46 protein-coding genes (1 of these 46 running past the window's edge) are annotated in these 57,671 nt (G+C 68.3%); 28 read left to right on the forward strand and 18 right to left on the reverse strand.

All coding sequences use genetic code 11. From position 1 onward, the window contains the following. A protein-coding gene (galA, locus tag FBZ88_RS04430) for a beta-galactosidase GalA (RefSeq protein WP_186464192.1) crosses the window boundary here: on the reverse strand, positions 1-1,328 show its 5' portion. The gene continues 1,219 nt to the left of window position 1, outside the view; 1,328 of the gene's 2,547 nt are visible here — the first part of the coding sequence; its start codon is at positions 1,326-1,328; its stop codon lies beyond the left edge, outside the window. 188 nt (positions 1,329-1,516) lie between these two features. On the opposite strand from galA, the gene FBZ88_RS04435 reads away from it, so the two are divergent. Continuing rightward, positions 1,517-1,717 (forward strand): DUF5397 family protein, encoded by a 201-nt coding sequence (locus tag FBZ88_RS04435; protein ID WP_145615596.1) that lies wholly within the window; start codon positions 1,517-1,519, stop codon positions 1,715-1,717. Positions 1,718-1,719: 2 nt separating this feature from the next. Further along, the gene (locus tag FBZ88_RS04440; RefSeq protein ID WP_145615597.1) at positions 1,720-2,004 is read left to right on the forward strand and encodes a virulence factor; all 285 of its coding nucleotides are present in this window, start codon (positions 1,720-1,722) and stop codon (positions 2,002-2,004) included. Here the strand turns inward: FBZ88_RS04440 and map are convergent. Further along, positions 2,001-2,777: a type I methionyl aminopeptidase gene (gene map, locus FBZ88_RS04445; protein WP_145615598.1), complete on the reverse strand. Its 777-nt coding sequence runs from the start codon at positions 2,775-2,777 to the stop codon at positions 2,001-2,003. The two genes, FBZ88_RS04440 and map, sit on opposite strands and share 4 nt — an antisense overlap. Beyond that, positions 2,777-2,998 carry a ParD-like family protein gene (locus FBZ88_RS04450; RefSeq protein ID WP_145615599.1) on the reverse strand — a complete coding sequence of 74 codons (222 nt, stop codon included), beginning with the start codon at positions 2,996-2,998 and terminating at the stop codon, positions 2,777-2,779. Before FBZ88_RS04450 ends, map begins: the two co-directional genes overlap by 1 nt. Before the next feature lie 186 nt (positions 2,999-3,184). Between FBZ88_RS04450 and FBZ88_RS04455 the strand changes: the two genes are divergently transcribed. From FBZ88_RS04455 to FBZ88_RS04475, 5 genes are all read left to right on the forward strand, one after another. After that, positions 3,185-4,126 (forward strand): ImuA family protein, encoded by a 942-nt coding sequence (locus tag FBZ88_RS04455; RefSeq protein ID WP_145615600.1) that lies wholly within the window; start codon positions 3,185-3,187, stop codon positions 4,124-4,126. Between the two features lie 4 nt (positions 4,127-4,130). Continuing rightward, the gene (locus tag FBZ88_RS04460; RefSeq protein ID WP_145615601.1) at positions 4,131-5,828 is read left to right on the forward strand and encodes a DNA polymerase Y family protein; all 1,698 of its coding nucleotides are present in this window, start codon (positions 4,131-4,133) and stop codon (positions 5,826-5,828) included. Positions 5,829-5,989: 161 nt separating this feature from the next. Continuing rightward, positions 5,990-9,250: an error-prone DNA polymerase gene (locus tag FBZ88_RS04465; protein ID WP_145615602.1), complete on the forward strand. Its 3,261-nt coding sequence runs from the start codon at positions 5,990-5,992 to the stop codon at positions 9,248-9,250. Further along, positions 9,250-9,561, forward strand: a complete 312-nt coding sequence (locus FBZ88_RS04470) for a type II toxin-antitoxin system Phd/YefM family antitoxin (RefSeq protein WP_246138488.1) — start codon at positions 9,250-9,252, stop codon at positions 9,559-9,561. The genes FBZ88_RS04465 and FBZ88_RS04470 overlap by 1 nt, the downstream gene beginning before the upstream one ends. Further along, on the forward strand, positions 9,558-9,944 hold the full coding sequence (locus FBZ88_RS04475; RefSeq protein ID WP_145615603.1) for a type II toxin-antitoxin system VapC family toxin: 387 nt from the start codon (positions 9,558-9,560) through the stop codon (positions 9,942-9,944). The genes FBZ88_RS04470 and FBZ88_RS04475 overlap by 4 nt, the downstream gene beginning before the upstream one ends. Positions 9,945-9,959: 15 nt before the next feature. On the opposite strand, the gene FBZ88_RS04480 is transcribed toward FBZ88_RS04475, so the two are convergent. Further along, on the reverse strand, positions 9,960-10,508 hold the full coding sequence (locus FBZ88_RS04480; protein ID WP_211102511.1) for a MarR family winged helix-turn-helix transcriptional regulator: 549 nt from the start codon (positions 10,506-10,508) through the stop codon (positions 9,960-9,962). Positions 10,509-10,840: 332 nt separating this feature from the next. On the opposite strand from FBZ88_RS04480, the gene FBZ88_RS04485 reads away from it, so the two are divergent. After that, the gene (locus FBZ88_RS04485) at positions 10,841-11,638 is read left to right on the forward strand and encodes an SDR family NAD(P)-dependent oxidoreductase (protein WP_145615604.1); all 798 of its coding nucleotides are present in this window, start codon (positions 10,841-10,843) and stop codon (positions 11,636-11,638) included. A gap of 4 nt (positions 11,639-11,642) precedes the next feature. Here FBZ88_RS04485 and FBZ88_RS04490 read toward each other — a convergent pair whose 3' ends face one another. The 4 genes from FBZ88_RS04490 to FBZ88_RS04505 form a co-directional block, all read right to left on the reverse strand. Further along, a complete protein-coding gene (locus FBZ88_RS04490) occupies positions 11,643-13,103 on the reverse strand; it encodes an esterase/lipase family protein (protein ID WP_145615605.1) in 1,461 nt (486 codons plus the stop codon). 77 nt (positions 13,104-13,180) lie between these two features. After that, positions 13,181-13,516, reverse strand: a complete 336-nt coding sequence (locus FBZ88_RS04495; RefSeq protein ID WP_145615606.1) for a MoaF-related domain-containing protein — start codon at positions 13,514-13,516, stop codon at positions 13,181-13,183. Positions 13,517-13,649: 133 nt separating this feature from the next. Beyond that, on the reverse strand, positions 13,650-15,953 hold the full coding sequence (locus FBZ88_RS04500) for a TonB-dependent receptor (RefSeq protein ID WP_246138489.1): 2,304 nt from the start codon (positions 15,951-15,953) through the stop codon (positions 13,650-13,652). Positions 15,954-16,262: 309 nt separating this feature from the next. After that, positions 16,263-18,584, reverse strand: a complete 2,322-nt coding sequence (locus FBZ88_RS04505; protein ID WP_145615607.1) for a TonB-dependent receptor — start codon at positions 18,582-18,584, stop codon at positions 16,263-16,265. 433 nt (positions 18,585-19,017) lie between these two features. Between FBZ88_RS04505 and FBZ88_RS04510 the strand changes: the two genes are divergently transcribed. Beyond that, positions 19,018-21,048, forward strand: a complete 2,031-nt coding sequence (locus FBZ88_RS04510) for a P-loop ATPase, Sll1717 family (protein WP_145615608.1) — start codon at positions 19,018-19,020, stop codon at positions 21,046-21,048. A 34-nt stretch (positions 21,049-21,082) separates the two neighbouring features. Here FBZ88_RS04510 and FBZ88_RS04515 read toward each other — a convergent pair whose 3' ends face one another. After that, on the reverse strand, positions 21,083-21,985 hold the full coding sequence (locus FBZ88_RS04515; protein ID WP_088871386.1) for a LysR family transcriptional regulator: 903 nt from the start codon (positions 21,983-21,985) through the stop codon (positions 21,083-21,085). A gap of 232 nt (positions 21,986-22,217) precedes the next feature. Here FBZ88_RS04515 and FBZ88_RS04520 point away from each other — a divergent pair, with 232 nt between their 5' ends. Then, complete coding sequence (locus tag FBZ88_RS04520; RefSeq protein WP_246138490.1) at positions 22,218-23,360, forward strand: FAD-dependent oxidoreductase; 1,143 nt, start codon at positions 22,218-22,220, stop codon at positions 23,358-23,360. Positions 23,361-23,388: 28 nt separating this feature from the next. Here the strand turns inward: FBZ88_RS04520 and FBZ88_RS04525 are convergent, their stop codons facing one another. Further along, positions 23,389-24,576, reverse strand: coding sequence for a citrate synthase family protein (locus FBZ88_RS04525; RefSeq protein WP_145615609.1), 1,188 nt, complete (start codon positions 24,574-24,576; stop codon positions 23,389-23,391). A gap of 108 nt (positions 24,577-24,684) precedes the next feature. Between FBZ88_RS04525 and FBZ88_RS04530 the strand changes: the two genes are divergently transcribed. The 3 genes from FBZ88_RS04530 to FBZ88_RS04535 all read left to right on the forward strand — a co-directional run bounded on the left by FBZ88_RS04530 (position 24,685) and on the right by FBZ88_RS04535 (position 28,319). Next, positions 24,685-26,043, forward strand: coding sequence for a CoA transferase (locus tag FBZ88_RS04530; protein WP_145615610.1), 1,359 nt, complete (start codon positions 24,685-24,687; stop codon positions 26,041-26,043). A gap of 114 nt (positions 26,044-26,157) precedes the next feature. Further along, positions 26,158-26,730, forward strand: coding sequence for a hypothetical protein (locus FBZ88_RS30110; RefSeq protein ID WP_186464193.1), 573 nt, complete (start codon positions 26,158-26,160; stop codon positions 26,728-26,730). A 14-nt stretch (positions 26,731-26,744) separates the two neighbouring features. Then, on the forward strand, positions 26,745-28,319 hold the full coding sequence (locus FBZ88_RS04535) for a PepSY-associated TM helix domain-containing protein (protein WP_186464194.1): 1,575 nt from the start codon (positions 26,745-26,747) through the stop codon (positions 28,317-28,319). Here FBZ88_RS04535 and FBZ88_RS04540 read toward each other — a convergent pair. After that, a complete protein-coding gene (locus FBZ88_RS04540) occupies positions 28,316-28,783 on the reverse strand; it encodes an acyl-CoA thioesterase (protein WP_145615612.1) in 468 nt (155 codons plus the stop codon). The two genes, FBZ88_RS04535 and FBZ88_RS04540, sit on opposite strands and share 4 nt — an antisense overlap. A 114-nt stretch (positions 28,784-28,897) precedes the next feature. Then, positions 28,898-30,559 (reverse strand): AMP-binding protein, encoded by a 1,662-nt coding sequence (locus tag FBZ88_RS04545; protein WP_186464195.1) that lies wholly within the window; start codon positions 30,557-30,559, stop codon positions 28,898-28,900. A 300-nt stretch (positions 30,560-30,859) separates the two neighbouring features. Here FBZ88_RS04545 and FBZ88_RS04550 point away from each other — a divergent pair, with 300 nt between their 5' ends. Both FBZ88_RS04550 and FBZ88_RS04555 read left to right on the forward strand, forming a co-directional pair. Continuing rightward, complete coding sequence (locus tag FBZ88_RS04550; protein ID WP_088871392.1) at positions 30,860-32,161, forward strand: outer membrane beta-barrel protein; 1,302 nt, start codon at positions 30,860-30,862, stop codon at positions 32,159-32,161. A gap of 36 nt (positions 32,162-32,197) precedes the next feature. Further along, positions 32,198-32,641: a septal ring lytic transglycosylase RlpA family protein gene (locus tag FBZ88_RS04555; protein WP_145615614.1), complete on the forward strand. Its 444-nt coding sequence runs from the start codon at positions 32,198-32,200 to the stop codon at positions 32,639-32,641. A 75-nt stretch (positions 32,642-32,716) separates the two neighbouring features. Here the strand turns inward: FBZ88_RS04555 and FBZ88_RS04560 are convergent, their stop codons facing one another. Together FBZ88_RS04560 and FBZ88_RS04565 are read right to left on the reverse strand one after the other, a co-directional pair. Then, a complete protein-coding gene (locus tag FBZ88_RS04560; RefSeq protein WP_145615615.1) occupies positions 32,717-34,366 on the reverse strand; it encodes an ankyrin repeat domain-containing protein in 1,650 nt (549 codons plus the stop codon). A 174-nt stretch (positions 34,367-34,540) separates the two neighbouring features. Then, complete coding sequence (locus FBZ88_RS04565; protein WP_145615616.1) at positions 34,541-35,164, reverse strand: hypothetical protein; 624 nt, start codon at positions 35,162-35,164, stop codon at positions 34,541-34,543. A 446-nt stretch (positions 35,165-35,610) separates the two neighbouring features. On the opposite strand from FBZ88_RS04565, the gene kdpF reads away from it, so the two are divergent. From kdpF to FBZ88_RS04620, 11 genes are all read left to right on the forward strand, one after another. Then, complete coding sequence (gene kdpF / locus FBZ88_RS04570) at positions 35,611-35,697, forward strand: K(+)-transporting ATPase subunit F (RefSeq protein ID WP_081486685.1); 87 nt, start codon at positions 35,611-35,613, stop codon at positions 35,695-35,697. A gap of 43 nt (positions 35,698-35,740) precedes the next feature. Beyond that, positions 35,741-37,468, forward strand: a complete 1,728-nt coding sequence (gene kdpA, locus FBZ88_RS04575) for a potassium-transporting ATPase subunit KdpA (RefSeq protein ID WP_145615617.1) — start codon at positions 35,741-35,743, stop codon at positions 37,466-37,468. 52 nt (positions 37,469-37,520) lie between these two features. Continuing rightward, positions 37,521-39,677: a potassium-transporting ATPase subunit KdpB gene (kdpB, locus tag FBZ88_RS04580; RefSeq protein ID WP_246138491.1), complete on the forward strand. Its 2,157-nt coding sequence runs from the start codon at positions 37,521-37,523 to the stop codon at positions 39,675-39,677. Positions 39,678-39,693: 16 nt separating this feature from the next. After that, positions 39,694-40,296 (forward strand): potassium-transporting ATPase subunit KdpC, encoded by a 603-nt coding sequence (gene kdpC / locus FBZ88_RS04585; RefSeq protein WP_145615618.1) that lies wholly within the window; start codon positions 39,694-39,696, stop codon positions 40,294-40,296. 127 nt (positions 40,297-40,423) lie between these two features. After that, positions 40,424-43,126 (forward strand): sensor histidine kinase, encoded by a 2,703-nt coding sequence (locus FBZ88_RS04590; protein ID WP_186464196.1) that lies wholly within the window; start codon positions 40,424-40,426, stop codon positions 43,124-43,126. Between the two features lie 10 nt (positions 43,127-43,136). Then, entirely contained in the window at positions 43,137-43,838 is a 702-nt protein-coding gene (locus FBZ88_RS04595) for a response regulator (RefSeq protein WP_145615619.1), read from the forward strand. Between the two features lie 143 nt (positions 43,839-43,981). After that, positions 43,982-44,557: a PTS sugar transporter subunit IIA gene (locus FBZ88_RS04600; protein ID WP_211102512.1), complete on the forward strand. Its 576-nt coding sequence runs from the start codon at positions 43,982-43,984 to the stop codon at positions 44,555-44,557. Positions 44,558-44,680: 123 nt separating this feature from the next. Further along, positions 44,681-45,469, forward strand: coding sequence for a CBS domain-containing protein (locus tag FBZ88_RS04605; protein ID WP_186464197.1), 789 nt, complete (start codon positions 44,681-44,683; stop codon positions 45,467-45,469). Positions 45,470-45,685: 216 nt separating this feature from the next. Beyond that, positions 45,686-48,115: a glycoside hydrolase family 2 TIM barrel-domain containing protein gene (locus FBZ88_RS04610; RefSeq protein WP_186464198.1), complete on the forward strand. Its 2,430-nt coding sequence runs from the start codon at positions 45,686-45,688 to the stop codon at positions 48,113-48,115. 97 nt (positions 48,116-48,212) lie between these two features. Further along, the gene (locus FBZ88_RS04615; RefSeq protein ID WP_186464199.1) at positions 48,213-49,538 is read left to right on the forward strand and encodes an alpha-L-fucosidase; all 1,326 of its coding nucleotides are present in this window, start codon (positions 48,213-48,215) and stop codon (positions 49,536-49,538) included. Positions 49,539-49,603: 65 nt separating this feature from the next. Beyond that, the gene (locus FBZ88_RS04620) at positions 49,604-51,880 is read left to right on the forward strand and encodes a glycoside hydrolase family 31 protein (RefSeq protein WP_246138492.1); all 2,277 of its coding nucleotides are present in this window, start codon (positions 49,604-49,606) and stop codon (positions 51,878-51,880) included. 56 nt (positions 51,881-51,936) lie between these two features. On the opposite strand, the gene gstA is transcribed toward FBZ88_RS04620, so the two are convergent. Then, entirely contained in the window at positions 51,937-52,551 is a 615-nt protein-coding gene (gene gstA / locus FBZ88_RS04625) for a glutathione transferase GstA (protein WP_145615624.1), read from the reverse strand. Between the two features lie 127 nt (positions 52,552-52,678). Further along, positions 52,679-53,551 (reverse strand): NmrA family NAD(P)-binding protein, encoded by an 873-nt coding sequence (locus tag FBZ88_RS04630; protein ID WP_145615625.1) that lies wholly within the window; start codon positions 53,549-53,551, stop codon positions 52,679-52,681. Between the two features lie 136 nt (positions 53,552-53,687). Between FBZ88_RS04630 and FBZ88_RS04635 the strand changes: the two genes are divergently transcribed. Continuing rightward, the gene (locus tag FBZ88_RS04635; protein WP_145615626.1) at positions 53,688-54,590 is read left to right on the forward strand and encodes a LysR family transcriptional regulator; all 903 of its coding nucleotides are present in this window, start codon (positions 53,688-53,690) and stop codon (positions 54,588-54,590) included. 34 nt (positions 54,591-54,624) lie between these two features. On the opposite strand, the gene FBZ88_RS04640 is transcribed toward FBZ88_RS04635, so the two are convergent. Further along, complete coding sequence (locus tag FBZ88_RS04640; RefSeq protein ID WP_145615627.1) at positions 54,625-55,017, reverse strand: COG4315 family predicted lipoprotein; 393 nt, start codon at positions 55,015-55,017, stop codon at positions 54,625-54,627. 240 nt (positions 55,018-55,257) lie between these two features. Between FBZ88_RS04640 and FBZ88_RS04645 the strand changes: the two genes are divergently transcribed. Further along, the gene (locus FBZ88_RS04645) at positions 55,258-56,673 is read left to right on the forward strand and encodes a DHA2 family efflux MFS transporter permease subunit (RefSeq protein WP_145615758.1); all 1,416 of its coding nucleotides are present in this window, start codon (positions 55,258-55,260) and stop codon (positions 56,671-56,673) included. A 30-nt stretch (positions 56,674-56,703) separates the two neighbouring features. Here FBZ88_RS04645 and FBZ88_RS04650 read toward each other — a convergent pair whose 3' ends face one another. Then, positions 56,704-57,579: an SMP-30/gluconolactonase/LRE family protein gene (locus FBZ88_RS04650; protein ID WP_145615628.1), complete on the reverse strand. Its 876-nt coding sequence runs from the start codon at positions 57,577-57,579 to the stop codon at positions 56,704-56,706. Positions 57,580-57,671: the final 92 nt, after the last annotated feature.

The raw sequence follows: 57,671 nt of genomic DNA on the forward strand, positions 1-57,671 counted from the left end.
GACATCTGGCGGGTCTCCTCCATCACCAGGATGCCCAGCCGGTCGCAGGCGTCCAGCAAGGCCGGCGCCGGCGGGTGATGGGTGGTGCGCCAGGCGTTGGCGCCCATCTCCTTCAGCCGTTCCACGCGATAGGCGTGCAGGCGGTCGGGCACGGCGAAGCCCACGCCGGCATGGTCCTGGTGGTTGCAGGTGCCCTTCACCTTCACCGGCCGCCCGTTCAGGAAAAAGCCCTGGTTGGCGTCGAAGCGCAGGGTGCGGATGCCGAAGGGGGTGTGATAGCGGTCGACCACCGCCCCGCCCACGCTGACCTCCGTCACCAAGGTGTGGAGGTTGGGCGCCTCCAGCGACCACAGGGCGGGTGAGGGCAGGGTGGCGGTCTGCGTCACGGCGCCGGTGTCCCAGGCGCCCAGGGGCAAGGGGGTGGCCTCCAATTGCAGGACGGCCGTGCCATCGGGGCCCAGCACGGTGCTGCGGACCGTGAGATCCGCAGCCGGCCCCTCGTTAGCCAGCTCGGTGGTGATGGTAAGGTCGGCGCCCTTGGGCGTCACCGTGCTGCGCACGAAGGTGCCCCATTGCGGCACATGGGCGGGGGCGGTCTTCATCAGCCAGACATGGCGGTAGAGCCCGGCGCCCTCATACGACCAAGCCTCGCCCAGGGTGGCGTCCACGCGGATGACCAGGGTATTGGCGCCGCCCAGGATGGCGAAATCGGTGATGTCCACGCGGAAGGGGGCGTAGCCGCTTTCGTTGGTGGCGACGATGAAGCCGTTCAGCACCACCAGGCAGTTGCGGGCAACCCCGTCGAACTCCAGCGACAGGCGGCGCCCGGCGTCACTGGCGGGCAGGGTGAAGCTGCGGCGGTACCAGCCCACACTGGTTTCGGGGAACTGCCGGCCCAGGGGCTTGAAGCCCTGGTAGGCCATGGCCTCCGCCGCGTCCTTGCCCGGCAGCCGCGCCTGGGTGAAGGGCAGGTCCACCGCCCAGTCGTGCGGCAGGGTGACGGCGGCCCAGTCCTTGTCGTCGAAATCGGCCTTGGCCACCGGGGCGCTGAGATCGCCGGACTTGGCGTAGGTGCTGCGGTCGGTGCCGAAACCGAAATCCTGCAGCGGGTCGGCGGCATGACCCAGGTGGAAGCGCCAGCCGTCATTCATGCGCAGCCGCTCGCGCGGGCCCAGGTCGGCGGGTACGGGGATAGGGGAGGCCGCCGCGACCTGCGCCGACGCCGCCATCGCGGAAGGAATACCGGCCGGCGTCACGCCCAGCGCGGTCCCAAGGGTGGGCAGTGTGGCGGCGGTGGCCAGCAGGCGGCGGCGGGTCAGGTCAGGCATGGCAAGCGTCCCCAGGGTGCGGCGGATTATAAATATTATATAATATCCAATTTGCGCGACGTAAAAGCCTTATGACCGTTAAGATGCTTGATTGGCGTGCAGGCGCGATGACGCGGTTCAATCCCATGAAGCGGCTTTGGATATGGCGGGGCGATGAGCTATCATGAGGATCAATGGAGGACAGTGCGATGCAGCTTCAGGGCTTTATGCCACAAGGCATCATCGGGACATGGCGGCGCTTCGGCGTTGTCGGTCCGGTCTATGAAATCGTCAGCAAGGAACAAGATCTTCCGGATGGAGACACGCTGATGCGCGTCCGCGTCGTTGAGACTGGCGAGGAGCTTGCCTACAAGTTGACGGATATATTGGATGATCCGAAGGAACGTTGACCTTGTTCGCCATAGCTTTTGATCTGGTGGTGGCCGACACGGTTCAACACCACCCCAGTCATAATGCCTCCCAGGCTTACGCTGATATCCGCGCGACGTTGACTGGGCTTGGTTTCGAATGGCGACAGGGTAGCCTTTACACGACAGACAACGACAGTATGGCGTCGATCTTTGCCGCTATTTCGGCCCTGAAGGCATTGCCTTGGTTCCCGCTATCTGTTCGCGACATTCGTGCTTTTCGCGTCGAAAACTGGTCCGACTTCACGGCCATTGTTAAAGGGGCTTAACGGCCCACCCGCCGGCCCCGTTCCTCCGCGCGCAGGGTCAGGACGCGCACGCCGGTGGCGGTGACGGCCACGGTGTGCTCGAACTGGGCGGATAGCGTGCCGTCCACCGTCACCACCGACCAGCCGTCGTCCTTCGTTTCCACCTTGGCGCCGCCCTGGTTCAGCATGGGTTCGATGGTGAAGACCATGCCTTCCTTCAGGCGCAGGCCCGTGCCCGGCTTGCCGAAGTGCAGGATCTGCGGTTCCTCGTGCATCTCCCGGCCGATGCCGTGGCCGCAATATTCCCGCACCACGGTGTAGCCGTTGCGCTTGGCGTGGCGCTCGATGACATGGCCGATGTCGCCCAAATGGGCACCGGGGCGCACCTGGCGGATGCCGTGCCACAGCGCCTCGTACGTCGTCTGCACCAGGCGCCGCGCGGCCGGCGCCACCGCGCCGATCAGGTAGGTCTTGCTGGAATCGGCGATGTAGCCGTTCTTCTCCAGCGTGATGTCGAAGTTGACGATGTCGCCGTCCGCCAGGATGTCGGTGGCGGAGGGCACGCCGTGGCAGACGACCTCGTTGCGGGAGCAGTTCAGGACGTAGCCATAGCCATACTGCCCCTTGCTGGCGGGCCGGGCGTGCAGCTGGTTGACGATGTAGTCCTCGACCCGGTCGTTGACTTCCAGGGTGCTGAGGCCGGCCAGGGGCATGTCGTCCAGCATCTGGAAGACGCTGGCCAGCAGGCGTCCGGCCTCCCCCAGCTTTTCGATCTCGTCGGGGCGCTTGACCATTATGGGGTGGGTTCCAGCTGATGGGGTTCCGGTTCCAGATGGACGGAGGCCATCTTCAACTGGATGCGCAGGATATCGTTCAGCGACAGGGTTGGGTTGGCCTCCGCCAGCATGCCGATCTTCATCCAGTATTCGGCCTGGGCGTTGATGGACCGGCACAGCACGGTGCTGGCCTTGCGCACCTCCTCATGCAGGTCGTCGTCGATCTTCACGATGCCCATGGGGCTCTCCAATATACGAAACGTATATGATTCATATATGGAGTGGCCGGTGCCGTCAATCGGCGCTGTCGATTCCGGATAGTCCGGTTTTGGGGTGTCGACTCATCTTGACCAGGCGGTCGACTCCGGATTAGAACATAACAAGAACACCATCCCCCGCACGCGAGAGACCAAGGCAGCATCCCCATGCCCGCCATTCCTCCCCCCATTTCCGCAGCCAAGCCAACAGCTTGCCCCGAAGCGGGGCAGGCTGAGGGCGTCCATGCCCTGGACCGCCAGCGCCTGCTGGCGGTGCTGCGGGAACAGGTGCGCGCGGTGGAGGCGCCGGGGACCGGCCGGGGTGTCGTGCCCCTGGGCGTGCCGGCGGTGGACGCCCATCTGCCGGCGGCCGGCCCGGGGGAAGGTGGCGCCCACGGCCTGCCGCGCGCCGCCCTGCATGAGGTGGCGGCGGCGGGCGATCTCGATGCCGGCGCCGCCACGGCCTTCACCGCCCTGCTGGCCGCCCGCCTGGCGGAACAGGTGCGCGGCCCCATCCTGTGGATGACCCGGGCACCCGACCTGTACGCCCCCGGGCTGGACGCCCAGGGCGTGGGGCCCGGCCGGCTGGTGGTGGTGCATGCCGCCTGCGAGGTCGACCTGCTGTGGGCCATGGAGGAGGCGTTGCGCTGCCCGCGCGTGGGCGCCGTGGTGGGGGAGGCCGGCGGGCTGGACCTGACGGCCAGCCGCCGCCTGCACCTGGCGGCGGAAACGGGCGGCGTGCCGGGACTGCTGTTGCGCCTGAACGGGGGCAAGGGGGGCGCCATGAAGGGCTTGAAGGGTGCTGGGCGGGGCAGCGGGCGGGGCAGCACCCAGGCCACCGCCGCCGTCACCCGCTGGCAGGTGGGCACGGCGCCCATCTACGCTGATGACAGCGCCGCTTCGGCCTTCACCGGCCCCGCCTGGCGGGTGGAGCTGTTGCGCTGCCGCGGTGGCCGGCCAGGGGCTTGGACCCTGTATGAACGCGAGGGGTTGAGGCTGGAGGCGGCGGGCCAGGTGGCCGTGCCGGCGCCGGAGACGCCCCCGCCCGCCTCGGCGGTTGTGCCCTTCACCTCCACCCAATTCCCCTCGACTGGGCGCGCGGTGGGCTGATTCCATGCGCCGCATCCTTTCCCTCTGGCTGCCCACCTTCGCCACCGACCGTGTCGCCCGGGGACTGACGCCGCCGCTGCCTGCGGACGACGCCCTGGTGACCCGCCTGTCGGACCGGGGGCGCCTGACCGTGGCGGCGGTGAACGCGGCGGCGCGGGCCAAGCGCCTGGTGCCGGGCATGGGCCTGGCCGACGCCCGCGCGCTGGAACCCCAGGTGCGGGTGGTGGACGCCGATCCCGAGGGCGATCTCGCGGCGCTGGAGCGGCTGGCCGACTGGGCCCGGCGCTACACGCCCTGGACGGCGGTGGACCCCAGCGATCCGCCGGGTTTCGGCCCCAAAGGTCTTGGTGGGGGGCCCGGCCTGCTGATGGACATCACCGGCTGCGCCCATCTGCTGGGTGGGGAGCATGAGCTGCTGCTGGACCTGGAGCGCCGGCTGGCCAAGGCGGGGTTCGAGGGGCGGGGCGCCATCGCCGACAGCATTGGCGCCGCCTGGGCGCAGGCCCGCTTCGGCGCCCAGCTGGTGGTGCCGCCGGGCGGGGCTGCCGAGGCCCTGGCCGACCTGCCGCTGCCGGCCCTGCGTCTGGGCGGCGACCTGGTGGCCAGCCTGCGCCGCGTGGGCCTGCGCCGGGTGGGCGAACTGATGCGCACGGCCCAAGGAACAGGGGGGCAAGGGTCCAAGAACCGGGCGGCGCTGGCGGCGCGCTACGGCGCCCAGGTCGCCCTGCGCCTGGACCAGGCCCTGGGCTGGGTGGATGAGCCGTTGTCGCCCCGCCGCGCGCCCACCCGCCACATCGCCCGCCTGACGGTGGTCGACCCCATCTCCACCCCCGAAGGCCTGGCCCAGGCGGTGCGCCACCTGCTGGGTCGGGTGGCGGCCAGCCTGACCGCGGCGGGGGAGGGCGCGCGCTCGCTGGAGCTGGAGGCCTGGCGCATCGACGCCGGCCATGAAGCGCCGCCCCAGGTGCTGAGCGTGGGCGCCAGCCGCCCCAACCGCGACCCGGCCCATCTCTGGCGCCTGCTGGAACCGCGCATGGACCAGCTGGAGCCGGGGGCGGGCTTTGAAACCATGGCCATTTCCGTCACCCACGCCGCCCCCTTCGATGGCGGCCAGGCGGTGCTGAGCGGCGACGGGCTGGCCGACCTGGCGGGACCGCCGGCGGCGAAGGGTGGAGAGGCGGCCGCTGCCGGCAACCCCCTGGTGGCCGATCCGCCCATCGCGGAACTGGTGGACCGGCTGGGCGCCCGCCTGGGGCCTGGCCGGGTGCTGCGCCTGCTGCCCCGGCAAAGCTGGATACCGGAACAGGCGGTGCGGGCGGTGCCGGCCGAGGCGCAGGACAACAGCCCGCCAGCGGCCCCGCCGGCGGCCGCACCGCTCGCCTGGCCCGCCGACCGGCCGCGTCCCATCCGCCTGCTGCCTCGGCCGGAGGCGGTGGAGGTGGTGGCCCCCATTCCCGACGACCCACCCCTGCTGTTCCGCTGGCGCGACCAGACCTATCGCGTGGGCCGGGCCGAGGGGCCGGAGCGCCTGCTGCCGGAATGGTGGGAAGGGGGGGAGCGCCGCCCCAACCCGAACCCCGAGCCCCGCGACTATTACCGGGTGGAGGATGCCGAGGGCCGGCGCTTCTGGCTCTATCGCCTGGGTCTCTACCACGCCGGCGGCCCGCCGCCCCGCTGGTTCCTGCACGGCTTTTTCGGGTGACGTCCGCCCCCAGCCCCTAGCCGTGACCGTTTGAGGATGCGCCCCGGAGCGCAGCGACTAGGCCGCGACTGCGGCCGCCGGAAGTTTCCGGGGAGCGTAGCGGACCGGAAACTGAGGACAAGCCAAGCCAGCGGATGCTGGCGCCCGGCGTCTGAGGGAACATGCAAAGCTACTCCGAACTTCAAGTCGCCAGCAATTTCAGCTTCCTGCGCGGCGCCTCCAAGGCCGGCGAACTGGTGAAGGCGGCCAAGGCGCTGGAGCATCGCGCCATGGCGCTGACCGATCGCAACAGCTTGGCGGGGGTGGTGCAGGCGCATGCGGCGGCGCGCGAGCTTGACTTCCGCCTGGTGGTGGGGGCGCGGCTGGACTTGACGGACGGCCCCTCGCTGCTGTGCTGGCCCACCGACCGCGCGGCCTATGGCCGCCTGTCCAGCTTGCTGACGGTGGGCATGCGCCGGGCGCCCAAGGGGCAATGCTTCCTGACCCGCGCGGATGTCGAGGCGCATGCCGCCGGCCAGATGATGGCGGTGGTGCCGCCGGACACTCTTGACGCGGACTTCACCGCCGACCTGGCCGATTACCGCCGCCGTTTCGGCCGCACCCTCAGCCTGTGCCTGACCCATCGCTACCAGGGCGACGACGCCCGGCGGCTGGATCGGCTGGCGGCCTTGGCCGAGGTGCACGGCCTGTCGCCGCTGGCCACCAACGACGTGCATTACCACCACCCCGGCCGGCGGGCGCTGCAGGACGTGATGACCTGCATCCGCGAGCATTGCACCATCCAGACGGCGGGCTGGCGCCTGGCCGCCAATGCCGAGCGCCACCTGAAACCACCGGAAGAGATGGCGCGCCTGTTCCACCGCCATCCCCGCGCCCTGGGGCGCATCCGCGACATCGTGGAGGCCTGCACCTTCTCCATCAGCGAACTGCGGGTCGATTACCTCTACCCGTCGGAGGTGAAAGGGGGTGAGACACCACAGGGCCGCCTGGCCCAGCTGACGGCGGAGGGGGCCCGCAAACGGTACCAGGCGGGCGTGCCGGAAGATGTCCAAAAGCAGATCGACAAGGAATTGGCCCTGATCGGGGAGCTGGGCTACGCCTCCTACTTCCTGACGGTCTATGAGATCGTGAGGTTCGCCAACGAGCAGGGCATCCTCTGCCAGGGGCGGGGATCCGCCGCCAACTCCGCCGTCTGCTATTGCCTGGGCATCACCTCCATCGACCCGGTGGAAAGCGGGCTGCTGTTCGAGCGCTTCATCTCCAGCGCGCGCAATGAGCCGCCGGACATCGACGTGGATTTCGAGCATGAGCGGCGGGAGGAGGTGATCCAGCACATCTACGAGAAGTACGGCCGCGACCACGCCGCCATCGCCGCCACCGTCATCTGCTACCGCTCGCGCGGGGCGGTGCGCGACGTGGGCAAGGCCATGGGCATGAGCCAGGACACGGTGGCCCAGCTGTCGGCCATGATCTCCGGCTGGGGCACCGGCACGCCGGAGGAGGAGCGGGCGCGGGAGGCCGGGCTGGACCCCGACGACCCGCTGCTGCGCCAGGTGCTGGATCTGACGGGCCAGATCTCGAAATTCCCCCGCCACCTGTCGCAGCATGTCGGCGGCTTCGTCATCACGCCCAAGCCGCTGGCGACATTCTGCCCCATCATGAACGCGGCCATGGAGGACAGGCAGAACATCGAGTGGGACAAGGACGATCTGGACGCCGCCGGCCTGATGAAGGTCGATGTCCTGGGCCTCGGCATGCTCAGCTGCCTGCGCCGGGCGTTCACCCTGCTGCGGGATCATTACGGCCGCGACTTGACGCTGGCCACGGTTCCGCAGGACGACGTGGCGACCTACGACATGCTGTGCGCCGCCGATACCCTGGGCGTGTTCCAGGTGGAGAGCAGGGCGCAGATGTCCATGCTGCCCCGCCTGCGCCCCCGTGAGTTCTATGACCTGGTGGTGCAGGTGGCCATCGTCCGCCCCGGGCCCATCCAGGGCGGCATGGTCCATCCCTACCTGCGCCGCCGCCAGGGGCTGGAGCCGGTGGACTATCCGTCCGAGGCGTTGAAGAAGGTGCTGAAGAAGACGCTGGGCGTGCCCCTGTTCCAGGAACAGGCCATGCAGATCGCCATCGTCGGCGCCGGCTTCACCGGGGCGGAGGCCGACGCCCTGCGCCGGGCCATGGCCAGCTTCCGCAAGCTGGGCGACATCGACACGTTCGAGGAGAAGTTCCGCGCCGGCATGCTGAAGAACGGCTACACGGCGGAATTCGCCGAGCGCTGCTTCAACCAGATCAAGGGCTTCTCCACCTATGGCTTCCCGGAAAGCCATGCCGCCAGCTTCGCCAAGCTGGTTTACGTCTCCGCCTGGATCAAATGCCACTATCCCGATGTCTTCGCCTGCGCCCTGCTGAACAGCCTGCCCATGGGCTTCTACGCCCCGGCGCAGATCGTGCGCGACGCCCGGGACCATGACGTGGTGGTGCTGCCGCCGGACGTGAACCATTCCGATTGGGACAGCCGGCTGGAGCCGCCGGCGCGGGGGCAGCGTTTCCAGACCCTGCGCCTGGGCCTGCGCCTGGCCAAGGGCCTGAGCGAGGCGGCGGTGCGGCCGCTGCTGGAGGCGCGGGGGCATGAGCCCTTTGCCAGCCCGCATGATCTGTGGCGCCGCGCCCGCTTGGCGCCGCGCACCCTGGAACTGCTGGCGGAGGCCGACGCCTTCCAGTCCATGGGCCTGGACCGGCGCCAGGCGCTGTGGGCGGTCAGCGCCCTGGGCGAACGGCTGCCGCCCCTGCTGGACCTGGCGCTGAACGCGGAGGAGGAGGGGACGGGCGACCCGTGGGCGGAGGACCCGTCCATCGCCACCCTGCCGGCCATGACCCTGGGCGAGCACCTGGTGGAGGATTACACCCGCCTGTCCCTGTCGCTAAAGCGCCATCCCATGAGCCTGGTGCGCGACGACGTGGTGGCCCGGCTGGAGCGGTTCGCGGCGGAGCCCAAGGAGAGGATGGTCCGCCGCTATCCCCTGATGCGCATGGAGACGCTGGAGACCCTGGCCGACGGCAGCCGCGTGGCCCTGGCCGGCCTGGTGCTGGTGCGCCAGCGGCCGGGCAGCAGCAAGGGCGTCATCTTCATCACGCTGGAGGATGAGAGCGGCATCGCCAACCTGGTGCTGATGCCCGAGACCTTCACTGCCTTCCGCCGCCACATCCTGGGCAGCCGCCTGCTGCTGTGCCTGGGGCGGGTGGAGAAGGTCATCGCCCCCACCCAGGACCGGGGCCCCAGCGCCACCCCCGTCACCCATGTGCGCGCCGAGCGCCTGATCGATTACTCCGACCTGCTGTCCCGCCTGGACGAACCCACCGGTGCGGCCCCCGCCCGCCGCGCGGACGCGACCTTTCCGGATGGGCGGAACTTCAGGTGATGTTGACCAACTCGACCAACCCTGGTGGTGATGCTATGTTTGGTCAAGTTGGTCAGGAGGGTGCCATGGCTGATCCCGTAAATCTGTATGACGCGAAAACACATCTGTCGCAGTTGGTTGAGCGCGCCGCTGCGGGTGAGGAGATCATCATCGCGAAGGCTGGGCGCCCCATGGCACGCCTTGTGCCGCTGGAGGCGTTGGGAGGACCGCGTGTGCCCGGCCTATGGAAGGGGGAGATTGAAATCGGCCCTGATTTCGATGCGCCATTGCCGGACGAAATCGCCCGCGCTTTTGGAAGTGGTGTTCCGTGAGACTGCTGATCGACACGCACATTCTGCTTTGGTGGATGGCGGACGATCCGGCGCTGCCCGCCGCCGCCAGAACGGCACTGCAGGACCGACGTTCGCAGATCTTCGTGAGCGCGGCGTCAATCTGGGAAATTTCGATCAAGAGCGCCCTTGGTCGGCTGATATTCCCATTGCATGGCATTGAGGAACGATTGGCGAAGGCCGGTTTCATGCCTCTCGGCATCGACATAGCCCACGCGGCAAGGGCGGGAGCGCTACCGCCGCACCACCAGGATCCCTTCGACCGGATGCTGGTGGCCCAGGCGCAACTTGAAGGGCTGACGCTTGTCTCCGTCGATGCGATCATTCGCCGATATGCGGTCGCCGTCCTCGGTCATGATGGCTGAGGCCGGGGAGGAACCCTAAACCTCATCCCCCCGCTTGAACGCCGCCGCGAACTCCTCTGACGCCACGATGGCCAGGGCGCGGCGCAGGGCGGCGGATTCCTCCGCGCCGAACAGGGCGTCGAAGCGGCTTTGCGCCACCTGCCACAGCGCCAGCCCCTCGGCCTGCTTGGCCTCGCCCGCCGCCGTCAGGCGGGCGCGCTTGACGCGGCGGTCCTTGGCGTCGGGCACCAACTCGACATAGCCGTCGCGGATCAGCGGCTTCAGGGTGTGGCCCAGCGCCGACAGGTCCATGACCACGGCGGCGGCCACGTTCTGCAGCGTGCCGGCGGCGGGGTCGGACACGGCGGCCGCCAGCTTCAGGTGGGTCAGCAGGGTGTGCTGGGTGGGCATGAGGCCGGCCGGTGCCGTCACGTCGCCATAGAGCTGGCCCAGCCGGCGGGCGGCGCGGCGCACGGCGGTGTTGGTGCAATAGTCCCAGCCCCAGCGGTCCGATGGGCGCCCGTCCGGGCCTTCAGTCGATGCCGCCGCCACCGGGGCCGGCGCTGTGGAGGCACGTTCATCCAATTCCATCATCCCTTCTAGACCGGCTCTTCCAAGACCGGCGGGCCGGTTCGGGCCATCCTGCCATCCGACCTCACGACGTAGGTCAGGATAGGCCTCGCCAGGGCCGGAGGCCACTACCGCCGTCACAAGCGGGCCTGGGGCCCACACTTCATATGAGCAGGCGGCGGGCCAGTCGTCCCGGCATTCCCACCCGCCCTGCAATGCCCCCGGCGCGGTGCTTGGGGTTCACAAGCTCGATTGACTTGCATGATAATAGTGGCATATACCAGTTTCGTGATCAACGACGCCGACGGCGCCCCGCTTCCACCGCTTCTTTCCAAAGGAAAACTTCCATGAGCACCAAAGGTACCGCCCTCGTCACCGGCGCCTCTTCCGGCATCGGCGCCACCTATGCCGACCGCCTGGCCCGCCGCGGCTATGACCTGATCCTGGTCGCCCGCAACCAGGCCCGGCTGGAGGAGGCCGCCACCCGCCTGGCCGCCGAGACCGGCGTGAAGGTCGAGGTGCTGGCCGCCGACCTGGCCAACCAGGCCGACGTGGAGACGGTGGAGCAGCGCCTGCGCACCGGCGCCGCCATCACCCTGCTGGTGAACAACGCCGGCCTGGGCCCCAAGGAGGGCTCGCTGGGCAGCGACATCGCCTACCAGGACACCATGATCGCGGTGAACGTCACGGCGGTGAACCGCCTGGCCATCGCCGCCACCGACGCCTTCGCCGCCAAGGGTGCCGGCACGGTGGTCAACGTCGCCTCCGTCGTCGCCCTGATCCCGGAGATGTTCAGCGCCACCTACGCCGCCACCAAGGCCTTCGTCCTGGCGCTGACCCAGTCGCTGCAGGCGGAGGCCGCCAAGGCCGGCAAGGCCGTGAAGTTCCAGGCCGTGCTGCCCGGCCTGACGCGGACGGAGATTTTCGAGCGCGTGGGCAAGTCCTTCGACGACCTGGACCAGAACATGGTCATGGAGGTGGGCGAGATGGTGGAGGCGGCCCTGGCCGGCCTGGATCAGGGTGAGCTGGTCAGCATCCCCTCGCTGCCCGATCCGGCGGACTTCGACGCGGTGAACAAGGCCCGCTACGCCCTGGGCCCCAACCTGTCGCGCAACCACGCGGCCGATCGTTACAAGGCTGGCTGATCCGTCAGGGCGTGTCGACGTCCGTCCCGCTGGGCTTGCGGTCCTTGAAGTCCAGCGGGGCGGGTGTCACGGCGCCCAGGCGGAAGACCGCGCGATCGACGTGGCGCCTCAGCACCACGTCGACGTAGGTCGTCTCATTGGGCTTCAGCGCCATGGCCAGGCCGGCGCCATCGGTGCGGAACTCCACCGGGGCATAGCCGACGAAACCGTCGCCGGCCGCGGGCCGCGCCTGGACGCGCAGGCCGAAATGGGCGCCGGGCAGCTGCGCCATGACGTCGTAATCCAGATAGTAGACCAGGCAGTTGGGCGAGACGCTGTTGCGCTGCCGGTCGACGAAGAAGCCCTTGGGCAGGTTGTCCGGGGTGTAGTCCGGGCCGCCCAGCAGGTAGAGGTCGAAATCGTCCACCGCGTCGCCCTGGTCGTCGCGGATGCGGAAGACCAGCTGGCTGTGGCGCTGCCCTTCATCCGGCTTGGCCAGGGCCACGGCCTGCTGGGTGGCGTCGGTCAGGGCCGCCAGGGCCGCCACGCGGGCGCCATAGGCCGCCGGACTGTCGACCTGCAGGCAGCGCAGGATTTCCGCCACCACCGGCTTGGCGGCGGCGTTCTGGGGCGTGACACTGCCCATGATGCCCAGGCTGTCGCCGGAATGGCTGGCGTCGGGAATGACGCCGAAGGCCAGGGGCGGCTGCGGCATCCGGGGCCCGCCGTCGGGGCTGAGCACGGCGGCCGGCTGCGCGTCGAAATGCGGGTGCGGGTTGGTCACCGCGGCCGCCGTCTCTTTCAGCGTCAGGAACAGGCAGTTCAGGTTGGCCCCCGCCACGCGCACCACGCCGTCCGACCCTTCCTCCGCCAGGTAGGAATTGAGGAAGTCGTAAAAGTGGGCGTCGATGGTCTGTCCGGTCAGCACGAAGGGGTAGAGGTCCACGGCCACGGGGTCATAGTCCAGCCAGCGCCCGTTCAGGCGCCACTGATCGGCGCTGCCCAGGGCCAGCCAGTCCAGGATGCGCTCCCCCGGTTCCACGCCGTTGAAGAAGGCCTTGATGCGGCCCACCCGCTCCTTGCCCAGGGTGGCGAGGGGGGAGCCGTGGTTGGCGGGCGCCAGCATGACCAGGTGGCGCAGCGGCGGCTGCTTCAGCCTCGCGCCGCCGTCATAAAGGCGGCTCACCCATTCCCGCACCACCGGGCCGCCGGTGGAATGGGTGACGCAGGAGAAGTCGGGCAGGGGCGTCCCCGCGGGGGCGCCGGGCGGCAGCAGCGCATCGCGCAGCGCCCGGTCGAAGGCCCGCACAACGTCGGCCATGGTGACGTCATCCTGGAAGCTGACGTAGCTGCCCAGGTGGATTTGCACCACCGTCAGGTTCAGGCCGGGCGCCGTCAGCGTTGCCTGCACCGCCAGGGCGTCCGGCAGGCCGCCGTAGGTCGCGGTGCTGGTGACGCTCCAGCCATGCACGAAAACCAGGATCATGGGCCCCCCCGACACGCGCCCCTCGGCGCTCTACAGCATGCAGCATAACCGGGCCAACCCGGGTGCGCAGCAGGGCCTCACAACGCCCCCGCCGTCTCCCGCACCTGGGCGAAGGTGCCGTGGTCCTGGAAGAAGGTCAGGTCGGGGTTGGTGATGTTGGTGACGATGGTGTGGCGGGCATAGTCCTCGACATGCACCACCGTGGTCTTGTCAGCCTCCTGCCACGTCACCAGGAACTGGTCGTCCCGCAATTCCTCCACCCGGATAGCCACGGTTTCCGAGGGCCCCCGGCTGCCGTCCTTGCGGATGCCGGTGTAGGTCAGCGACGTGATCGAGGTGAAGTGCAACTCGACCCGGAAGGTGCTGAAGGTCACCAGGTAGCGGTGGCCGACGGCGGGGAAGGGCTTGGCCATGGCAGATCTCCGCAAAGCGACGCGCCGGGGGCGGACTTCCTCCCCGGCATGCGTCACCTTAACAGAGCTGCTTGCGCTGAATTACAACCATAAGGGGTTTAACCCTTCAGGGGATGGCGTTCGGCGTGTGGCTTCAGTATGCCACCCGCACCCGCACGCCATACAGGCGGGGCGGGCGGATGCTGGCGGTGTTGTAGCCGGCACCCAGGGCCTGGGCGGGCTGGTAGCCGCTGGTCACCACCGCCTGGTTCTCCACGTTGTTGACGTAGCCCGTCAGGCTCCACCACGCATGGTCCGGGGTGTAGGTCAGGCGCAGGTTGGTCATGTGATACCCGCCCTGCAGCTGCTGCGGCGCGTAGTCGTACGCGGTCTGGTAGGAGGAGGAGAGGTGCACGTCCGCCGCCGCCGTGACGGTGCCGCCACCGTCCAGGCGGAAGTCATGCTGGTAGCCGACGATGGCGGTCCAGCGCGGGGCGTTGATGGCCGGCTTGCCCGCGCAATCCACCGCCCAGATCTTGGCGGCGCCGACGGGTTTGGGCACCGCCGTGGCCGAGGCGTTGGTGTAGGCGCAGCCCACGGCGGGCGAGGCCCCCAGGCCGCTGTAGTAGCGGTAGTGGAAATCGTCGTAGGCGGTGTCCAGGTACTGGCCGCTGGCGGTCAGCAGATCGTCCGCCGTCACCTGCCACTTGCCGTCCACGGCCAGGCCGCGCATGTACGCCCGGCCGGCGTTCTGAGTCACCAGCAGGGCGGCGTAGGGCGCCAGCGGCACGCCGGTCTGCACCGGGGCGGTGTAGGTGATCTGCTGGTCGCGGTATTCGTAGTCGAACGCCTCCAGGTTCACCTGGGCCTTGCCGCCCAGAAGGCTGTTCTTCAGGCCCACCGTGTAGGCGGTCAGATGCTCCGGCCCATAGTAGTCGCGCTGGTTGACGGGGGAGGAGAAGAAGCCCCCCGCCTTGAAGCCGGTGGCGACGCTGGCGTACAGCAGGGAACCGGGGGCCACGTCGTAATCCGCCCCCACCTTCCAGCTGGCGCCGTTCCAGTCGTGCGTGTCCTGGCGCGGCAGCAGGGTGGGGAAGGCGGCGGAGAAGGTGTTGCTGCCGAACAGGATGTCTTGCGCCTTCTCCTCATGCGACAGGCGGCCGCCGGCCGTCAGGCGCAGGTCCGGCGCCACGGCGTAGGTCACCTGGCCATACACGGCCTCGGACTCGGTGTTCAGGTCGCCCTTGCCCACGGCGTGCTGGATGTAGTTGTCGTAATACTGGTTGGCGTAGAGCTGCTCATTGAAATAGCTGACGCCGCCCACCCAGCTCAGCGGCCCCTGGCCGTTGGACGTCAGGCGCGCATCGACGGAGGTGGCGCGGGAGCGGCCGGTCAGGCTGAAGGCACTGGGCACATAGGCCAGGTAATCTTCATCCATGCCGCGATAGGCCGGGGTGAGGGTCAGGGTGGCGAAGCTGAAGTCCTTCACGATGTCGGCCTTCAGGCCCCAGGACCTGTCGTCGATGAAGCCGTCGTTCCGGGCGTTGCGGATCAGCGGGTTCAGGCGGGCCAGCGGCGGCAGGGCGGCGTAATAGGCCTTCACCGCCGCCGGGTCGGACGGGCCGATCCAGGGGTTGTCGCCGTTCACGAAGGGGTACTGCACCTGGGCGTCACCCTTGCCGCCCCGGTGGGCGTAGTCGGCGGCCAGGCGCACATGCAGGTCGTCCGCCGGCTCCAGCAGCACCTGCACGCGGCCGGCCTGGCTCTGGTCGTCGTCATAGCCGTCGGAGAGATAGCCCTTGCGGTCCACTACCTGGGCCGCCACGCGCAACGCCGCCTTGTCCGCCAGCGGCACGTTCAAGGCGCCCTCGCCCTTGCGCAGGTTGTAGTTGCCGAATTCCAGCGAGGCGTGGCCCGAGGCCTGGCCCAGCACCGGCACCTCCGGCACGACGTTCAGCACGCCGGCCGAGGCGTTGCGGCCGTACAGCGTGCCCTGCGGCCCGGGCAGCAGCTCCAGCCGCTGCAGGTCATAGAACACCAGGCTGGCGCCGGCGGGGCGGGGGACGTAGACGCCGTCCAGGTTGAAGGCCACCGACGGCTCGGCATAGCTGCTGACGATATAGGTGCCGATGCCGCGCACGTAGAGCTGGGGCGTCCCGCCGGCGGCCGGCGCCACCACCAGGGCGGGCAGGGCGCGGGCTAGGTCGGCGGTGTTGGTCAGGCTGCCGGCCGCCAGGCTGTCGCCGGTCACGGCCTGCACGGCGATGGGGGCGGACTGCAGCGTCTCCATCCGCTGTTCCGCCGTGACCACGATGTCCTTCAGCACGGCATCGGATGCGGCGTCCGCCGGGTCGGCGCCGCCGGTGGCACCGTCAATGGCCCCTGCGGCGGCGGCAAAGGGGGCAGTGGCCAGGAAAAGGGTGGCCATGGCCGTCGCCGGCCGGAACAGTCGGTTCATCTGTGTCCCCAACGCATGGCACTGTTGGCCGGGCCCGGGCGGGGTCCGTGGCGCCGCTTGGGCGGACGCCATTCGTGCCTGTGCAGACGGGGGCAGGAGACAGAAAAGAAGCGTTCCGCGCAACGAAATAATAATACGTTTTTATAAGAATTTGTCACTGATGCTGCGGGGGCACACGGGTGCACGGCGCCGCCCCGCCCCTTGACCTTGTCTGGTGGGCGGAAACGGCGCCGTTCCTTCAATCAGTATTTGTGAAACACGGTTTTATTAATGCGCCGGCCGCTCGATAACGGCCCTTAATACCGGCCCTTAATACCGAACCGTGGCGCGGACGCCGTAGGTGCGCGGCGGGCGGATGTTGGCGTAGTTCAGGCCATTGCCGAAGGCCTGGTTGGGCTGGAAGCTGGTGCTGACCACCGCCTGGTTTTCCACGTTGTTGACATAGCCGGTGACGGACCACAGGTCGTCCGCCGCGTTGTAGGTCAGGCGCAGGTTGGTCATGTGGTAACCGCCCTGTACCTGCTTCGCCAAATAATCGTAGGCGGTGTAGTAGGAGGCGGAGAGGTACATGTCCGCCGCCGCTGTCAGGCCGGAGCCGTCGGCGAAGCGGAACTCATGCTCATAGCCCAGGTTGGCGGTCCAGCGCGGGGCGTTGGTGCCGGGCTTGCCGCTGCAGTTGACCGAGTAGATGGCGGAGGGCGGGACGGGTGCCGGGCTGGCCCCCGTCGCCACGCTGTAGGGACAGCCGACGGAGGGCGGGGCGCCGAAGTTGGAGAAGTAGCTGTAGGTGAAGCTGGTGTAGCGGCTGTCGATATACTGCACGTTGGCGGTCAGCAGGTCCTGCGCCGTGGCCTTCCACCGCCCCTCCACCTCGAACCCCCGGATGCGCGACCGGCCCACGTTCTGCGTCACGAACACGGGCGCGTAGGGGAAGCTGGACACCCCGGTCAGCGAGGGCGCCAGATAGCTGATCTGCTGGTCGCGGTATTCATAGTCGAAGGCCTCGACGTTCAACTGCACCTGGTTGTCCCAGAAGCGGTTCTTCACACCGATGCTGTAGGCCGTCAGGTGCTCCGGATTGAAGGTGTCGGGCCCGGCGCTGGCGAAGAAGCCGCCCGCCTTGAAGCCGGTGCCGATGTTGGCGTACAGCAGCGACTGCGGCGCCAGGTCGTAATCCACGCCCACCTTCCAGGTGGCGGCGTTCCAGATGCGGTCGTCGGCGCGGGTGGACAGCGTGGGCTTGGCCGGGCTGAAGGTGGCGGTGCCGAACTGGGTGTCCTGCGTCTTCTCCTCATGGGTGAAGCGGCCGCCGGCCGTCAGGCGCAGGCTGTCGGTCAGCGCGTAGGTCAGCTGGCCGAAGGCGGCCACCGTCTCATCCGTCAGCTTGCTGTCGATCACCGTTTCCTGGACCCAATGGTCATAGTCCTGGTTGGCCGCCACATCCTCGGTGAAGTAATAGATGCCGGCCAGCCAGGTCAGCGGCCCGCCGTCCCGGGACGCCAGCCGCGCCTCCACCGATTTCTGCTGGGCGTCGCTCTGCACCCGGAAGGCGGAGGGGATGTAGGACAGGTAGTCCTCATGCACCTCGCGATAGGCGGGGATGACGGTCAGGGTGGCGAAGCTGAAATCGTGGTTGATTTCCGCGTGCGTGCCCCAGAACTGGTCGTCGATGAAGCCGTCGCCCTTGGCGTTGCTGATCAGCGGATTGCGGGCGGAGGCCGCCGGCAGCCCGGCGTAATAGGCCGCGACCTCGCGCGGGTCGGACGGGCCGATCCAGGGGTTGTCGGCGTCGGCGTAGGGGTACTGCACCTGGCCGGAGCCCTTGCCGCCCCGGTGGTAATAGTCGCCGGACAGGCGCACCCGCCAATCCTCCGTCGGCTCCAGCAGCAACTGCAGGCGCCCGGCCTGGCCCTGGTCGTCGTTGTAGCCGTCGGTCAGGTAGCCCTTGCGGTCGATCACCATGCCCGAGGCGCGCAAGGCCGCCTTGTCGCTCAGCGGCACGTTGACGTAGGCGTCGCCCTTGCGCAGATCGTAATTGCCGATGTCCAGCGTGGCGGCGGCCGACAGCGCGTCCAGCTTCGGCGTTTCCGGCAGCACGTTCAGCGCCCCGCCCGAGGCGTTGCGGCCGTACAGCGTGCCCTGCGGGCCCTTCAGCACCTCCACCCGCTGGATGTCGTAGAAGAAGCCGTTGGCCCCGGCGGGGCGGGAGATGTAGATGCCGTCCAGGTTCACCGCCACCGACTGCTCGGCATATTGGTTGGAGGCGAAGGTGCCGATGCCGCGCACATAGACCTGCGGCACCCCGCCCGCCGCCGGGGCGATCACCACCGAGGGCACGCTGCGCGTCAGGTCCGACACGTCGGCCACGCCCGCATCCTTCAGCGCCGCCCCGCCCAGGGCCGACACGGCGATGGGCGCGTTCTGCAGGCTCTGCTCCCGCCGCTCGGCGGTGACGACGATGTCCTCAAGCTGGCCCGTCTCCGCCGCTGCGGCGGCGCCGGCGGCGCCGGTGCCCTTGGCGGCGGGGGCCGCGCTCTGCGCCACGGCGGTTGAGGAGAGGAGGGCCAGGCCCACGCCAGGCGTCAGCATAAGGGCGACGGCAGCCGTCGCCGGACGCACGATCCGGTGCATATGTGTTCACTCCCTGCGCGGCCTTGTTGACCGGCCCATAGCCCCCACGGGGGAAAACCCCGTGCTCTTCCAAGGGACTAAGGGCCGGGGCGCCGGTTCCCGGGCGCCTGCTGTGCCGCTACAGGCAAAGGTAGAACGCAATTATGCATTCATCAAATCGATAGGCTGGATAGGGATGTATCGGGAGAAGTGATGAAGAGGTGAAATTTTCTAAGGCAACAGAGTAATTAAATACTCAGTCCGATGTTCATATGTGCGGGTAGGCAGCTTACATTGTGATGGATTGGCTAAAGCGCGTAATTCCATTTTCTAACTCAGCATTAATGAGGTTGCTAACTGGTGGTGTTTGTACCAAATATGTGTCACCTTAAATTGCTGGTACAGATTGTCGCCAGGCGACATGCGGTTTTCTATTATAATATGGAGAATAAAAATGAAGAAAATATCGGAAATTATCTTTGGATTTTCTGACGCTGAGAACTATAGGCGCCGTGAAAACAAAGATCTTTTTAATAAGATATTTCTAAGGACTGAAGCTCTTGAGGAAATAAATAAAAGAAACATATTTTTTCTAGTTGGGGAGAAAGGAACTGGAAAGACTGCGTACGCTGTATATTACTCAAATTATCAATACGGAAATAACAAGTCGATACATAAATTCATACGAGAAACAGACTACCACAAATTCGTTACACTTAGAAAGGAGCGCAGTTTAAGCCTATCTGACTATACTGACATTTGGAAAGTTATAATATATTTGCTGCTTTCTGAGTCTATAATTAATTCGGCAGGTTTTGCAGAGACTATAATTAATTATCCAAAATTCTCTGCGCTTAAAGATGCTATTGGTGAATATTATGACCATGCATTCTCCCCAGAAATAGCGGTGGCGTTGCAAATGGTCGAGAATTCGCGACTAGCTGCAGAGTTAGTTGCCAAGCACTTGGCGCTTTCCGTGAAAGGGCAGGCGCATAAAGAAACAAAAACTACCACGAACGATAATAGATTCCAGACTCATCTTCTGACCATTGAGCGTGCATTTGAATCCGCCCTATCATCGCTTAATCTGAGTGAAAGTCATTTATTATTTATAGATGGTGTGGATATCAGGCCGTCCTCTGTGCCATATACTGAGTATGTTGACTGTGTCAAAGGGCTTGCTAACGCTGTTTGGTCGATTAACAATGACTTTGCACCAAGTATACGTGATTCAAAAGGTCGTCTTAGGGTAGTATTATTATTAAGGCCAGATATTTTTAACAGCCTGGGAATGCAAAATAGGAATACAAAACTAAGAGATAATTCCGTCGTATTAGATTGGAGGACTGTTTATTTCTCGCATAGGCAGTCAGATTTATTCAAGATGGCGGATAGAATGTTTTCTGCTCAACAGGATATTGATCTTCCTCTTGGTAGCGCTTGGGATCATTATTTTCCTTTTAATGCAACTAATGTTAGAGCTGACGAAAATTACCCAACATCATTTGTTCTTTTTATGAGGAATTCATTTCATAGGCCGAGAGATATATTAACTATGCTTGATACTCTCGCTGATTTACATCAGCGAGGCGGGCGAAGCGGTGTTTTTGAGTATGGCGATCTATTTAGTGCCGACTTTCGGCGTGCGTATGGAGATTACCTTCTTGGTGAAATAAAAGATAGTTTGTCATTTTATTATGATGAGGTGGAATTCGAGATATTCCTGAAATTTTTTGAATTTCTTGACGGTGCGCAGAAATTTAGCCACGAAAAATATACGAATGCATTCTCAGAATTTCTAGAATATATTATGGCGGAAGGAAAGCCAACGCCGGGATTTATGAAATCTGCTGATGAATTTCTACAGTTCTTATACGATCAAAATATTCTATGCTATATTGAGGAGGCGGAACAAGGTGAGCGATTTATAAGGTGGTGCTTTAAGGAACGTTCGCCCTCAAATATATCACCGAAAGTAAAAATGCACCAAGATTACGAAATTCACTACGGGCTCGCAAACGTCCTAAATACTGGACAGGAGCTAAAAAAGAAAAGAAAGAACGTGCGCATAAATCTTGATCAGAATGCGAGGAAGGGAAATCAGAATCAAGAAATTGAGAAATATAATATCAGCGCTGATTCCGTTAGAATTCCTCCAAAATTGAGATCAAGAGGTATTGTCGAAAACGCTGACGATTTATCCGCCAATGCACATAAATTGGGGTCATCCGTTGATGAAGCCAACGGCGTGCTTGGTAGCGGTTTTGTTATGCTTATTAACGTAGGAAAAAAATATGGATTCATCAAAGATGATTCAGGAGGTCCTGATATTCATTTTAGACTTTCTGTGGTGAAGAGGGGAAGTAAAATCAGAGTTGGGAATGCAGTTGTTTTCACTTTGACAGAAAATGGAGGCAGGAAGACGGCAAATTTCGTCGAAAAAAAAGAAAATGATCCGGCTTGGCAGGTTGTTTCTGGTAATTAACTATCTATGTAGTGTCCGGCATAAGAACTCTCCCTTACTCCCCCGCGCACTCCCGCAAATACCCCCGCAGCCAGATCAGCCCCGGGTCGCGGTCGAACTGGTAGTGCCACTGCATCATTTCGGTCAGCACGGGGAACTCGATGGGGGCGGGGAGGACGCGCAGGGGCAGGTGCTGGGCGTAGAGGCGGGCCAGGCGCGTGTGCATGGTGCTGATCATGTCCGTCTCCACCAGGATGGAGGCAACGGAGGAGAAGTCGGGGGCCACGGCGCCGACCTTGCGGGCGTAGCCGTAGCGGTCCAGGAACCATTGCTCGAAGGCCGGCGTGCGCTTGTCGCCGATGATCACCACCACGTGGGCCATGTCCAGGTACTGCTCGAACGTCAGGCTGTCGCCCACGGCCGGGTTGTCGCGCCAGACGACGCAGCTGTGCGTCTCCTCGAACAGGACTTCCTTGGGCTGGTCGCTGGTGAGGTAGGCGTCGGGGGAGATCACCAGGTCCACGTCGGCCCGGTTCAGGCGGTCGTGAATGCCGTCGGCCACGGCGCTGATCTCCAGCCGCAGGCCCGGCGCCTCGCGCCGCAGGCGGCGGATGGCGCGGGCCAGCACCACCTCGGTCACATAGTCCGACGCCACCACGCGAAACACGCGCTGGGCCGTGGCGGGGTCGAAGGTGGGGCGCGCCTCGATGGTGGTCTGCACCCGGATCAGGATGTCGCGCACCGGCTCCACCAGGGCCAGCGCCAGGGGCGTGGGCACCATGGCGCGGCCCACCATCACCATGATTTCGTCATCGAAATAATCGCGCAGGCGGGCCAGCGCCCCGCTCATGGCCGATTGGCTGAGGTGCAGGCGGTGGGCGGCGCGCGAGACGTTGCGCTCCTCCAGCAGCACGTCCAGGGCCACCAGCAGGTTCAGGTCGAAACGGCGGAAGCGCATGGGCGCCCATCCTCCCTATTTTATTGTTCGAGGTGATACCTCGCCGCACTTTGGTACGACAGAACCGATAGATGGACCAGCCGTTCGCTGAGCGCAAGGCCCCGTCGAAGGCGGGTGCTGATATCGGCCACGCCGATGGACGCGCATCGGAAAATACGCCTCAACCGATGCTGCCGCCCGCCGTACCGTTGCCGCCACAACAAACGCCCATACCAAGCGAACGGGAGGGAGGATGATGGCGCAGCGTGTGAGCCGAGTGCTGATCGTGGGGGGCGGCATCGGCGGCCTGTCCCTGGCGGCGGCCCTGCGCGACCGGGGCCTGGCGGTGGACCTGGTGGAACTGCAGAAGGAATGGACGGTCTACGGCGTCGGCATCATCCAGCAATGCAACGTCGTGCGCGCCATGGCCGATCTGGGCCTGGTGGACCGCTACCTCGACGCGGGCTTCCCGTTCGAGGCGGTGGGCATGTACGCCTCCGACGGCCGCCTGCTGGCCAAGATACCGGGCCAGCGCCTGGCGGGGCCGCAGTACCCCGCCAACCTGGGCATCAGCCGCCTGGCCCTGCACAGGGTGCTGAGCGGTGCCGCGCTGGAGAAGGGCACGGCCGTGCGCCTGGGCACGACGGTGGACCGGCTGGAGCAGGACGACGCCGGCGTGGACGTGACCTTCAGCGACGGCACCACTGGCCGCTATGACGTGGTGGTCGGGGCGGACGGGCTCTATTCCAAGGTGCGCGGCCTGCTGTTCGGGCCAGGGGAGGATGGGGAGTACCGGCCGCGTTTCACCGGCCAGTCGGTCTGGCGCCACAACTTCCCGAGGCCGGCGGAGATCGACCATTTGGCGGCCTTCACCGGCCCGGACGGCAACGCCGGCCTCTGCCCCCTGTCCCACGACCTGATGTACCTGTTCGTGACGTCGGAGGAGCCGGGCAACCCCCGCATGCCGGCCGACCAGCTGCACACCCTGATGCGCGACCGGATGAAGGGCTTCGGCGGCCTGATCGGGGCCTTGCGCGACCGGATCACCGACCCCGCCCAGGTGGTCTACAAGCCCATGGAGGTGCTGATGATGCCCGCCCCCTGGTACCGGGGCCGGGTGGTCCTGCTGGGCGACGCCGTGCACGCCACCACGCCCCACCTGGGCCAGGGCGCGGGCATGGCCATCGAGGACGCCGTGGTGCTGGCCGAGCTGCTGCCCCAGGACGCGCCGCTGGGCGACCTGCTGGCCCGCTATATGGAACGGCGGTATGAGCGCTGCCGCTTCATCGTCGACAGCTCCATCATGGTGGGGGAATGGGAGATGGCGCGGCGCCACGACGTGGACCGCATCGGCCTGGTGAAGAAGATGCTGGAGGTGACGGCACAGCCGGTGTGAGACCCGGCACGGGGTGTATCGCTTCGGCTCAGGCGGTGGGCTGGGGGCCCGTATACAGGGCGCGGGGGCGGATGAGCTGGGCGTCGGCGCGCTGCTCCAGCGCGTGGGCGATCCACCCCAGCGAGCGGCCCAGGGCGAACAGGCCGAAGGCCGCACCCCTGGGCAGGCCCAGATGGCGGCGCAGCGCCACCAGGGCGGTGTCGATCACCGGCGGCTGGCCCACCAGGCGCTGGGTCTGCGCCTGCACCACGGCCCAGGTGGGGCGCAGGGGCAGGATGCGACCCAGCAGGGCGGCGGCGCGCGGGTCGCCGGCGGGGTACAGCGGGTGGCCGTAGCCGGGGATGTCCTCCCCCCGCGCCAGGCGCTGGCGCAGGCGGGCGGCGGTCTCGCCATCCGCGCCCACCTCGTCCCACAGGGCCTCCACCCGCGCGGTCAGGCCGCCGTGGCGCGGGCCGCCCAGGGCCGCCAGCCCGCCGATGACGGCCGCCCGCAGGCTGGCATCGGTGGAGGCGACGCAGCGGGCGGTGAAGTTGGAGGCGTTCAGCTCATGGTCGGCGCACAGCACCAGGGCCATGCGCACCAGGTCGGCGCCGTCCTTGTCCAGCTTCCACGCCTGGGCGCATTGCTTGTGGATGGGGGCGGCACTGGGCGCCGTGCCCAGCAGGCAGGCCGTCAGCAGCCGCACCAGCGCCGCCGCCCCCTGCGCCAGCCGGCCGGGCGCCCGCTGCCAGGCGGCGGTGTCGGCGTCCTCGCTGGCCAGGGCCAGCAGGGGCAGCAGCGCCTCCTCCGCCCGGCGGCCGTGGAAGGCGGCCTGGGCCACGGCGAAGGCCTGCGCCGGCTGGGGCAGGGGGCCGCCGAACGCCTCCTCCGGCGCCACCCGCCACAGCAGGCCCGCCACCTCCTCCACGCTGGCGCGGGCGGCGAGGTCCACCGCGTCGCTGCCCCGGTAATAGAGGTAGCCGTCCTGAATCAGGGTGATGGCCGACTCCAGCACGGGCAGGCCCCAGTCCAGCGTGGCCTTGGCGATGTCCTTGGGCCGGCGGCCGCGGATGCGGGTCAGGGCCAGCCGGTCGACCTCCGCCGCCAGGTAGCGGCTCTCGCGCGTGTCCCCGTCCGGCTGGGCGCGCAGCAGCCCCCGGCTGACATAGGCGTACAGCGTCGGGCGGGAGACGCCCAGCCGGGTGGCGGCCTGGGCGGCGGTCAGCAGGTCGGCCATGGGCGCCCCCTCGTTGATCGTCTCAATCAATATTGAATCAGTTAATCAACATTGACGATTATTGTCACCGGTTCATCGTCGGGCCGTTCCTAAAGGGAGACACCGACCATGAGCACCCCCGGCCATCATTTCCTCAAGACCATCTGGCAGGCCCTGGGCGGCGCGGCCGACGCGCCGGACCGGGTGCGCTTCACCGGCGCCGGCAGCCTGCCGTCCGTCTTCGCCGTCAGCGACCTGGCCGTGTCCTCGGTAGCCGCCGCCGGCCTGGCCCTGGCCGAGCTGGCGGGCGCGGACGGGGTGGTGGCCGACCGCCGCTTGTCCTCCGCCTGGTTCGGCTATGCCCTGCGGCCCCAGGGCTGGGACCTGCCGCCCGCCTGGGACGCGGTGGCGGGCGACTACCGCGCCGCCGACGGCTGGATCCGCCTGCACACCAACGCCCCGCACCACCGCGCCGCCGCCTTGTCCGTGCTCGGCGTGCTGGCGGAGCGGGCAGCGGTGGCCCGGGCCGTGTCGGGCTGGGCGGCCGGCGACCTTGAGGCGGCGGTGGTGGCGGCCGGCGGCTGCGCCGCGGAGATGCGCAGCGCTTCTGCCTGGGCCGACCACCCCCAGGGCCGGGCCGTGGCGGCCTCCCCCCTGCTGACCCTGGAAACGGCGGGGCAGGGCGCGCGGGACTGGCGGCCCGATGCGACCCGGCCCCTGGCCGGCATCCGCGTGCTGGACCTGACCCGTATCCTGGCCGGGCCCACGGCCACGCGCTTCCTCGCCGGCTGCGGCGCCCAGGTGCTGCGCATCGACCCGCCCGGCTGGGCGGAGCCCAACCTGGAGCCGGACATGACCCTGGGCAAGCGCTGCGCCCGCCTGGACCTGCGGCGGGCCGACGATGTGGCGACCTTGAAGCGCCTGCTGGCCCAGGCCGACGTGCTGGTCCATGGCTATCGCCCGGACGCCTTGGCCCGCCTGGGCCTGGATGCGGACGGCCGCCGCGCGCTCAATCCCGGCCTGGTGGACGTTTGCCTGGACGCCTATGGCTGGGACGGGCCCTGGGCCGGGCGGCGCGGCTTCGACAGCCTGGTGCAGATGAGCGCCGGCATCGCCGAGGCCGGCATGCGCCTGCGGGGCCGCGACAAGCCCACGCCCCTGCCGGTGCAGGCGCTGGATCACGCCACCGGCTACATCCTGGCGGCCATGGCGTTGCGCGGCCTGGCGCACCGGGCGCGCACCGGCCAGGGCACGGTGGGCCGCACCGCCCTGGCCAGCACCGCCCGCCTGCTGCTGGACGGCGGGGCGGGGGGGACGGACGCGACACCCCTGGCGCCGGAGACCGACGCCGACTTCAATCCCGCCCTCGAACAGACCGGCTGGGGCCCCGCCCGCCGCCTGGCGCCGCCGGTGATGGTGGCCGGGGCGCCGCTGGCTTGGAACCGGCCGGCCGGGCCACTGGGCAGCGCCCTCGCCATCTGGGAATGATGTTCGAAGTTGCAATTGCGAATTATTCTTATCTATAGTGCCGGACGCTAGAGGGCGCCGGACGGGGGACGATCGGCCGGATGCCCGCGACATCCTTGGGATTTGGGCGACGGCATGACGGCGACGATGGGCTTTTTGGGGGGCTTGGCCCTGACGGTGCTGGGCATCGTCCTGCTGCGGCGGGTATGGGCCTCGGCCACGGCCCCGCGCTGGCATGCCCTGCCGGGCTGGGCGCTGATCGCCGCGGGCTTCGCCGGCTGGGTGGCCGTGGCCGACGCAGACAAGGCCGTCGTCATCGGCTTCCTGGCCTTCTCCCTGGTGGGCTATGGCGTGGTGATCCTGGGCCGGGACCGGCGCCGCCGGCCGCATCGCGCCCCCAAGGCGCCGGTGGCCATGCCGGTGGAACCGGGCCGGCGGGCCTGGATCGTCTTCCTGCGCGGGGCGGCCCGCACCCTGTTGGCCGGCCCGCTGGCCGCCGCCACCGGTATGTCGGTGGCCGCCCTGGTGGCGGTGCGCGCCGGCGGGATGGAAGCCGACCGCCTGGTGGCCGCCGGCTTCATCGGCCCTATCGGCTGGGGCATCGCCATGACCTGGGCGCTGGTGGACGCGCGCCTGGCCCGGGTGGGCCTGCTGCTGCCGCTGACCGCCGGCGCCGCCGTGGCGGCCGCCTGGCTGTCCCGCGTCTGAAGGAGGGGGAAGACATGCTGAAGCGCATCGCCGCCCGCGTCCTGGCCCGCCGCAAGGCCGACCCCGCCGCCGCCACGTCCCGCGCCCGGGGCGGCTTCGTCCAGTCCTCCCTGGCCGGGCATTCCGCCCTGGGGCTGGGGCTGGGGGCGCTGATCTACATCGTCTGCCTCAGCGGGGCCGTCGCCGTCTTCGCCGATGACCTCAGCCGCTGGGAATGGGCCGGCACCCCGGAGACCGCCGCCCTGGCGCCGGAGGTGGTGGACCAGGCCCTGGCCGCCGGCTTGGCGCGGGCATCCGCCCAGGCGGGCGGGGCGGAGAAGGTGACCGGCCTTTACGGCCTGCTGCCCCGGCCGGACTGGCCCCATCTGGCGGTGCGCGCCTACACGCCAGCGGGCGCGGTCACCTGGCGGGCCGGCGCCGACGGCGCGCTGGCCGACACGCCGTCCGACGCCTGGACCGACTTTATCGGCGAGGTCCACATGGAACTGAGCCTGCCGGGAGTGTGGGCGGGCCTGGCCGTGGGCACGGTCGGCATCGCGCTGCTGTCGCTGCTCTTCTCCGGCATCCTGGCCCATCCGCGCATCTTCCGCGACGCCTTCGCCCTGCGGCTGACCGGGGCGCGGCGCCTGGGCCTGGCCGACCTGCACAACCGGCTCAGCGTCTGGGGCTTGCCCTTCCACATCGCCATCACCGTCACCGGCGCGCTGTTCGCGCTGGCCAGCCTGATGATCCTGACTGTGGCCCAGGTGGGCTATAAGGGGGATCTCGCCCGCGCCTACGCTCCCTTGAGCGGCGCCCAGGTTGCCCCCGACGCCGCCCCGCAGCCCTTGCCGCCCATCGCCCTGCTGCAGGCCCAGGTGGCCGACCCCACGCCCGGGGCGGCGCGTGTCTCCCGCTTCTATTATGTCGAGCGGCCGGGCACCAAGGGGCAGCGCATCCTGCTGGACATGAGCCGCCACGACGGTCTGACCCAGGGTGACCGCAACTATTTCGATGGCGAGGGCAAGCTGCTGGCGCCGCTGGGCTTCCTGGACGGGCCCGTGGGCATGCGCGTCTACGGCGCCTCGCTGGCCTTGCATTGCGCCACCTACGGCGGCCTGGCGGTGCGCCTGGTCTATGGCGTGCTGGGCCTGGCGCTCAGCATCGTCACCGCCACGGGCTTTTCCATCTTCCTGGCCCGGCGGCGCGACCGGGGCCGGCCGCTGCCCCGGCTGGAACGGGCCTGGGCCGGGGTGACCTGGGGCGTGCCCCTGGCGGCGACCGTCTCCGCCGCCTTCACCCTGGTGCCGGACCTGGCACGGGAGGCGGTCTATCTCCGGAGCTTCTGGGGCTTGGTGGCGACCCTGCCGCTGTTGAGCTTGGCGGCGCCCACGGGTGAGCGGGCGTCGCGGACCTTGCGCCTGCTGCTGGGGGGCGCCCTGGTGCTGCTGGCCGGTGCCCACGCCGCCTGCCATGGCACAGACCTGCCGGTGGCGGCCCTGGTGATCGACCTGGTCTTGGCCCTGGCCGGCCTGGGCTTCGCCCTCAGCACCGGCCTGGTCGGCCGCCGCGCCCGGACACTGGCCGCACAGGTCACCCCCGCGCCTTAAGCCTTTTCTGCTGCTGCCGGCGCCACCACCATCGTGCGCAGCACCGCCGCCACATCTTCGGGGATGGGGGTGGGGCGGCGGGTGGCGTTGTCGACATAGACATGGACGTAGTGCCCGGCGGCGGCCGGCGCATCCTCGTCATTGCGGAACAGCGCCAGTTCATAGCGCACGCTGCTGCGCCCCATATGCGCCACCCGCACACCCACCGTCACCCGGTCGGGGAAGGTGATGGGCGCGAAGTAGCGGCACTGCGTCTCCACCACCAGGGCGATGGCGGTACCCCCGTCCGGCGCCAGCACGCCCTTCTCGATCATGTGCTGGTTCACCGCCGTGTCGAAGTAGCTGTAGTAGACCACGTTGTTGACGTGGCCGTAGGCGTCGTTGTCGGCCCAGCGGGTGGTGATGGGCTGGAAATGGCGGTAATCGGCGCGGCTTTCGGGCGTGTTCGGGGCCGGGGTGCTCATTAGGCTTCCTTGAGAATTTGGGGGTGGACGCGCCTCAGGACATACCCGCGAAGACGGCGACGGCGCCACCGGTTTCGCCGGGGCGCCGTTCCGTTTCAGGGCATTGCTCGGTGCTTACTCCGCCGCCGGCGCCGCCACCTTTTCAGGTCCCTGGGCGGCCTTGGCGCGCTCCTCCGCCACCAGGGGCTGCTTCCACAGCTTGCCTACGGCGGTCTTGGGCAGGATGTCGCGGAATTCCAGCGCCGCCGGCAGCTCATGCCGGCCCAGCTTGTCGGCCAGGAAGGCGCGCAGATCCTCAAGGCTGAAGGCAGCGGCGCCCGGGCGCAGGGTGACGAAGGCCTTGGCGCTTTCGCCGCGATAGCTGTCGGGGATGCCGATGACGATCACCTCCGCCACGGCGGGGTGCTCGTAGATCGCCTCCTCCAACACGCGGGGATAGACGTTGTAGCCGCCGGACAGGATCATGTCCTTGCGCCGGTCGACGATGAACATGAAGCCGTCATCGTCCAGGTAGCCGATGTCGCCCGTGCGGAACAGGCCGTCGACGAAGGCGTCGCGCGTCTCCTCCGGCTGCTTGTAATAGCCCTGGGTGACGTTGCGGCCCTTGATGCAAATCTCCCCCTTCTCGTTCGCGCCCAGGGCCTTGTGCGGGTCGGTCAGGTCGCGGATTTCGATGGTGATGCCGGGCATGGGGATGCCGGCGGAGCCCACCTTGCGCCGATGCGGCGGGGTGATGGTGCCGGCGGGGCTGGTCTCGCTCATGCCCCAGCCTTCCAGCACGGGTTTGCCGGTGGCGGCCTCGAACTCATGGGCCAGTTCCACGGGTAGGGGCGCGCCGCCGCTGCCCACGAACTTCAGGCTGCTGAAGTCGATGTCCTTCACCCGGGGGCTGGAGGCGATGGCCCGGTGCATGGTGGGCACGCCGGCGAACAGGGTGGGCCGGTGGTCGCGGATGCTGTCCAGCACGGCATCGGTGTCCCAGCGGGGGTGCAGGATCATGCAATAGCCGTTGCGCATGGCCCGCACCATCAGCGTGTCCAGCGCGTAGATGTGGAACAGGGGCAGCACCACCATCATGCGTTCCTGGCCCGGTGTCAGGCCCATGAAACGGCTGAACACGTCATAGGCCCCGGCCGAGGCGCTGAGGTTCTGGTGGGTCAGCATGGCGGGCTTGGGCAGGCCGGTGGTGCCGCCGGAGAACTGCAGCGCCGCCAGGTCGGCCAGCGCGCGCTTGGGCCAGCCGGCGGCTGGCGGTTCCGTGGGCGCCAGCAGGGCGGTGTAGGGCAGGGCGCCGCTGGGCAGGGCCTCCGCCGGCACGCCCTGGCCGGCGAAGTCGGTGGGGCCGGCCACCACCAGGCGCACCCCATCGGCCAGGGGCAGCTTGTCCGCCAGGCCGGCGAAGCTGATGACCAGGCGGATGTCGGCCTTGGCCTGCTTGTGCGTCAGTTCCCGCTCCGCGTCCAGCGGACTCAGCGGCACGACCACGCCGCCGGCCTTCAGCACGGCATAGAAGGCCAGCACGAAATGAGGGGTGTTGGGCAGGTGCAGGCCGACATGCACGCCCGGGCCCACGCCCAGCCTGGCCAGGTTGGCCGCCACGCGGGCGCACAGCGCGCCGAAGGTGGCGAAGTCCATGGTCTGGCCCATGCAGATCAGGAAGGGATTGGTGGGCCAGGTGGCGACGGCGTGGTCCAAATCCTCCACCAAGGTGGGCAGGGGCGGTTCGCTGTTCCACTCGATGCCCGGCGGATAGGACTTTTCCCACAGCATGGTCATGCGCTGGTCTCCTCCCATTATGTGCCCGCCTTCATGCCGAGGCGGGGTTAGTCGGCGCTATGCTTTCACACCAGATGGGCGTTTGCCAAGGGTGACGGATGACGCGGTCACATTGTTCAACAATGGGGGTAGGCGGCGCTAACGGTTAGCCCGGGGAGGGCGGCCCCGGGACGGCAGGTTGAATAAAGGCTTTTTGATTTTCGCCCCCCGGCTTTCACATCGAACTTTAAGGCGGCCTTGACGTCTCTTGGCGTCCAAGCCGGCACCCCGCCGGCGAAGAAGATCAAGAGATGCCTTCCCATGTCGCATTCCATCCAGTCCACCATTCCCCGCCGCCGCCGCCGCACCGCGCTGCGCATCGCCTCGGCCACGGCCGCCTGCGCCCTGATGCTGGGCGCCGCCGCCGCCCGCGCGGATGAGGACGCTGCCGCGCCCGCTGCGGCGCCCGCCGGCATCACCGTCAGCGGCCTGGTGGAGGCCGGCATCACGGCGGCGGACCATGGCGCCGACCGCGGCCCCAACTATGGCCACCTGTTCACCGACCGTACGGACCAGCTGGTGCTGAACCAGGCCGTTGGCACCATCGCCAAGGATGCCGGTTCGGGCGACGACTTCGGCTGGGGCTTCAAGCTGCAGGGCATGTACGGCACCGATGCCCGCTACACCCACTTCCTGGGTGAACTGGACCGCACCATCGGCGAGCGCACGCAGCTGGACATCGTGGAGGCCAACGTGGCTTTTCACGTGCCCGACGTTGCCGGCGGCAGCCTGGACCTGAAGGTGGGGCAGTACGCCTCGCCCCTGGGCGCGGAGACCATCGTGGCGTCCAGCAACCCGCTGTACAGCCACAGCTACATCTTCAACTTCGGCCTGCCGTTCAAGCACACCGGTGCCTTGGCCACCCTGCACCTGTCGGGCGGCATCGATCTCTACGGCGGCGTCGACAGCGGCGTGAACACCAGCCTGGGGCGCGATGGCGACAACAACGACGCCTGGTCCGGCATCTTCGGCTTCGGTTACGCCAACGCCGACAGCACCGTCACCCTGGTGGCCCTGACCCATGTCGGGCCGGAGAACGCCAGCACCAAGGCTCCCCTGGGACTTAAGAACGCCAATGACGAGGCGCGCTGGATCAACGACGCCGTGCTGACGGTGAAGGCCAGCGACGCCCTGACCCTGATCACCGAGCTGAACTATGTCCGCGACGATCTGGTGAAGGCGGAGGCGTTCGGCGCCGCCCAGTACGCCACCTGGAAGTATAGCGACGCGGTTTCGCTGACCCTGCGGACTGAGCTGTTCCGCGACGTCCAGGGCTTCTACGTCGCTGCCTTCCAGGGCAACCAGGACTATGTGCTGGCGGAGGCCGGGCAGCCCACGCGCGCGCCGGTGTTGTCGGCGGGGCAGGGGGCGACCTATATGGCGCTGACCGCGGGTGTGACGTGGAAGCCGGCGGCCACCCTGGGTTGGGACGCCCTTCCCGACGGCCTCGCCCTGCGGCCGGAGGTGCGCTACGACCGCTCGCTGGGCGACGCCCGGCCCTTCGCCGGTGATCAGGGACAGACCACCTTCGGCCTGGACGTGCTGATTCCCTTCGGCGGCTAAGCCCCGACCCATTTCAACAACGACGGCGAGAGTCCCATGAGGACGCAGCGATGGGGTTGCCTAGCCTTGGGTGCCGGGCTGGCGCTTGCGCCGGCCTTGGCCCTGGGGAACACCACGACAGGGGATGACCACACCCAGGTCGGCAAGGCCAGCTGGTACGGGCGGGAGCATGCGGGCCACCGCACCGCCAGCGGCGAAGCCTACGACCCCGAGGGACTGACCGCCGCCCACCGCACCCTGCCCCTGGGCACGGTGATCGAGGTGTCGGCCCATGGCCAGGTGGTGCAGGTGCGGGTGAACGACCGGGGACCCTTCGTGAAGGGCCGGGTGCTGGACCTGTCGGCCGCGGCCGCCCGGGTCCTGGGTCTGGACCGCACCGGCACGGCCGTGGTCAACATCCGCCCCACCGGCGCCGTCTGCCCCGCCAACCGCGCGTGCGATGCGGCGCCGCAGATGGTGGCGGAGGCGGAATCGCCCTGATGCCCCGGTGGGCGTCCGGGCAATCCCCACCTTGATGAGGGCCGGCACGATGCGCGCCGGCCCCTTCTTTCCTTTTCAGGTGATGGCGCCCAGCAGGACCTCCGTCACCTCTTCCGAGAACCACTTCCTGTGGCCATCGATCAGGACGCCGCCCTGACCGTCCGCCGGTGCCTTGGTCACGGGCATGCCATGGGCCAGCAAGGCCTGGGCGCAGCCCACCCAATCTCCGCCGTCTTCCGGCTGGTTGAGTGTCGCCCAGGACAGGGTGCCGCTGACGTCGTCACCGTAGCCGTGCTTTTCCGTCCAGCGGGCGCCGTGGTCCAGCAGGAAGCGGGTGAGGGCGGCGTCCCCCCGGAACACGGCATGGTTCAAGGCGGTGGCGTTCCAGTCCCCCGCCTGGACGGTCAGGGGCCAGCCCAATCGGACCATGACGGCGATGGCGCCGTCGCAGCCCCCCTGCGCCGCCAACTCCGGCAGCAGGCGCCGCTGCCGGTCCGACAGGCTGGCGGGCAAGTCCGGCCGCTGGGCCTGCAGGGCGCGCGCTGCTGCCTCATCCCCGGCGGCGCAGGCGGCGACGAACTGGTCCTCCAGCGACAGCGCCGTGCCGCCACCCGCCTGGCGCAGCACCTCCGCCACCGCCGCCATGCCGAAGCGCAGGGCGACCGTATAGGCGCTGGTACCGTCCGGCAGGCTGGCGGCCGGGTTGGCGCCCGCCGCCAGCAGGGCCGCGATGTGCGCGGTGGAGCGGCGCCGGTAGATGGCCCACAGCAGCGGCGATCCCCAGTCGGAGATGGGACGGTTGCGCGCCGGTTCATTGGCGTCGCCGCCATGGGCCAGCAGCAGCCGAAGCACCGGTAGATTGTCCAGGTCCAACGCCCGGTACAGGACGTTGGTGCCCGCGACAACGGCGCCGGCCCTTAGCAGCAATTCCACGCAGGCCGGGCTTTCCAGGGCATGATAGAGGGACTCCCCGTCATTGGGGTCGGCCCCGGCATCCAGCAGCAGGGCGGTGAGGACCGGGTCATGGTTCTGCCCGGCGGCGCCGTAAAGGGCCGACAGCCGTTCCGTTTCCGACGGCTGGGCCACGCTGGCGGGCGGCCAGCGGTTACCCACCGCCTGGTTGGGATCGGCACCCGCCTCCAGCAAGGCCCGGGCGCAGGCGTGGAGGCGCCCGGCGATCTCCGGCACGCGCGCCAGGCTGGAGTGGGCGACCGCCACCAGGGGCGGCAGTCGCAGCGGGCCGCCGGCGCGGTTGACCCACGCGGGGTCTTGGGCGATGGCCTGGCGCACGCGGTCCACATCGCCGATGGCGCAGGCCAGGATGGGGTCGCCCGCCGCCACATCCGGGTTCTCCGCCAGCAGGCGGAGGGCGGCGGCCGGGCGGGGGCGGCGCATGCTGCCGCTGATGTCACCGGAATAGACCAGGCGCAGCCATTCAAGCCGGGCCTCCGCCCTGTCGGCCGAGGTGGCCCGGCGACTGGCGACGAAGGCATCCAGCTCGGCCCAGGAGGGGAAGCCATATTCCCGCGCCAGGCAGGATTGGGCATCGTGCAGGCGCAAGGTCAGCGCCGCCAGGGCCGCGTCATCCTTGCCTTTGGCCGCCGGCAGGCTGGCCCGGAAGCGGGCGAGGGCGTCGGCGTCACCGCGCCGGTAGGACGCCAGCAGTTCCTTGGCCTGGCGTTTCAACTGATCGATATGGGGATGGTCGGGAAGGGATCGGGTCATAAGCGAACCTCCGTGCATGAGGCGCCGACGACCCGCAAATCCGGCTGCACAAAGGTCGGGTGTGACCGCGCAGGATATGGCCAGTGGGCTCAGCCCTTCCCGCGGGTCCGGTGGCGGCTTGGCGACCGCACCGCCGGACGATAGGGCAGGGTGCGCCCATGGTCAATTGAACTGTCAGCCACCGCCCACCGGCAGCGGCTCACCCAGGCAATGCTCGATGGCGCGCGTGTCGTCGCAGCGGGGGGCGCCGGCGCGCAGGCGCTGGGTCAGGTCGCGGAGGCAGGTGGCGATGCCGCCGGCGCGGATGGCCAGGGGCGAGTCCAGGAAGAGGCGGTCCTTGTCGTGGGCGGCCAGGGCCAGGCCGAAGTCCAGCTCCTGCTCCAGGCTTTGCGCCAGGTCGCCCGCCAGGCGGTCGCTGCCGACCTGATCGCAGCGCTTGCCGCCCTTCTTGCGCGCCGCCGCATGGGCCTGCACCACGGCGCGCCAATGGGCGTCGCTGGCCATGACATAGGCGTAGGCCAGGGGGCTGTTGGGGTAGGCGCTGCTGTAGGCGGCGTAGGCCTTGCCATACTCGCCCCGGCGATAGGCGCGGTCCCCCTGCGCCGTCAGGGCCCGTGCCGCCTTCACGTCGGCCGGCGTCTGGCGCTGGCGGGCGGCATCGGCCTGGGCCAGGCGGTCGGCCCTGGCGGCGGGGGTGCCCGCAGGTGTGCCGGCGGCGGGTGGGGCATCGGCGGCGTGCGCGCCGCCCGCCATCATCACGGCGGTGAAAGCGGCCAGCCAGCGAAGGCGTGTCGTCATGGGTTCTTTTCCGCAGCGCCGGGGTGTCGCTCCCGTTTCCAGGGAGAACTTATCCGCCGTTTGCCGGGAATTGCCAAAGGGATTGAGGCAGCTCCGTTCCGCCGCCCTTTATTCGCCCCCATGCCGGATTTTCCATTCATCCAATCGGAATAGGCGGCCAACCCATTGAGGTCAGGGCGGTTTTGCCCGTCAGCCCGCGCCATCCGCCCCGGCCGCCGTTAAAATCCTTTTATTTCCAGCCCCCGGCTTTGCCATCGAATTTTGATGGCCATCGGCTGTCTCCTCAGCATCGACCCATCCCGCCCGGAAAGCGCCCCGTCGAGGGCCTTCCGGGTTTCGTTCGTGAGGAACATCCGCATGCTCGACGTCATCCTGCTCGCCCTGCTGGTGGGGCTTTTCGGCCTGGGCGTGGCCTACGCCTACGCCTGCGAAAGGCTGTGACCGCCATGTTCGACCTGATCCTGGGCGCTGCCGTCTCGGTCGGCCTGACCCTTTACCTCGTCTACGTCCTGATCCGGCCCGAGCGCTTCTGAGCGCGGTCCGCAGGCCCCATACGCGTGTGCGGAGATTTCCCCCGTGACTTTCAACGGCATCCTACAGATCGCGCTGTTCGCGGCGATCATCCTGGTCCTGACGCGGCCCCTGGGCGGCTTCATGACCCGCGTCTTCTCCGGCGAGAACACCCTGTTCGGCCGCGTCTTCGGCCCTGTCGAGCGCGCCCTCTACCGCGTCTGCGGCGTGGATGAGACGGCGGAGCAGCACTGGCTGACCTATGCCGTCGCCATGATGCTGTTCAATCTGGTGGGCGCCCTGGTGCTGTACGCGCTGATGCGCTTGCAGGCCCTGTTGCCCTTCAATCCGCAGGGGCAGGCGGCGGTGGCGCCGGACCTGTCCTTCAACACCGCCATCAGCTTCGTCACCAACACCAACTGGCAGGCTTACGGCGGCGAGACCACCATGGGCTATCTGGTGCAGATGGCGGGCCTGACGGTGCAGAACTTCATGTCCGCCGCCACGGGCATCGTGCTGGCGCTGGCGCTGGTGCGCGGCTTCAGCCGCCGCGGCGCCCGCACCATCGGCAACTTCTGGGTCGACCTGACCCGCGCCACCCTCTACGTGCTGCTGCCCGCCTGCGTGGTCCTGACCCTGTTCTACGTCTGGCAGGGCGTGCCGCAGAACCTGTTGGCCTATACCGAGGCGACCACGCTGGAAGGGGCCAAGCAGATCATCGCGCAGGGGCCCGTGGCCTCGCAGCTGGCCGTCAAGATGCTGGGCACCAACGGCGGCGGCTTCTTCAACGCCAACTCCGCCCACCCGTTCGAGAACCCCAACGCCCTGGTCAATCTGGTGCAGATGCTGAGCATCTTCGCCATCGGCGCCGGCCTGACCAACGTCTTCGGCCGCATGGTGGGCAACGAGCGCCAGGGCTGGGCCATCCTGGCCGCCATGGGCGCCATGTTCATCGTCGGCGTCGGCGTCTGCTACTGGGCCGAGTCCCAGGCCAACCCGCTGTACGCCGGCCTGCCGGTGGATCAGGCGGTCAGCGCCCTGTCGCCGGGTGGCAACATGGAGGGCAAGGAGGTGCGCTTCGGCATCGCCAACACCGCCCTGTTCGCCACCATCACCACCGATGCCTCCTGCGGCGCCGTCAACGGCTGGCACGACAGCTTCATGCCCCTGGGCGGCATGGTGCCCCTAGTCAACATGCTGCTGGGCGAGGTCATCGTCGGCGGCGTGGGCGCCGGCCTCTACGGCATCCTGCTGATGGCGATCATCGCCATGTTCGTGGCCGGCCTGATGGTGGGCCGCACGCCGGAATACATCGGCAAGAAGCTGGAGGCCAAGGAAGTGAAGATGACGGTGCTGGCCATCCTGGCCATGCCGCTGGTCATCCTGGTGTTCAGCGCCATCTCCTCCGCCATTCCGGCGGGTGTCGCCGGTATCGCCAACAACGGCCCGCACGGCTTCTCGGAAATCTTCTACGCCTACTCCTCCGGTGCGGCGAACAACGGCAGCGCCTTCGGCGGCCTGTCGGCCAACACCCTTTGGTACAACGTGAGCCTGGGCGTGACCATGTTCGTGGGCCGCTTCTTCATCATCATCCCGGCCCTGGCCATCGCCGGCGCCCTGGCCGCGAAGAAGTCCGTGCCCGCCTCCGCCGGCACCTTCCCCACCACCGGCCCGCTGTTCGTCAGCCTGCTGGTGGGCGTGATCCTGATCGTGGGTGGCCTGACCTACTTCCCCGCCGTGGCGCTGGGGCCGGTGGTCGAGCACCTGCAGATGATGGCCGGCACCACCTACTGACCCCCGGGTAGACCCCTTGCATTGGCGTCATCCGTTCTTCGGAGATTTTGAGATGTCATCCCCTTCCATGTTCCACCCGGGGCAGCAGCCGGCGGCCCCCCAGCAGCCGGACGCACCGACCCGCCGGGGCACCAAGTCCGCCCTGCTGGATCCGGCCATCCTGGGCCCGGCGGTCAAGGCCAGCTTCACCAAGCTGAACCCCGCCACCCTGGTGCGTAACCCCGTCATGTTCCTGGTGGCGGCGGTGGCGCTGCTGACCACCGTGCTGCTGGCGCGCGACCTGGCCACCGGCGCCCAGGGCACCGGCTTCTCCTTCCAGATCGTGCTGTGGCTGTGGTTCACGGTGCTGTTCGCCAACTTCGCCGAGGCGGTGGCCGAGGGCCGGGGCAAGGCCCAGGCCGACAGCCTGCGCAAGACCCGCACCGAGACGGTGGCCAAGCGCCTGACTGGCCCCATGGTCGCCAGGGGGGCGGCCGTCACCAGCTTTCAGACGGTGGGGGCCGCCGACCTGAAGGTGGGTGACCACGTGGTGGTCGACGCCGGCGACATCATTCCCAGCGATGGTGAGATTGTCGACGGCATCGCCACCGTGGACGAGTCCGCCATCACCGGTGAATCGGCGCCCGTCATCCGCGAAAGCGGCGGCGACCGCTCGGCCGTCACCGGCGGCACCCGCGTGCTGTCGGACCGCATCATCGTCCGCATCACGGCGGCGCAAGGCTCCACGTTCCTCGACCGCATGATCGCGCTGGTCGAGGGGGCGGAGCGGCAGAAGACCCCCAACGAGATCGCGCTCAACATCCTGCTGGTGGGCATGAGCCTGATCTTCATCCTGGCGGTCGTCACCATCCCGGGCTTCGCGGCCTACGCCGGCGGCACGGTGTCGGTGGTGGTGCTGGTGGCGCTGTTCGTCACCCTGATCCCCACCACCATCGGCGCGCTGTTGTCCGCCATCGGCATCGCCGGCATGGACCGCCTGGTGCGCTTCAACGTCCTGGCCATGTCCGGCCGCGCGGTGGAGGCGGCGGGCGACGTCGATACCCTGCTGCTGGACAAGACCGGTACCATCACCCTGGGCAACCGCCACGCCGCCGAGTTCATCCCCGTCTCGGGCGTCACCGACAAGGAATTGGCGGAGGCCGCCCAGCTGTCGTCGCTGAGCGACGAGACGCCGGAGGGCCGCTCCATCGTCGTGCTGGCCAAGGAAAAGTACGGCCTGCGCGGCAAAGACATGGGGGCGCTGAACGCCCGCTTCGTCCCCTTCGCCGCCCAGACGCGCATGAGCGGCGTTGATCTGGCCAATGAAAACGGGGAGGGCGGCATCCAGATCCGCAAGGGCGCGGTTGACGCCGTGCTGCGCCACGTGACGGCCCTGCGGGGCAGCCAGCCCGTGCGCCATCCGGAGCTGGAGGCCATCACCGAGCGCATCGCCAAGGCCGGCGGCACGCCGCTGGCGGTGGTGCGCAACGACCGGGTGCTGGGCGTCATCTACCTGAAGGACATCGTCAAGGGCGGCATCCGCGACCGCTTTGCCGAACTGCGCCGCATGGGCATCCGCACGGTGATGATCACGGGCGACAACCCGCTGACCGCCGCCGCCATCGCGGCCGAGGCGGGCGTCGACGACTTCCTGGCCCAGGCCACGCCGGAGGACAAGCTGGCCCTGATCCGCAAGGAACAGGCCGAGGGCCGCCTGGTCGCCATGTGCGGCGACGGCACCAACGACGCCCCGGCCCTGGCCCAGGCGGACGTGGGTGTCGCCATGAACACCGGCACCCAGGCCGCCCGCGAGGCCGGCAACATGGTGGACCTGGACAGCGACCCGACGAAGCTGATCGAGATCGTGGGCATCGGCAAACAGCTGCTGATGACCCGCGGCGCCTTGACCACCTTCTCCATCGCCAACGACGTGGCCAAGTACTTCGCCATCATCCCGGCGATGTTCGCGGGCCTGTATCCGGCGCTGAACGCCCTGAACATCATGCACCTGGCCACGCCGCAGTCGGCCATCCTGTCGGCCATCATCTTCAACGCCCTGGTCATCATCGCGCTGATCCCGCTGGCCCTGAAGGGCGTGCGGTACCGCGCCCTGCCGGCCGCCAGCCTGCTGTCGCGCAACATGCTGGTCTATGGCCTGGGCGGCATCATCATTCCCTTCATCGGCATCAAGGCCATCGATATGGTCGTGACCGCCGTCGGCCTGGCCTAAAGGAGGCCCGAGAGCCATGCTCAAGCAAATCCGTCCGGCCCTTTCGCTGGCTGTCTTCTTCACCATCGTCTGCGGCCTGATCTATCCCCTGGGCATGACCGGCATCGCCCGTGTCCTGTTCCCGCATCAGGCCAACGGCAGCCTGATCACCGCCAAGGACGGCACGGTCATCGGGTCCACCCTGATCGGGCAGAACTTCACGTCGGAGAAGTACTTCTGGGGCCGCCCGTCGGTGACCACCGACACCGACCCCAACGACAGCACCAAGACGGTGGCCGCCCCCTACAACGCCGCCAACTCCATGGGTTCCAACCTGGGCCCCACGTCCAAGGCGCTGGTCGACCGCATCGCCGGTGACGCGGAGAAGTACGGCGCCACCAAGGACCACCCGGTGCCGGTGGACCTGGTGACCGCCTCGGCCAGTGGCCTAGACCCCGACATCTCGCCCGCCGGCGCCTATTACCAGGTGGCGCGCGTGGCCAAGGCCCGGGGCATGACCGAGGCCGCCGTGCGCGGCCTGGTGGACGCCCATGTCGAGGGCCGCCTGCTGGGCCTGATCGGGGAGCCGCACGTGAACGTCCTGGCGCTGAACCGCGCCCTGGATGCGGCGCATCCGTGAGGTAACCGCTTGCCTTGAAGGGAAAAGCTCGCCGCTTCGGAACCGTTGGCGCTATTGTCGGCCAGCGCTCCGGAGCGGCGGCTTTTGCCGTTTGTTTTCCGGGCCTTTGAGAGATCGACCCTCCACCGTGACCAACGCCGACTACACCAACCGCCCGTCGCCAGACGCCCTGCTGAGCCAGGCCATGCAGGAGCGCCGGGGCAAGTTGCGCATCTATCTCGGCGCCGCCCCGGGCGTGGGCAAGACCTACCAGATGCTGGAAACGGCGCGGCAGCTGAAGGCGGAGGGCGTGGACGTGGTGGTGGGCGTGGTGGAAACCCACGGCCGGCGCGAGACGGAGGCCATGGTGGCCGGGCTGGAGGTCGTGCCCCGCCGGGTGCTGGAGTACAAGGGCCGCACCCTGGAGGAGATGGACATCGACGCCCTGCTGCGCCGCCGTCCCCGCCTGGCCCTGGTGGATGAGTTGGCCCACACCAACGCGGCGGGCAGCCGGCACGCCAAGCGCTATTCCGATGTGGAGGAGCTGCTGGCCGCCGGCATCGACGTGCTGACCACGCTGAACATCCAGCATGTGGAAAGCCTGAACGACGTGGTGGCGCAGATCACCCGCATCCGCGTGCGCGAGACGGTGCCGGACAGCGTGCTGGAGATGGCGGACGAGATCGAGGTCATCGACCTGCCGCCGCAGGACCTGATCAAGCGCCTGAACGAGGGCAAGGTCTATATCCGCGAGCAGGCGCAGCGGGCGCTGAAGCACTATTTCTCCCCCGGCAACCTGACGGCCCTGCGTGAGCTGGCGCTGCGGCGCACGGCGCAGCGGGTGGACGACCAGATGCTGTCCTACATGCAGCGCCACGCCATCCAGGGCCCCTGGGCGGCGGGCGACCGCGTGCTGGTCTGCGTGTCCGAGGACAGGACCGCCGGCGGCCTGGTGCGCTACGCCAAGCGCCTGGCCGACCGGCTGAAGACCCGCTTCACCGCCCTGTACGTGGAAACCGCGCGCACCCAGCGCCTGACGGAGGCGGCGCGCGACCGCATCGCCGACACCCTGCGCCTGGCGGAGCAGCTGGGGGGCGAGGCCATCACCGTGCCCGGCCGCACCATCGCCGCCGACGTGCTGGGCTACGCCCGCGCCAACAACTTCACCCACATCATCATCGGCAAGTCCGAACGGCCGCGCTGGTTCGAGATCGTGCACGGCTCGGTGGTGCACGAGCTGGTGCGCAAGGCCGGCACCATCTCCGTCCACGTCATCGCCGGCGACGCGGTGGAGGCGGACGAGATCCCGCCCAAGATGGTGCGCACCCGGCCGGAATCCAGCGGCCTGGCGTGGCAGCCCTACGGCGTGGCGACGCTGATGGTGGGCCTGGCCACCGTGGTCAGCACCCTGCTGGGCAACACCATGGACGTGCGCAATCTCTCGCTCGTCTACATCGCCGCCGTCCTGGCCAGCGCCATCCTGCACGGCTACGGCCCCTCGCTGTTCGCCTCCTGCCTCAGCGTGCTGGCCTACAATTTCTTTTTCCTGCCGCCGCTGTACACCTTCACCATCCGCGACCCCTCCAACGTGGTGGCGCTGGTGTTCTTCACCATCGTCGCCGTCTTCACCAGCCGCCTGACGGCGCGGGTGAGGGAGCAGGCGACCATCGCCGCCAACCGCGCCCGCATCACCGCGCAGATGTTCTCCTTCGCGCGCAAGCTGGCCGGCATCGGCGAGATGGAGGATTTGCTGTGGGCGACCACGCACCAGGTGGCGCTGCTGCTGAAGGTGCGCGTCGTGCTGCTGATGCCCGACGACCATGGCGCCCTGGAGGTGAGGGCGGGCTACCCACCGGAGGACCAGGTGGGGGAGATGGATCTGGCCGCCGCGCGCTGGGCCTATGACAACGCCAAGCCGGCGGGGCGCGGCGCCCCCACGCTGCCGGGCACCCAGCGCCTGTTCCTGCCCGTGCGGACGGAACGGGGCGTGGTGGCGGTGGTGGGCGTGGACACCGACGACCCCGGCCCCATCCTGACGCCGGACCAGCGCCGCCTGCTGGATGCCATCATGGACCAGGCGGCCGTGGCCATCGAGCGGGTGAAGCTGGTGCAGGACATCGACAAGGCGCGGCTGGAAGGGGAGACGGAACGCCTGCGCTCCGCCATGCTGACCTCGCTGTCGCACGATTTGCGCACGCCGCTGGCCGCCATCATCGGCACCGCCACCACCCTCAAGAGCGAGGGGGAAGGGCTGGAGCCCGCCACCCGCGCCCAGCTGACCGGCGATCTGCTGGTGGAGGCGGAGCGCATGGGACGCTTCGTGCGCAACCTGCTGGACATGACGCGGCTGGAGGCCGGGCTGGACATCCGCCGCGAGCCGACGGACCTGGTGGACGTGGTGCACACCGCCACCCAGCGGGCCAAGCCCATCCTGGCCGGCCGGCCGCTGGACCTGGATCTGGCGGCCGACCTGCCGCTGGTGCGCACCGACTACCTGCTGCTGGAACAGGTGCTGTTCAACCTGCTGGACAACGCCGCCAAGTATTCCGGGCCCGAGGGCAGGGTGGGCGTGAGCGCGGCGCGGCGGCACAACCATGTCGTCATCCGCGTGATGGATGAGGGCGTGGGCATCCCGCCCGACAGCCTGGAGCGCATCTTCGACAAGTTCTATCGGGTGGAGGCGCGGGACCACCGCCAGGCCGGCACCGGCCTGGGCTTGGCCATCTGCCGCGGCTTCATGACGGCCCTGGGCGGCACCATCAAGGCCGCCAACCGTACCGACAAGACCGGCGCCGTGTTCGAATTGACGCTGCCCACCGACGACGCGCTAGATGCCTGGATGTTGGAATAGGGTTGAGATCATGAGCAAACCCCATCGCATCCTGGTGATCGAGGACGAGGTGGCCATCCGCCGGCTGCTGCGCGCCGTGCTGGCCCCCCAAGGCTGGACCTTGGTGGAGGCGGCGACGGCGCAGGAGGGGCTGGTGCAGGCCCGCCTGCCGGGCGTGGACCTCATCCTGCTGGATCTGGGACTGCCCGATGGCGACGGCCTGGACCTGGTGGGCAAGCTGAAGGCCGAGCGCCCAACGCCCATCATCATCCTGTCCAGCCGCGACCAGGAGGAGGACAAGGTGGCGGCGCTGGACCTGGGTGCCGACGACTATGTCACCAAGCCCTTCGGCACGGCGGAGCTGATGGCCCGCATCCGCGCGGCCCTGCGCCACGCCGTGCAGCAGCAGGGCGGCCGCTCGGTGGTGAATGCCGGTGGGCTGGCCATCGACCTCATCAACCGGCAGGTCACGCGGGGAGAGGAAAAGCTGCACCTGTCGCCCACGGAGTTCGATCTGCTGCGCTTCCTGGCGGCGCACGCCGGCAAGATTCTGACCCACCGGCAAATCCTCAAGGAAGTCTGGGGGCCCGCCAAGGAAGACGAGGTGCAGTACTTGCGGGTCTACATCCGCATGCTGCGCCAGAAGATTGAAAGCGACCCCAACGCACCGGGAATCATTCAGACGGAACCCGGTATCGGCTACCGCCTGGTCATTAGCGACGAATCTCTTTGATTCAATAGGGATCTTAAGGAAACGAATCATGGACGGGCATCCATACCCTGCGGGCAGGCGCGTTATGCTGTCGCACTTGGGGCTTCCCAAAGGCCCCGAGATCGCTTATTTGACGGCCATCGGTCACCAGTACGGTTGTTTTCATGCTCCGCTCCAGCGTGGCGTCCCGATGGGCCTTCGCCGCTCCCAAGGTCGCTGACGTCATGGCGTCGATCACATCCGATCCGTCATCTGCGCCCACCGGCGCCCCTTCCGGCACCGGTTCCTCCCTGGCGCCGTCTTCCGTCGGGCTGGGCCTTTCGGTGGCCTCCAAGGACGCCGTCCTGAAGGAAATCGCCCTGCGCATCGCCGCCGCCGGCGCGCTGGATGTCGGTGCCGTCCTGGATGATCTGCGCGCCCGTGAGGCGCTGGGCTCGACCGGCGTTGGCGCCGGCATCGCCATCCCCCACGCCCGCTTCAGCAGCATCAGCCGCCCCATCGGCGCCTTCGTCCGCCTGGCCAAGCCGGTGGAATTCGAGGCCATTGACGGCGCGCCCGTGGATCTGGTCTTCGGCCTGCTGACCCCCGTCCATTGCGGCAACGCCCATCTGCAGGCCCTGGCCCGCATCAGCCGCGCCCTGCGCACCCCCGGCCTGGCCGCCACCCTGCGCGCCGCGCCGGACGCCTTGTCCCTGCACGCCCTAGTCGCCCCCATCCTGGATGCCGGCGCCGCCTGCTGAGGTCACCGTTTTTTCGGTCACCGTTTTTTTTCGGGACACATGCGGCCGCTGAATTGAGCCGCATCAAGGACGCGCTCCGGCCTTGAGCCCATGATGGCCCCATCCCAACCGGAGGATGCCATCATGGCCGCGCCCGCCCCGACCTTAGAGATTTTCAAGCCCACCGCCGTTCGCCAGATCATGACGCCGGGCGTCCTGACCGTTCGCCCGGACACGCCCCTGGTCGACGCCTTGCGCCTGATGGTGCGCAATCGCATCAGCGGCCTGCCCGTAGTGGAGGATGACGTCGCCGCCGATGGTGGCGGCTGCCGCGTCGTCGGCGTCCTGACCGAGGGCGACCTCATGCGCCGGGCCGAAACGGGAACAGAGGTCCACGACCGCTGGTGGCAGCGCATGTTCACCACCCCGGGCGACCAGGCGGACCAGTACAGCAAGATGCATGGCCGCCGGGTGGAGGAGGTGATGACCCGCGACGTCCTGACCGTGGACGTGGACGACGACATCGCCACCGCCGTCGCCCTGATGGACCGCCACAAGGTGAAGCGGCTGCCCGTACTGGCCCACGGCCACCTGGCCGGTGTCATCAGCCGCGCCGACGTGGTGCGGGCCCTGCTGCACACCTTCGACCTGGCCACGCCTCGGGGGGAGGAGCCGCCCCTGCTGGACGCCGAAATCCGCTACCGTCTGCTGATGGAACTGGCCGACAAGCGCTGGTGGGCCGACAGCCGGGTGGATGTGGTGGTGGAAAACGGTATCGTCACCCTGACCGGTGCCGTCTACGACGCCCGGGTGGCCCAGGCCTTCCGCGTGGTGGCGGAGAACGGCCCCGGCGTGCGGGAGGTGCGCGACCACCTGGTGGTGGCCGAGGGCCTGCCCGGCTGGGCCGGCGTCGACAACGCCTTCGTGGCGTGAGGCAACTTTCGCCGCCTGGAAGCCCCGGCGCCGTGGAATGAACCCACGGGCGCCGGCCCCTGTCACCCCGTGCGCAGTTGACATTAAGCTGATTACTCCGACAAATGGTCGCGGATGTTAGCGCTATCACCAGGACGGCTACGCCTGCCTGGTCCGCGCCAAAATAAGCAGGGGCCCGTTGTGATACGGGAGGCGGGCCCCGGGGAGAACAGCGTGATGCCACGAAGCTGCGGCCGCGTCCTGGCGCTGACGGCGCTGCTCGCCGTCCTGTCCACCACTGTCCAAGCGGAACAACTGCCCCTGATCTCAGGCTGGCGGGTCCATCGGGGCGAGGTGGCGGGTGCCGAGGCCGTGGCGTTCGATGACAGGGACTGGCGGTCGGTCACCGTTCCCCATGACGCTTCCATCGACGACCATGCCGATGGCACGCCGCCGTTCGACGCGCAGGCGATCGCGGGGCAGGACTCCGGTTACCTGCCGGGGGGGCAGGCCTGGTACCGCCGGCACCTGGTGCTGGACGCGGCGCGGGCGGCCCGCGTCATCCGCCTGAATTTTGAAGCCGTCTACATGGATGCCGACGTCTGGCTGAACGGCCAGCCGCTGGCGCGGCATCGCTATGGCTACACCGCCTTCAGCCTTGATCTCACGGGCAAGGTGCGCCCCGGTGACAACGTCATCGCCGTGCGGGTCAACCATCCCGATCCGTCGTCGCGCTGGTATGCCGGCACCGGCCTGATCCGCCCGGTCAGCCTGGATATCCTGGACCCTGTCCATCTTGACCCGGAGGGCACGGCCATCACCACCCCGGTGGCGACGGCGGAGCGGGGGCAGGTGGCGGTGCGGTCGGTGGTGGTGAACCGGTCGGCGCGCGCGGCGACGGTCGAGCTGCTGTCCCAGGTGGTGGCGGCCGACGGCGCCGTGGTCGCCCAGGCCCGGCAGGTGCGGCCGGTGGCGGCCAACGGCCGTGCGGATCTGGACCAGTCGCTCATGGTGGACCGGCCGGCGCTGTGGTCCCCGGACGCGCCCAACCTCTACACCCTGGTACAGCAGGTGCGTGTGGGCGGTGCGCTGAAGGATGAGCGGCGCACCCACTTCGGCATCCGCACCATCACCGTCGATGCGCGCCAGGGCCTGCGCATCAATGGCCAAAAGGTGGTGCTGAAGGGCGGCAACATCCACCACGACAATTACATGGTCGGGGCCGCCGGCCTGCCCGACGCGGACGCGCGTAAGGTCGCGCTGATGAAGGCCGCCGGCTACAACGCCATCCGCAGCGCCCACAACCCCGCCAGCCAGGCGACGCTGGACGCCGCCGACGCCCTGGGCATGCTGGTCATCGACGAGGCGTTCGACGCCTGGGACAAGCCCAAGCGCGCCCAGGACTACGCCCGCTTCTTCGCGCAGGATTGGGCGGCCGACCTGGACAGCCTGGTGGTCAGCGGCCGCAACCATCCCAGCGTGCTGTTCTGGAGCATCGGCAACGAGATACCGGAGCAAGGAACGCCGGAGGGGGCGGAGACGGGCCGGCGGCTGGCGGAGCGCGTGCGCCGCCTGGACCCCACCCGCCCCGTGATCCAGGCGGTCAGCATCGACGGGCCCGACAACGCCCGCCAGTTCGCCGTGCTGGACGTGGCGGGCTACAACTACCGCGCCCATCTGTTCGGCCCGGACCATGTCCAGTTCCCCGACCGGGTCATGCTGACCACCGAGTCCACGCCCAAGGACGCCTTCCAATACTGGCGGCCGGTGGAAACCATGCCCTGGGTGATCGGCGATTTCGTCTGGACGGCGGTCGACTACATTGGCGAGGCCGGCATCGGCTGGATGGGCTACAGCCAGGATTGGCAGAAACTGGCGCCTTATCCCTGGACCCTGGCCTATTGCGGCGAGATCGATGCCACGGGCCGTAAGCGGCCGGCGGCCTATTACCGCGAGGTGCTGTGGAAGACGGGCAACGACCCCATTTCCGCCTTCGTACGCCAGCCGCCGGGGACGGAGGATTTGCCCGACCGGCATTACTTCCCCATCCAGCAGCCGCACCTGGACTGGTCGCTGGATGACGTCCACCCCAGCTGGACCTGGCCGGGGCAGGAGGGCAAGCCGCTGGAGGTGGTGGTCTACTCCGAATTCCCGGAGGTGGAGCTGTTCCTGAACGACCGCAGCCTGGGCCGTCATCCGGTGGGCGTGGACAGCGAATACAAGACCACCTTCCAGGTTCCCTACGCGCCCGGCCGTCTGGTCGCTGTCGGCTATCGCGACGGCCAGCCGGCGGGACGGTGGGAACTGCGCACTGCCGGTGCGCCCGTCCTGGCGCGGCTGTCGCTGGACCGGCCGACGGTGCGGGCCAATGGCGTGGACTTGGCCTATCTGACGGTGGAACTGGCTGATGCCGACGGCACGCCCGTCTATGCGCGGGATGCCGATCGCCTGGTAACCGTGCGGGTCGCGGGGGCTGGCGCGCTGGCTGGCATGGGCAACGGTGACCCGCGCGACGCGGGCAGCTTCCAGGCCGGTGAGCGGCGCACCTTCCATGGGCGGGTGGTCGCCGCTGTGCGGGCCGGGACGCAGGCCGGCCCCATCACCGTGGATGTCGCCCTTCCCGGCCTGCCGCCGCAACGTGTCACGTTGAACGCCGTCGCCCCCTGAGGCGGCGGGAACAGGGGTGCTCATGCGCATTCGACGCTTCCTGGCATTGTCCTTGTTCTGTGGCGGCATCCTGGCCGGCGCGGAGGCTGCCGCCGATGTGACCTTGCCGCCGCCGCCCTTTGGTCTGTCCGACGTGCGCACCGGGCCCGTGGCCGACCAGCGCGTGGCATGGTGGCGGCAGGCCCGCCTGGGCATGTTCATCCACTTCGGCGTCTATTCGGTCCTGGGTCATGGCGAATGGGCCATGTTCAGTGAGCACATTCCCAGAAACGACTATGCGAAGCTCGCGGATGACTTTCATCCCGATCCCGCGGCTCCCGCCGAATGGGCGAAGGTCGCGCGGCAGTCGGGCATGAAGTACATGGTGCTGACGGCTCGCCACCACGATGGATTTTCTTTATTCGCCTCGCGAGCGAATGATTTCAACGTCGCTACCCATAACAACGGGCAGGACGTCGTCAAAAACTACACGGATGCGGCCCGCCGCGAAGGGCTGCGTGTCGGACTATATTATTCGCCATTGGACTGGCGGTTCCCAGGCTACTTCATGCCGGACCTCTATCTGGATTCGGCCGAGGCCATGCGCAACCAGTATCATCGCGAGGTTGAGCAGCTGGCGACGGACTACGGCAAGATAGATCTGCTTTGGTATGACGGCGGCGGCGAGCAGTGGCTGGGCTTCGGCGGGCTGGAGTTCGACGGGGCCAAATGGGGCTCACGCGACCGGGGCAAGCCCTACACGGGTCGATTTTCCTGGCGGGACGGGGAGGTCGATCAGCGTTTGCACCAGCTGCAGCCGGACATCCTGGTCAACGATCGCACATCGGTTCCCGGCGATTGGCGGACCCGTGAAAACCCCGTCAACCTGGGGGGCTTCGACGATGTCCAGCCCTGGGAGTTGTGCATAACCCTGGCCGGCACCTGGGGATACCAGCCGGGGGCGAGGCCGCGGTCGCTAGATGAGCTGGTTCGCCTGCTGGTCCAGACCGCGACCCGTGACGGCAACCTTCTGGTGAACGTCGGCCCGGCGCCGGATGGGCACATCCCCCCGGACCAGATCGCGCGTCTGGGGGAACTGGGCGCGTGGCTGCAAAAATATGGCCGGGCCATATACGGGACGCGGGGCGGGCCCTTCCTTCCGACGGCGACCATGGGGGCCACCCGCGTGGACAGCACCGTGTTCCTGCATCTGCTGGGTGGGGAGGGCGACCACCTTCCCACGATCATCACGGTTCCAGAGTTCCCCGGCGGGCCCACGCTGTTGCGAGCGCGGCTGGTCGGGACGGGGGCCAGCTTGACGGTAAGCAAGGGGAAGGGCGGCACGGACATCGGCATTCCCCCGCAGGCGGCGCGGAATGGCATCGCCATTGTCGAGCTGTCCTATGACGGCCCGGTCATGGGGCTGGCGCCCCGGCCCCTGTGACCCCCCGCTTCTCCTATGAACAAACAACGACAGGGATGGCCATGCGCTCACCATTGAAGGATTTCATGTCCAGGCGCGTCCTGCCGGCAATCGGCATCGTACTGGCGCTCACGTCGGCGGCCCGGGCCGATACCGTGGTGGGAAGGCTGGACGACACCGGCGCGCTGGCCTTGCGCACCGAGCGCGGCGTCCTCACCCTCGAACCCTGGCAGGACGGCATCATCCATGTCCGGTTCGGGACGCCGGGCTACCGTGGCAACTACAATCCGGCCGTCATCGCCCAACCCGGTACTGTCGCCTTCCACGTGGATGAGACGGCCGACGCCTATGTGCTGACGACCGCGCGGCTGCATGTCCGCGTCGCCAAGCGGACGGCGGCCGTGACCTTCCTGGATGCCAAGGACCATGTGATCCTGGAGGAAGGGGACCGTGACGCCGGGGTGGGGGCCACCCAATGGTTCAAGACCGCGACGCCGGTCTACGGGCTGGGGCAGCACCAGAACGGGCTGCTGGACTATAGCGGCCACACCATCCACCTGCAGCAGGCCAACACCGACGTGGGCATTCCCATGCTGGTGTCGCCCACGGGCTTCGGCCTGCTGTGGAACAATGCCTCCGTCACCGATGTCGATGTTGGCACCGGCAAGGCGCCGCTGGGCATCCGCTCCGAGGCGGGGCCGGGCATCGACTATCATTTCATCCTGGGCCCCAAGCTGGACGATGTGGTCGCCGGTTATCGCGCGCTCACCGGGGATGTGCCCCTGATGGCCCGCTGGACCTGGGGCATGTGGCAGTCCAAGGAGCACTACAGCACCCAGGATGAACTGGTCGCCATCCCGCGCCGGTACCGGGACATGGGCGTGCCCATCGATGCCGTGGTGCAGGACTGGCAGTATTGGGCGGCGGGCCAGTGGGGCAGCCACCGGTTCGAGGCGTCGCGCTATCCCGACCCCAAGTCCATGGTCGGGGCGATCCATGACATGCACGTCCACACCATCATCTCGGTGTGGCCGCGCTTCGATTTGGGCACCGCCAATCTTGCGGAACTGGACCAGGCGGGCGCGGCCTTCCCGGACGCCTTCAACAATGTCTTCCCCGTTGGCTTTGGCCGCTGGTACGACGCCTGGAGCCCGAAAGGCCGGGAGATCTATTGGTCCCAGATCATGCGGAACCTGGGCGTCCTGGGCTTCGACGGCTGGTGGCTGGACGGGGATGAGGCCGAGCTGGGTGGCCAGACCGGCGAGATGCGGGAGCAGCTGACCGCCGCCGGCCCCGGCATCGTCGTCAACAACAGCTTCCCCCTGCTGCACACCGGCGGCGTCCATGACGGCATGCGGCGGGACCAGCCGGACAAGCGGGTGTTCATCCTGTCCCGCTCCGCCTACGCCGGACAGCAGCGCAACGGCGTCATCACCTGGTCGGGGGACACCCACGCCAGTTGGGAGACGCTGGCCAAGCAGATCCCGGCCGCGCTCAACTTCTCGCTGAGCGGCGAGCCCTACTGGTCGGCGGACATCGGCGGGTTCTTCAGCCCCGACCCGGCGAAGGACAAGGCCTATGCCGAGCTGTTCGTGCGCTGGCACCAGTTCGGCGTCTTCAACCCCATGTTCCGTATCCATGGCGCAGGGCAAGGCAAGGAGATCTGGAACTTCGACCCGGCCATCCAGAAGATCCTGATCGACGATGTCCGGCTGCGCTACCGCCTGCTGCCCTATATCTATTCCCTGTCCTGGGACGTGCTGAGCCATCGCGGGACGATGATGCGGGCGCTGGCCTTCGACTTCCCCGACGATGCCGACGCCCTGCGCGTCACCGACCAGTACATGTTCGGCAAGGCGTTCCTGGTGTCGCCCGTGCTGCAGGCGGGGGCCGCGACGCGCAGCGTCTATCTGCCGGGTGGCGGCCGATGGTTCGACTTCTGGACGGGGGTGGCGCAGCCGGGCGGCCGGCGGGTGGAGGCGAAGGCGGACCTGGCGACGCTGCCACTGTTCGTGCGCGCGGGCAGCATCGTGCCGCTGGGCCCCGTCAAGGCCTATGCCGACGCCCCCAGTGACGAACCGCTGGAACTGCGCGTCTACCCCGGCCGTGACGCGGCGTACGAACTGTATGACGATGAGGGCGACGGCTATGGCTACCAGGCGGGCAAGCGCGCGGTCATTCCCATGGCCTGGTCGGACAAGCAGCGCCGGCTGACCCTCCAGGCGCGAGACGGCACCTTCCCGGGCATGTCCCCGTCCATGAGCTTCCGCGTCGTCTGCGGTGCGGCGCCGGGGGCGTCGGACGCCAAGACCATCGCCTACACCGGGGCCGCCGTCACCGTTCCGCTGCCGCACTGCGAGTGACGACAGTGTCGAAGGGCCGCCCCGGCGGGGACGGCCCTTCATCACGGGCTGGTCGCTCAGGCGGCCAGCAAGCCCTCGGCCTTCAGCGCCGCCTGCACCTTGGGGCGCTGGCCCACGCGGATGACGAAGGCGGCGACCTTGGGATGGGCGGCGAGGTCGATGCCCACCTGGGCCGCCCAGGTCAGCACCACATAGGCATAGGCGTCGGCCACGGTGAAGGTTTCGCCGGTCAGATAGCTGCGGCCGTCGGCCAGCGTCCGCTCCAGGTGGGCGAAGCGGCGATCCAGGTTCTGCTTGGCCATCGCCTTGTAGTCATCCGGCGTGGCGGGGTTGAACAGCGGGCTGAAGCCCTTGTGCAGGTCCGTGGCGATGAAGTTCAGCCACTCCTGCACCTTGTAACGCGTCACGCTGCCGGCGGCGGGGATCAGGCCGCTGGCGGGGGCCTGGTCGGCCAGGTACTGCACGATCACGGCACCCTCGGTCAGCAGGCTGCCGTCGTCCAGGATCAGCGCCGGGACGGAGCCCTTGGGGTTGGTTTCCAGGAAGTTGGCGCCCGTCTCGGTCACCTTGGTCTTCAGGTCCACCGCCTCGATGCCGATGTCGAGGCCGGCCTCCAGCGCCACGATGTGCGGGGAGAGCGAGCAGGCGCCGGCCTTGTAGTAGAGCTTCATGGAATTTCCTCTGCCATTTCTGGGCCCTGGGTCCAGGGCCGCCCTTGGGAAGTGTGACACGGGATGCCATTCCTAAGGGCGGCGTTGCCGGATGCCAAGCGGCGAAATGGCCGCGCTCACTACCCGCCTATTGCCCTGGATCGCCCGCCACCAGCGCGCCGACGACCTGGGCCAGGGAGGTTTCCCCTTTCAGGGCGTGGGATCCTGCGTCGCGGAACTCGATCCAGCCTTCGTTGAAGCCGTCCAGCATGCGCATGCGGGGGCCGGGGTGCCGCATACCTTGGGCACGGAACTGCGCCTCCCAGGTCGTCCGCGGCACGGCCTGGGCGGTCACCGGACGGCCCAACGCCTGGGCGAAGGCCTGGGCCAGATCGTTGGGGGAAACCCGGGCGGGCCCCTCCAGATCCACCACGCGCAGGCCGGCCCACGTCTCCTGCAGCAGGCGGGCGGCGGTGCGGCCCACATCCCGGGTGGCGACCATGGGGAAGGGATGGTCCAGCGGCTGCAGGTGGCTGTGCAGCACGCCGGCTTCGCGCGCGGCGGCCACGTCCCAGGCAGCGTTTTCCATGAACCAGCCGGGGCGCAGGAAGGTGATGGGCAAGCCCAGGGCCGCCAGGCGCCGCTCACTCAGCGTGTGCTGGCTCAGCAGGTTGTCGTGCGGGGCGTCGGCGCCGATGGTGGACAGGCTGACCACCCGATGCGGCTGGGCCGCCGCCAGCGCCGTGGCCACCGCCTCGATGAGGCCCAGCGTGGCGGGATAGCCCGGCGCCGGGTCGAAGTTGGGCGGCAGCAGGACGAAGACGGCGGTGGCGCTGGTGAAAGCCTGGGTCAGGGCGGCGCTATCCTCCATGGTCGCCTGGGCGACCTCGCAGCCCTTGGCCGCCCAGGTCGCCCCCTTGGCGGCGTCGCGCACGACGGCGCGGACCGGCTGGCCCGCCGCCAGCAGCGCCTCGGCCACCGCGCCGCCGACCTTACCCGTGATGCCGGTGATGACGTACATGGTCCTTCTCCTTGATCCAGTGTCGGCCGCAGGCGGCCCGAGGCCTGGTTGTAGGCGGGAGAGAGATTTGAATCAGGCGCATCCTTGTCAGCGGAAGAATGATCTATAGTCACTGTGGTTTGAAAGGAGGGACGCGATGGGCTTCGACGCGCGTCTGTTGACAGGAATCGGCGTGCTGGCCGCCGTGGTCGAGGCGGGAAACTTCGTGCGCGCGGGTGAGGTGCTGGGCCTGACGCCATCGGGCGTCAGCCGTGCCGTCGCCAGGCTGGAGGCGCGGGTGGGGGTGCGCCTGTTCGACCGCAGCCCCCGGGCCGTGACCCTGACGGAGGAGGGGCGGCGCTTCCACGCCCAGGTGACGCCCCTGTTGGCCGGGCTGGAAGAGGCGGCGCTGGACGCGGCCGGGGCGGCGGCCACGGTGGACGGACGCCTGCGCGTCTCCGTCGATCCCTGGTTCGCCCGCATGGTGCTGGCGCCCCGCCTACCGGACTTCACGGCACGCTATCCGGGGCTGGTCCTGGACATGACGGTCAGCAATCACCGGGAGGAGATGATGGCCGGCGTGGACGTGGCGGTGCGTTTCGGCCCGCCGGACGTGGCCTCCCTGATCGCGCGCAAGCTGCTGGAGACGCGGGTGCTGACCTGCGCCGCGCCGGACTATCTGGCGCGCCGGGGAACGCCGGCGGCGCCCCAGGACCTGGAAGGGCATGAGGGTGTGCTGTTCCGTAACCCGCAGACGGGCCTGCCCTTCGGGTGGGAATTCCATCGCGGTGCGGAGCGGGTGACGGTGGCGGTGGCCGGCCGGGTGGTGATGGACGACCCGTCCGTGGCCGTCGCGGCCTGCGTCGCGGGGCAGGGGGTGTTCCAGAGCTTCGAGCTGGGCCTGGGTCCCTGGCTGGCGTCGGGCCAGCTGGTGCAGGTGCTGCCCGACTGGGCGGAGGAGCGCTACCCCCTCTACGCCTATCATCCCAGCCGCCACCTGCCGCCGGCCAAGGTGCGGGCCTTCCTGGATTTCGTGCAGGAGGTGGCGGCGGGCGCCTGAGAGCCCGCCGCCCCGCATATCCTTCCCGCGCCCCTTACGGTGTCGCCACGTGCCAGGCGCCGTTCGCCAGGCCGTCGCCGGTGATGTCGCCCGGCTTCCCGTCCTTCACGAAGGTGTAGAGCGGCTTGCCCTTGTAGGCCCACTGCTTGGATCCGTCGTCGCGGGTGATGACGGTCCAGTCGCCCTTGGCCCCGGCGTCGGCGGTGGCCGGCAGGGCCGGCCAGTTCTTGGCGCACGCGGCGATGCAGTTGGATTGGCCGCTCATGTCATGGTCGAAGGTGTAGAGGGTCATGCCCTTGGCATCCACCAGGGTCTTGCCCTTGGCGGTTTCCGCTATGGTGGCACCCGCTGGACCTTGCGCGAAGGCGGGCGCCGCAAGGGCGATGCCGGCGGTCAGCAGGGTGGCGGCGATGATCTGTTTCAGCATCCTGGATTCCTCCCGTGGTCGAGCCATTGGTCGTTATGGGACCGCTCGGTTGACGCGCCCGGCCGGGGCCTTATTCCGTCGGCCGCCGAATTTTTACGCGTGCCGAATAGATGTGCATGCATGACGGTCTGCCATGCCCGGGCGGCACTTGTCAGGGGCCTGGCTTTGCCCAGATTCTCGAACGGCAGGTAGCGATTTCCTGTCACCTGCGGCCCCCGGATGAAAGGCACTGTGACGACGATGCTCGTCGCCCTCATCATATCGTGCGCCCTGTTCATGGAGAACCTGGACGCCACCGTTCTCGCCACGGCCCTGCCGGCCATGGGGGAGAGCCTGGGCGTCAGCCCCATCCATCTCAGCCTGGCCATCACCGCCTACATCCTCAGCCTGGCGGTCTTCATCCCCATCAGCGGCTGGGTGGCCGATCGCTTCGGTTCCAGCCGCGTCTTCCGCGCCGCCATCGTGCTGTTCACCCTGGGCTCCATCGCCTGCGGGCTCAGCCAGTCACTGCCGCAATTGGCCCTGGCCCGTCTGCTGCAGGGCGTGGGCGGCGCCATGATGGTGCCGGTGGGCCGCCTGGTGCTGCTGCGCACGGTGCCCAAGGACCAGCTGGTCCGGGCCATGAACTATCTGACGACGCCGGCCATGGTGGGGCCGCTGATCGGCCCGCCCATCGGCGGCCTGCTGACCACCTACCTGTCCTGGCGCTGGATCTTCTTCATCAATATCCCCATCGGCCTGCTGGGTCTCTACCTCTCCTGGCGCTATATCGCCGATCATCGGGAGGAGGCGGTGGCCAAGCTGGACGGCTGGGGCTTCGTGAATTCCGGCGTGGCCCTGGCGGCCCTGATGGCCGGGTTCGAGTCCATCGGCCGCGACGGCGTGGACTGGCGCGTGGCGCCGTCGCTGCTGGCCTTCGGCGTGCTGGTGGGCATCGTCGCCGTGCGCCACTCACGCCGCCATCCCCACCCGCTGGTGGACCTGGACCTGCTCAAGACCGCCACCTTCCGCATCAGCGTCGTGGGCGGTTCCCTGTTCCGTATCTGCATGGGCGCCATCCCTTTTCTGCTGCCGCTGATGCTGCAGGTGGGCTTCGGCATGACGGCCTTCGTTTCCGGCCTGTTGACCTTCGCCACCGCCGCCGGTGCGCTGGTGATGAAGATGACCGCCGGCCCCATCCTGCGCCGCTACGGCTTCCGCCAGGCGCTGGTGATCAACAGCGTGCTGTCCGCGCTGCTGACCGGCGCCATCGGCCTGTTCCGGCCGGACACGCCTGTGCCGCTGATCCTGCTGGTGTTGCTGGTCGGCGGCTTCTTCCGGTCCCTGCAGTTCACCGGCCTGAACACCCTGGCCTTCGCCGACGTGCCGGCGGCGCGCATGAGTGCGGCCACCAGCCTGTCGTCCATGGTGCAACAGGTGTCGCTGGGCATGGGCGTCGCCACCGGCGCCCTGCTGCTGCACACCACCTTGGCCCTGCACGGCGGCGCCCAGTTGGTGCCGCACGACTTCATGGTGGCCTTCCTGACCGTGATGGTGATCGGCCTGGCCTCGTTCCTCTTCTTCATCCGCCTGGATCCGGACGCCGGCGCCGAGGTGAGTGGCCACCATAGCCACCCGCTGCGGCCAGCGACGGAGCATGCGGCTGGCGACGACTGAGCTGTGGGGGGCTCATGCCCCTGCTTCCGCTCACCCCCCGTACGTGTGCTCCGGCAGGCCGGGCACGTCGACGCGGAAGCTGAAGATGCCGCCCGACTGCGGATGGCGGGCCAGTTCGGCCTCATCCAGCTTCTGGCGGGCGGTGGTGACGTAGGCGGTCTTCAGGTCGGGGCCGCCGAAGGCGATCATGGTGCAGAGGCGGGCGGGGATGGCCACCTCTTCCAGGATGTCCCCCTGGGGCGACAGGCGCACCACCCGGCCGCCGTCGTACAACGCCGTCCAGTAGCAGCCCTCCGCATCCACCGAGGCGCCGTCGGGTCGGCCCAGGCCGTGCGGGAACTGATGGAAGACGCGCTGGTTGGCGATGCGGCCCGACGCGAGGTCGAAATCGTAGGCGTAGATGACGTGGTTGGGCGTGTCCGACAGGTAGAAGGTGCGGTCGTCGGGCGAGAAGGCGATGCCGTTGCTGGTGAGGAAGCCGGTGGCGACGTCCGTCACCTGGCCGTCCACGTCCAGGCGGTAGAGGGTGCCGTTCCGGTGCTGCTTGGTGCCGTCCAGGGTGCCGGACCAGAAGCGCCCCAGCCGGTCGCAGCGGCCGTCGTTGAAGCGGTTGTCGGGCCGCGCCTCCTCGACTTGCGCGCCCAGGGGCGCGGGCTCGGCGCTGAAATCCGACAGCAGGGCGAAGCCGTCCTTCATGCCCAGGGCGAAGCCGCGGGCGCCATGGCGGACCAGGCAGGCGGCCGGCTGGGCGAAGCCGCGCTGCACGTCCTGGCCGGTGGCGGGGTCGAAGCGGTGCAGCGTCTTGGCGGGGATGTCTACCCAGTACAGCACGCCCTCATCGCTGTCCCAGCGGGGGCATTCGCCCAACTGGGCCTGGGCGTCCAGAACGCAGCTGACTTCACGCATCGTTCGTCCTCGTTAACCTAAGCTCGTGACCGGAAGGCACCATACCGGCAGCGAGCCGGCGAAGGCCAGCGCGTCAACATGCGGGCGGGTTA

The organism is Nitrospirillum bahiense (assembly GCF_007828025.1).
Taxonomy (GTDB): Bacteria; Pseudomonadota; Alphaproteobacteria; order Azospirillales; family Azospirillaceae; genus Nitrospirillum; species Nitrospirillum amazonense.

Bases quoted from the DNA above. Each gene is read 5' to 3' on its own strand.
- FBZ88_RS04460 (WP_145615601.1), top strand. From the start codon at position 4,131: ATGCGCCGCATCCTTTCCCTCTGGCTGCCCACCTTCGCCACCGACCGT.
- FBZ88_RS04645 (WP_145615758.1), top strand. From the start codon at position 55,258: ATGCTCGTCGCCCTCATCATATCGTGCGCCCTGTTCATGGAGAACCTG.
- FBZ88_RS04485 (WP_145615604.1), top strand. From the start codon at position 10,841: ATGAGCACCAAAGGTACCGCCCTCGTCACCGGCGCCTCTTCCGGCATC.
- FBZ88_RS04545 (WP_186464195.1), bottom strand. From the start codon at position 30,559: ATGACCATGCTGTGGGAAAAGTCCTATCCGCCGGGCATCGAGTGGAAC.
- FBZ88_RS04540 (WP_145615612.1), bottom strand. From the start codon at position 28,783: ATGAGCACCCCGGCCCCGAACACGCCCGAAAGCCGCGCCGATTACCGC.
- FBZ88_RS04510 (WP_145615608.1), top strand. From the start codon at position 19,018: ATGAAGAAAATATCGGAAATTATCTTTGGATTTTCTGACGCTGAGAAC.
- FBZ88_RS04525 (WP_145615609.1), bottom strand. From the start codon at position 24,576: ATGGCCGACCTGCTGACCGCCGCCCAGGCCGCCACCCGGCTGGGCGTC.
- FBZ88_RS04555 (WP_145615614.1), top strand. From the start codon at position 32,198: ATGAGGACGCAGCGATGGGGTTGCCTAGCCTTGGGTGCCGGGCTGGCG.
- FBZ88_RS04455 (WP_145615600.1), top strand. From the start codon at position 3,185: ATGCCCGCCATTCCTCCCCCCATTTCCGCAGCCAAGCCAACAGCTTGC.
- FBZ88_RS04550 (WP_088871392.1), top strand. From the start codon at position 30,860: ATGTCGCATTCCATCCAGTCCACCATTCCCCGCCGCCGCCGCCGCACC.
- FBZ88_RS04530 (WP_145615610.1), top strand. From the start codon at position 24,685: ATGAGCACCCCCGGCCATCATTTCCTCAAGACCATCTGGCAGGCCCTG.
- FBZ88_RS04630 (WP_145615625.1), bottom strand. From the start codon at position 53,551: ATGTACGTCATCACCGGCATCACGGGTAAGGTCGGCGGCGCGGTGGCC.
- FBZ88_RS04610 (WP_186464198.1), top strand. From the start codon at position 45,686: ATGCCACGAAGCTGCGGCCGCGTCCTGGCGCTGACGGCGCTGCTCGCC.
- FBZ88_RS04595 (WP_145615619.1), top strand. From the start codon at position 43,137: ATGAGCAAACCCCATCGCATCCTGGTGATCGAGGACGAGGTGGCCATC.
- FBZ88_RS04515 (WP_088871386.1), bottom strand. From the start codon at position 21,985: ATGCGCTTCCGCCGTTTCGACCTGAACCTGCTGGTGGCCCTGGACGTG.
- FBZ88_RS04520 (WP_246138490.1), top strand. From the start codon at position 22,218: ATGATGGCGCAGCGTGTGAGCCGAGTGCTGATCGTGGGGGGCGGCATC.
- FBZ88_RS04490 (WP_145615605.1), bottom strand. From the start codon at position 13,103: ATGATCCTGGTTTTCGTGCATGGCTGGAGCGTCACCAGCACCGCGACC.
- gstA (WP_145615624.1), bottom strand. From the start codon at position 52,551: ATGAAGCTCTACTACAAGGCCGGCGCCTGCTCGCTCTCCCCGCACATC.
- FBZ88_RS04465 (WP_145615602.1), top strand. From the start codon at position 5,990: ATGCAAAGCTACTCCGAACTTCAAGTCGCCAGCAATTTCAGCTTCCTG.
- map (WP_145615598.1), bottom strand. From the start codon at position 2,777: ATGGTCAAGCGCCCCGACGAGATCGAAAAGCTGGGGGAGGCCGGACGC.
- FBZ88_RS04640 (WP_145615627.1), bottom strand. From the start codon at position 55,017: ATGCTGAAACAGATCATCGCCGCCACCCTGCTGACCGCCGGCATCGCC.
- FBZ88_RS04635 (WP_145615626.1), top strand. From the start codon at position 53,688: ATGGGCTTCGACGCGCGTCTGTTGACAGGAATCGGCGTGCTGGCCGCC.
- FBZ88_RS04495 (WP_145615606.1), bottom strand. From the start codon at position 13,516: ATGGCCAAGCCCTTCCCCGCCGTCGGCCACCGCTACCTGGTGACCTTC.
- kdpF (WP_081486685.1), top strand. From the start codon at position 35,611: ATGTTCGACCTGATCCTGGGCGCTGCCGTCTCGGTCGGCCTGACCCTT.
- FBZ88_RS04535 (WP_186464194.1), top strand. From the start codon at position 26,745: ATGCTGAAGCGCATCGCCGCCCGCGTCCTGGCCCGCCGCAAGGCCGAC.
- FBZ88_RS04605 (WP_186464197.1), top strand. From the start codon at position 44,681: ATGGCCGCGCCCGCCCCGACCTTAGAGATTTTCAAGCCCACCGCCGTT.
- FBZ88_RS04650 (WP_145615628.1), bottom strand. From the start codon at position 57,579: ATGCGTGAAGTCAGCTGCGTTCTGGACGCCCAGGCCCAGTTGGGCGAA.
- FBZ88_RS04450 (WP_145615599.1), bottom strand. From the start codon at position 2,998: ATGGGCATCGTGAAGATCGACGACGACCTGCATGAGGAGGTGCGCAAG.
- FBZ88_RS30110 (WP_186464193.1), top strand. From the start codon at position 26,158: ATGACGGCGACGATGGGCTTTTTGGGGGGCTTGGCCCTGACGGTGCTG.
- FBZ88_RS04560 (WP_145615615.1), bottom strand. From the start codon at position 34,366: ATGACCCGATCCCTTCCCGACCATCCCCATATCGATCAGTTGAAACGC.
- FBZ88_RS04470 (WP_246138488.1), top strand. From the start codon at position 9,250: ATGTTGACCAACTCGACCAACCCTGGTGGTGATGCTATGTTTGGTCAA.
- FBZ88_RS04600 (WP_211102512.1), top strand. From the start codon at position 43,982: ATGCTCCGCTCCAGCGTGGCGTCCCGATGGGCCTTCGCCGCTCCCAAG.
- kdpC (WP_145615618.1), top strand. From the start codon at position 39,694: ATGCTCAAGCAAATCCGTCCGGCCCTTTCGCTGGCTGTCTTCTTCACC.
- FBZ88_RS04505 (WP_145615607.1), bottom strand. From the start codon at position 18,584: ATGCACCGGATCGTGCGTCCGGCGACGGCTGCCGTCGCCCTTATGCTG.
- FBZ88_RS04435 (WP_145615596.1), top strand. From the start codon at position 1,517: ATGCAGCTTCAGGGCTTTATGCCACAAGGCATCATCGGGACATGGCGG.
- FBZ88_RS04620 (WP_246138492.1), top strand. From the start codon at position 49,604: ATGTCCAGGCGCGTCCTGCCGGCAATCGGCATCGTACTGGCGCTCACG.
- FBZ88_RS04565 (WP_145615616.1), bottom strand. From the start codon at position 35,164: ATGACGACACGCCTTCGCTGGCTGGCCGCTTTCACCGCCGTGATGATG.
- kdpB (WP_246138491.1), top strand. From the start codon at position 37,521: ATGTCATCCCCTTCCATGTTCCACCCGGGGCAGCAGCCGGCGGCCCCC.
- FBZ88_RS04500 (WP_246138489.1), bottom strand. From the start codon at position 15,953: ATGAACCGACTGTTCCGGCCGGCGACGGCCATGGCCACCCTTTTCCTG.